Raw genomic sequence first — 57,671 nt, 5'->3', positions numbered from 1 at the left:
GAGAATCGATAGAGATGTTCAAAAGAGATAGAGAAAGATATGTAGAGTGGTATTCAACAGTTGTTGGTATCGATACTGCTCTACTGAAGAAAGCTGTAAATGAGTATGTCTATGAACCACAGCTGGATTCTAAGTATTTCGTGAAGATAGTTGATATACTGGGCTTCGAAATTCCGCACAAGATTCAGCTCTATAGAGCTATACATTTGTAGATCTCTTATACCTATTGCCGTCCCCCACTACCCAGTATTCACCATCAACTCTTTTCTCAAGTTTGTAAACAGGCACCTCGCTTTTCACTCTCTCTAAGATTGTTGAAAGAGCCTCTATAGCCTCTTTTCTACTTCTAGCTGAAACAGCTATTACAAGTGTCTTTTGACCAGGTTTAGCATTACCGAGTCTATGAAGAATCTGTACAGAATAAAGGTCATGTCTCTTCAATTCTTCTTGAGCTATCCTCTCCAGTATCTTCGTAGCGTAGGGTTCGTAAGCTTCATATATTAGCTCCACAACTTCTTTACCATTGATTTCACCTTTAACTACACCAATGAAAATAGCTATAGCGCCAACCTCTTTTCTAATACTATCCATTATAATGCTATCTAGTGAAACTTCTATATCACTAGAAAAGAAACCAACCTTAATATTGCTACTACCGCCAGAAGCTGGAGGAGCAATAGCTACTTCAGTACATATCTCTAGACCTTTATCTGTCTCTAGATCAGCTGGTTCACCGTTTATGAAAACTATTGGCGATACATTCCTAAAGGTTTCTCTAAGTTTTGGATAGATTCCTGTTAGTTTCAATAGAACTTCTTTAGCGCTACACTTCTCAACATCTATTTCTACTTCGGGAAGACCTACAATATCTCTATATAGTGAAAAGATTTTTACCTTAACTCTCAAACCGTAGTACACCAACTACTTCAGCATTAATCCTGTACTATGTATTTAAAAATTTTGTTTTAGAGTCCTGTATCTAGATATACAATGATTTAATCAGAGGTGTAGGTAGAAAAACATTGGCTAAACTAAATAGTAGAGAAATCATCAAGAAATTAGTCAGTGTATACATATCTATAGTAGTATTCGTGGTATTCAGTATCGTTCTATATATCTACAGGTCACAAATAGTGTATCTTTTGGGTAGTTTTCCAGGTCTTCTTGGATTCTTCGTTCTATCCTTTATATCGTGTCTCTCTATAGCACCAATACCCTATATACCTATAGTGTTCAAAGTGGCTAGATATGTAGACATATTACCGATATCTATTGTTGTTGGTATGGGATCAGCATTAGGCGAAGCAGTAGCTTGGGGTATTGGGAGAGCTAGTGCTCATTTTCTTTACGATACCATCTACTTCAGGAGAATCAACACATTACTTAAGTTTATTCAGAAAAGAGGATCTTGGACCATGCCATTTCTAGCCTTCTTATTCTCGTTCACATTTCTACCAGATAAGATTTTGTATCTTCCTCTAGGTATGATGAGATATAGTTTATGGAGAATACTGCCATTCACAATTCTTGGAAAAATCTTTATGGTTTACCTAGTTAGTGTTCTTGGTAGGATTTGGGCAACATATGTTGAAGGTTACACAAACGAAGAAATATCTTTTCTAATTACAACAGCAGCACTCATTATTGTAACTGTATTGATGATGTACATTGATTGGGAAAAACTACTGCAGAGGCTTCAAGATAAAGCGGTACTCCGTAGCTAGATTCTATGGTTAATCATTTAAAGGGCAACTATGTGTAGCGTGTTCTAACTTCATAGATGATAGTCGTAGAGATGTATATGCTTCTCGTACTCTGTAAAGCATTCGCGATAGACTTTCTCTAGAACAGAAGGCTTTAATACTTCTTCTGGTTTTCCATAGATATAGCTACCTTTCGACAGAATCATTACATAATCTGTGTATTCTATAAGCATAGATGGATCGTGACACGTTGTTATAACAATCTTCTCTCTATCTCTGAGAACCCTGATTAGATCTGCTACAACTGTTTTACCTTCTACATCTATAGCTGATAGAGGTTCATCCATAACAACTATAGGTACATCCTTTACTAAAGCTCTAGCTATTAAAAGCCTCTGTCTCTGACCACCGGAAAGCCTATGTACACCTTTATACCATAGTTCTCTAGGTATACCTATAAGCTCGAGAATCTCTTTAACCCTTTTCCTTATACTATCTCTAGCTATGTTTAGTGTTTTAGCGTAAGCAGTGGCTTCGAATTCTATGAACTCCCATACAGTTATAGGAAAAACTTCACCTAGTACGTAAGTGGCTATCTGAGGTACATAGCTAATGTATCTACCTGTTTTAGCTGTATTTCCTGTCACATCCTCTCCATCGATATAAATCCTACCTTTTATCGGCTTTAAAACACCTATTAAAGTCCTTAAGAATGTTGTTTTACCGGAGCCATTTGGACCCATGATCTGTATAAACGATGGCGAGACTATCTCTAAGTCTATATTCTCTACAAGAGGTCCTTCGTAACCTATAGCAAGTCCTTCTGTTCTCAATAAAACCATACTTACTACCATATGTGCACAGATAAATAAAGCTTAAAAACTTTTGTGTGCACACAACAAGACATTTGGTGCTTAGGTGCCTCATGATGCTACAGAAGATTGCAACCATATTGTTGGTCCACATAATTCTAGCAACATCTATAACGGTTACTGGAGCAGTAGGTACCAAAGACGGTGTACATGTTGTTGTCACTTTCCCCTTCATGCTTAAAGATGTAGAAAACATTCTATGCGATGGTGATACCGTTTATAGTCTCGTACCCCTAGGTGTTGATCCGCATGAATACCAAATTACGCCACAAGATTTCGAAATTCTCAGTAAAGCAGACCTGATTATATCTACAGCACATACACCTTTTGAAACAAACATCAAGAAGCTTATCGGTGATGGTGTACTGAAAGCCAAACTCATAGAGATACCTAATATACCCGGTATAAAGTTTTTAGAACATCCATTATCAGGTACAATCAATTACCATGGTCTGCTTATGGACATAAACAACTATCTAACGTTCATAGAGAATGTAACCAATACACTGACCTTTATCAGACACGATTGTAGTGATGTCTATAGATCTAAATTTGAAGAGATTGTGAGTAGAGCTAGAGTTGCCGGTGTTAAGAAGTTATTAAAGGATCGAGTTGCTGTAATAGATTCACCTATACTTCAATATCTTGTTAACTCTCTAGGAGCTGAGGTTAAGCATATTGTTCAAATAGAACATGAAGTACCGATAACACCAAAAGATATAGCTAAAGCTGAAGATGTGGTTAAGACATATGGTAACAAGACCATTATGGTTGTTCTAAAAGAGTCGATAGCTAGAGCATCATTAAATGATATTGCGTATAGATATAGAGTACCATTTGTTGAGCTACCTAATCCTCTTAGCTATAACTCCATACTAGGCTACCACGAATCTGTTTTAGAGATGATTTCACAAGATATGATGTCGCCAGTACCTCTAGATAAGTCAGATGTCTGGAGAGAGGGATACTACTTAGTTTACGTAGCCGTGGGTTTGGCTCTAATTGTGTTTATAGTGCTATTTGTGGCGAAAAAGCATTGAATGCTCGAGCAACATGTATACTCATCGGCTTTTTCATGGTTCTTACAGTTGTCTCTTTTTTATATATACCTAGAGTTGAATGGATCTTAGCTATAATTCTTTCAGCAACTATATATGGATCCGTAAGTCCATTGATAGCTGCTCGAAGACTATATTTCCTGGCATCTGAAGTAAGCCATATAGCTCTTTTTGCAGTAACTATCTCTGTAGCTCTTTCTAGAGAAACACCACTTAATTCCGAGATTCTATGGGCAATAATGGTAGGTCTCGCTATAGTATATGTTGTTGGCTATGCTATACACAAAGGTTTTGATCCAGATATGGCTACCTCTATTGTTGTTTCTGCTACTGCTTCAAGTAGTGTTGTATCCATGTTTGCTGTTTTAACTAGATACAGAGTTGAGTACAGTTTATGGAGCATAATTCTCGGAGATCCTCTACTCACGACATGGAGAGACATACAGATTCTTGCAGCAATAGGCCTAGTTTTGCTCATTACCGCGCTAGCTATATATAGAGTTACAATCTATATCGGTATAGATAGGGATACCGTTATGCTTAGCGTTAAAAACACTCACATCTATGAATTTCTCTTCTTTACTGTATTAGGTGTAGCTTGTATAGCCCTCATGAGGATCATAGGCTATATAGTTGAACATGTTCTTCTCCTTCTTCCAGCTCTTACAGCAATCAATAGTGTTGAAGGAAGTAATAGGGTCTTGGCCCTAAGCATATACATGTCTATTGTTTCAGGACTTCTGGGACTCGTTCTCTCTTATTGGCTAAATATAGCTCCAGCAAGTGGTATAGGATTTACTGCACTAACGATGTATATGCTTTCGATAGCTTTAAAGAGAGTGAAGAAATGATGACTAGAAAGAAGCGCTTCGGAATATCTATAGATAGTTCTCTAGCTTGTGAAATAGATAGACTTGCTAAAATACTTGGTATAGATAGATCCAAGCTTGTTGAAAAAGCATTAACAAACTTTGTTAATGAGTACAGCTATAGCCATGCTCATGAAAACCACTTCTGTAGAGGCGTGATTATTGTAGAAACAGATGAAGGAGAAAAAATAGATAGAGCAATCGAGAGCTTTAAAGATGTTGTTCTAAGTTATACACATAACCATCTAGAGAACACTTGTATATGCATGTTTATAGTTTCAGGAAACTCTGAAAGAATTAAGGATCTTCATAGAAACCTCTTATCGGTAGGCTGTGGAACTAGATACATACCCATAGGCTATACTATAGGCCATAAGTAGCGTATTTTATAAACTCTCGAAAACAGATCCCCAATAGATTAACAGGTACTTATCTATGAGCTTTAGCACCCAGCTCTGTGTCCACTGTAGAGGAGGTAGAAACCTCTGTGGAAAAGCGTATTGCCCCATTATAACCAGAATGCGTACACTAAGCATGATAGCTAATCTAAAAAGAAGTAACGAACTTTTTGGAACAAGTCCACCAGCTGTTTTTGTTGGTAGAATGGGTTACCCCGACATCTACGTGGGCCCTATGGCGCCTACCGAATGCGGTAATACTTCTCTATATGATTTTCCAGAGCAATGGAGTTCACTAAAAATAGACAAGATTATCGAGATGCGGCTGAGTCTTGTTCTTGGACGAACTAAGATAGGTATAACAGATGTAGACTCTAGGATTGCTCAAGCTATTCACGAGCTTGTTCTAAATACTAAACCTACAGATATAGAGATGGTTTTTGAGAAGCCTCCAAAAGGATTCATATTCTCAGAATACGAGCCTCCAATAGGTCCTAGAGCACCTTTAGTTAATCTCAGAATAGTTGGCTCAACCTCATCTAACCGTATAGTGGATAGATTATATAGCGATACAGATACCAAAGCATCTACAGCTGTTGTAGAACTCTATCGCTACGGTATACCTGTCTCATATATCCAGAAACTGCTAAGTGTAGGTGCATTAGGTAGGAAAAGATCTAGAAGGTTTGTTCCCACAAGATGGTCTATAACAGCTGTAGATGATGCTATATCAAAATATCTTGTAGAGAAGCGCATTAAGTACTACAGAGAGGTAGATCAAATCCAGCTATTTATGAGATCAATACACAAGAATCTCTTTATAGCTCTCCTAATTCCAGGTAAGTGGTGTTTCGAATGGATGGAGACATGGTTTCCTAGATCTACATGGAATATGTTTGGAAGTGAGGTAGCTATAGAAGGTGATCATGAGCTGTTTACAGCAAATAGGAATACCTATGCATCTATAGGTGGATGCTACTATGCAGCAAGATTAGCAACAGCAGAATATCTCGAGAAAATAGGTAGACAGGCCATAGCTGTTGTTTTAAGAGAGATATACTCTGGTTTCGATATACCCATAGGTGTTTGGTTTGTACGTGAACAGCTAAGGGCAATGTATAGAGAAGGTCCTATATGTGTTGTTGATTCTCTAGAGGAATCTTTCAAGATAATCGATAAGATTAGCAATATAGGAATAAACAGATGGTTAGAGAAATCGTATATCCTTAAAAAACTTACTAAAGAGAAAAAATTGGATAGGTATCTGCATAGTTAAAAATATTAGACCATCTTCTATAGCACATTGCTATTCACATCATTTATAAATTCTTTTAAATCCAGTAGTTCCTTAACAAGTTTTGTCTCTCAATTCTTAACCAGATTTGCCTCTAACTGTATCAGAAGCTTTCAGCAGTCTATAGATAGGCTCTAGTTGTGCTTTTGCAATAGTAACCATAGCATTTGTTTTTGCAACCATTTGTAGAGCTTCAACTTTATTACCGCTGTTGTATAGATCAATAGCTTTATCGATCATTTTTTCAGCTGTTATAATTGTTGTATTCACTTGTTTTAGGAGTATCGGCAGTGCTACGAGGAATCTACATGCTGGTGGAGGTGGATAGACAGCTATACAGATTATCTCTTTAGATTTATTCTCAACGAATCTATACATTTCTTTCAGTTTCTTGATATTCTCTATAGCTTTAGATAACGTAACATTGAATGCATTATCGATACTACGTACCGGAACTTCTTTTAATTGTCTTTCTATCTCAAACTCTACCCTCTTAATTTCGGTTTTTATTCTAGCTAAACTCATCATTATCTTATTGAGCTCTACTATAGATATATTTGTTTTCCGTAATTCTTTCTCTAAATCGTTTAGCTTCTGAACAATAGACTCTAATTTTTCGATAATTTCTGTAGCATTCACTTCTAGAGCTCTTTCTAGAAGTTCATCCACTTCTTTCTTAAGTTCATATAAACTTTTGTTTGTTCGATCATAGATTTTCTCTAGAGTCTTGTTCACTATTTCTCTAACTCTTTCTCTATTTACATATGGTAGCTGTATAGACATGTTTGCAGATACGTTAGCCAAAATTTCTTTAGCGATAGATATATGTTCGATAGCAATATCTATATGCTTAACAACTTCATCAGAGATGTTTAGTGATCCAAGTCTTTCCCTAATCCTCTTTAATACATCTATAGCCTTCCCCAATCCCACGTAGGCTTTTACAACTGTTCTTTCTTCCTGCCTTCCAATTGTAGCATTTACTGCTAGTATACCGTGCTCCATCGATACCGCTGCAAATATCTTAAGCCTCGCTTTTTCAACAACTCTATCTAGATCTTTTAGAGTCTTCATCAGCTCTACTCGATTTCTTGCCCTGGATATGTTAGCCACTACCTCGTCTAATGACACATTACATAGCTTCTCCATAACCCTAGCTCTAGACGTTATAGCTTTTCTAAGTCTCTCGGCATATATGTTGCCTAAATCCAGTCTCCAGGCCGCTCTAATCTCATGCTCAATTCTAGCTAATATCTCTCTACCTCTCTCTATGAATTGTTTAAGTTCTTCAACAGATAGAGAAGATACATTCACGTTTAATAGAGTCTCTACTTCAGCTACAAGTTCTGCAGATATATTTAATGCTAAAGCGTTTCTAAGCATAACCTGTATCGCTAAAGCTTTAGCAACTAATCTTGATGCATCATCTGCTACAGCTTCTGTATCTCCTTCTGCAAAACTTGCAGCTATTGGTGTAGCTAGTGATGCTATAACCATTGACATGACTATTATGGATAGGAGTCTTGTTTTTAGGTTCACCATTTCGAGCACCAGAAACAGGTATATGTACAGTAGGTTTTTTAGGTACCCTGTGGAAAGAGACTTCATATGTTTTGAATAGATTGTGACTAAACCTTAACCTTCTTAATCAACACGATCCTATTTTGAAGACCAATCTTCTCTACTTTAACTATTCCTAGCTTCTCTAGCTTTCTAATATGTCTCCACAGAGTTGTTCTAGGGATATTTACATCGTTCTGTAGTTCTGTTTGGAGAGCAGAATCACCTCTAGCTTCTAGAGCTCTTATTATAGCTATATCAATATCATTGAGCATATCACTGATAAAACTAGGTTTCTTCAATCTAGATCTATATAGATAGAAACCTGTAGCTACACCAACAGCTAGAACAGTAGCTATGGTAACTACCATCACTATATCTGCAGGTCTTTGCAATTGCGCTACAGCCGATGTCAATTCTGTAGTTATTGTTTCTGTAGCTACAGAAGATTGTACCGGAGTCTCTGTGGTAGTTGTTGGTATACGTGTTAAGGGTGAAGTTATCGTCACTAGTGATGGAAGTCTAATGGTGTATCTAATTGTTTCTGGACCCCTAATTACGAGCACTAGTTTATCTTGTTCTACTCTAGCATCAACTAGTTTTTCACCTGGCCATGATAAGAGTATGACGTCTCTATGTATCTTGATGCTAACAGTATCATCTGTTACTATATCTAGGTAGAATATATTGTTGATAATACTGGTATTAGCTATATAGGTTATAGTTACATTGGCTTCAGTATTAAGCACTATATAGAATGAGCCATTATCATAGATAAGCGGTAGAGCACTATCATCGGCTGTAGCTATAGCTGTTGAAGCTATAGGTTCTATAGGTGCCACAATTTCATGAACACCTCTATCAAGAGATAAGGTTATAGACACCTCTACCACACCATACTCATCAATACTAACGACATTGCTAGCTCTACACAGTATCGAAGGAGAAAGAACGATGATAGATGCAACTACAACAAGTACTAGTGATTCACAACTCTTCTTCATTCTATGCACCTATGATGTAACATACTACTCTGTGTATAACCAGCTACATTCAGTATAAAAAATTATTCGACTTATTATTGTGGATAATCTCAAAACAAAGCGTTCTTACTTATACTGAAATATCTTCTGTGTTCATTATCACCTAGATTAGATGTGTATATACTTCAGCTATACTTTATCAATTTTATAGGATTTAACATGCTTAGAGTATTATAAAGTAACGCAATATACATCAATTTACTATCGGTTTAACAATTGTATTGCTACACAACTAGAAATAATTGCTGTATCTAGAGATAACTAAGTTAAACACTAGTGTCTGTAATGGTGTTTCCATGTGTATCTATGGAGATTATTAAGGGCCCCAAATTCTCTACGCTTAGAACCCACATAGCTTCTGGTATACCCAGGTCTAGCCAATAAACATCAATAACTTTTCTAACAGCTTTAGCTCCTAAAGCTCCTAAACCCCCAGGATATATAGCTATAACACATCCATATCTTCTACAGGCTTCTACTGTTTTCCTACCCATAAACCCTTTACCTATGATCATCTTCACACCTGTTTTCTCTATGAATTCTGCTTCAATAGATTCCATTCTGCTACTTGATGTTGATCCTATGGAGATTACAATCCATTCATTATCTTTTCTCTTAACTGTAGGACCTGCATGCCATACAGCTAACCTGTTTATCTGTATCGGTGGATATAGACCCTCTAACACGATTCTCTTATGGACTTGATCTCTAGCTGTTACAACGATACCAGATAAGTAGACTATGTCACCTACTTTCAGAAAGTCTAGCTCTTCATGAAATGGTGATGAAATTCTATAGATGTTAACCATAGAGCTTCTTCCTTATAACGTTATGTGTAGGTATCTCGAAACTCATATCTGGATATATCTTTATACATCCTTTCCTATGAACCCAGCATCCAGCTGATACAGCTATAGCATATGTAGCTGGATGTCTATATGCATACTCTACAAATACATCTAGAACAAATGTTTTTCCTTTAAGTCCTTGGGGACCTAAACCAAGTGAGTTGAGCTTCTCCTTCAGTTTCTGCTCTAGTTCTGCAACATTGGGATCTTCATGTCTTTTGCCTATTTCTCTAAGAAGAGCCTTCTTGGATAATACAGACGCTATCTCTATAGTTGGCCCAATACCTATCCCTATGATTAGTGGAGGACAAGAATTTATACCTCGCTTCAAGACTACCTCTAGAACTATTTTCTCGATCTCTTTTTCAGCATCTATAGGTTGTAACACTTTTGCTTCACCTACAGAACTACTTCCTCCTCCAGCAACGTATAGACATACCTCAAGAGTATCTGATTTATCGATTTCGTACTGAATCCAAGGTATATACCTACCTAGATTGGTACCACTATTGATGTTTGTGAAAGGATTTACAGCATTTGGTCTAAGAGGTATATCTCTAGTTGCTCTTTCAACAGCATTGATTATAGCATCTCCTATGATATCTATATAGGGATTCTTTAAACCAAGTTTAATAAAGAATACAAATATGCCTGTATCTTGACATATGGGTATACGTTCTGATCTCGCTACATCTATGTTCATGACCATGGCCTTAGCTATCTCTCTAGAGAGCCCTTCTTCAACTTCTATAAGTCTGTCTATAGCATGATACACATCTATTGAAAGTGAAGTCTCTACAATCTTGATAAACTCAATCAGTACATCTATCAATTCCTCTTTAGCATCCATCCTCTATCACTTATAGATAGGTATAAGGTTCTCTCTTAAGGCTATATCCATATACTTTCTAGGTCTTTCCACAAGACACTTAATCTCATACTCAAGCTCTTTTCTAGCTATATTCCTTCTAGCTAGCCCAAGCTCTATAGCTTTTTCAGCAACAGCTACAGCTTCACGAACATACACCTCTACTTCGTTTACCGAAGGAACTATCCTATCTTCACTCAACCCTGTTTCTTCTGTATATCTAGCTATAGCTTGTGCAGCAGCAATAAACATCTCATCAACCATTTTTCTCGCTGCTACACTCAAAACACCTCTGAAAACAGCTGGAAAACCTAGACAGTTATTGACTTGGTTAGGGAAATCACTTCTACCTGTAGCAACAATTCTTGCACCAGCTTCTTTAGCTTCCCAAGGCCATATCTCTGGCACAGGATTAGCACATGCAAAAACTATTGCATTATTGTTCATCTCTCTGATCCACTCCTTCTTGATAACGTTGGGTCCTGGTCTACTCATGGCTATAAGAGCATCTGCACCTTTAAGAGCTTCAGCTATACCTCCATCAATCTCTGGATCTGTTTCCAATGCGATTCTGTATTTCCATGGATTATACATCTTCATATCATCTATATCTCTTCTACGTAGATTTAAAACACCTTTTGAATCAACCATAACTATATTCTTTGGCTTGAAGCCTACCAGCTTCAGATACCTATAGATAGCTATATTTGCTGCACCAGCTCCAACAAGAACGACTCTAGCATCTTCAGCCTTTTTACCAACAACCTTTAATGCATTAATCATAGCTGCAACAACAACTAATGCTGTTCCCTGTTGATCATCATGCCATACAGGTATATCTAGAAGTTGCTGAAGCTTCTCGAGTATGTAGAAGCATTTAGGGCTCTCTATATCCTCAAGATTTATACCGCCAAAACTTGCCTCTAAAGCCTTCACTATATAGATGAATTTATCTGGATCTTTTTCACGAATAACAAGAGGAATAGCATCTACACCACCAAGGTATTTGAACAACAGAGCTTTACCCTCCATAACAGGTAGAGCAGCTTCAGCACCTATATCTCCAAGCCCAAGAACACGTGTACCATCAGATATAACCGCTACACTATTCCATCTATATGTGTATTCAAATGATGTATCCAATCCATTCTCTATATCTCTAGCTATAGCTTTAGAAGGTTCAGCTACACCAGGTGTATACCATATAGAGAAATCATTTAAATCCTTTATAGGGACCTTGGCCACAATCTCTATTTTACCTCTATACCTCTTATGAAGATCTAGTGAAATCTTCCCCCAATCCTGTACGCTATCCATACGTATTCACCATTACAGTACATAAAGATACATCCAAGATGCTTTACAATACTTTTATGAGTGTAGCTACAAATAGCTTAATGATCTCGATATAACCCATATAAATGTATATGCTTAGTGAACCAAGTTATACAGAAGAGTGTAAGAATCTACGTCACTATATTATCTTGCTTATCTTGTTTAATCAACTGCCTAATTTCTTCCATACTATCTTAGTCCTTAAGCTTCTCTAATCCACAAATACCTACTCTAGCCCTGCATACCAGTTAGTTTTGTGCGCTTTTTGCAACTCTGCGAAACTTGCGAATATGTCTATATGTGTGGAGGTTATAGAAATTTGAGTATCTAAGCTGTAACCTCAATTATCATAGGAAAGTTATTGATATATATATAATGGAATCCACACCAAGAGCACCAACACCCTGAAAGTTGTAGTGGTAAATATAATTCTCTTGAGTAATTTAGATAAATTCTCCTAAACCTGTATCTACTATTCGTAGAAAATTTTTGATCTTTTTGCTGATCTCCATTAGCGTATCCCTGCTCTACGGATATGGAATTGGAGTTTTCCTGAGATCTTTATAGTTTAGAGTTATATCATCTATTTTAAGTATTCTTCTAGCTAGATAGTATCTGAATTGACCAAAGTAGGGATACCTAGGAGCATTGTATTGAGTTAGTTCTGGTATAAATACTCTAACTATGTTTAGATGCTCAAGTTCTTCTGGTGTTTGATTTAATTGCAACAGCGATAACCTTTTCTCCTTAGCTATAGTTCTGAGTATCGAGTATCTATGCGAAAACCTCGTAATCTCTTCATTTCTTTCAAAATTCTTCAAATCGTATCTCGGAGATCTTGAAAAGAATTCTCTATATAGTTTTTGGAGATTGCTCGGATACCCATAGTAGAAAACTATTCTGAATAGATTATCAGCCTCCTCTGGCGAACTATTTTCGTCTACGTAATAGTAGTCAGCATCTTCACCAAAATCTCTACGGTAACGATGTATTGCATATGAATGAAAATACGCTTGACAACTTTCAGCTAGAGCTTTCGATAAGGCTTCAACAAAAGTTGTACCAGCACCTTCGCCTGGAAAATAGGTGTAGAATTTTCTACGCTCATCTATAACATGTGTAGAGACGACATATAAGTCTGTGTCTGATCTCCATAAGAATACATCAAGTTTTATATCGTTGTATGGTATTTTAGTATCGAGACCTAGAATATCTAGAGCTTCTTTGAGGTCTAGCTCTACCTTGTATGGAGGAATATCACTGTGCCATCCTAAATTTACAGCATCTCTTTCTATAAACTCTATAGCTCCTTTGTAGATTGCCTTATCTATATCTGTATGAACAGTTAATCCGTCAGATGAAGAGTACCCTATAAGCTTCTCAGTAGCTACAGGTATGTATCCAAACGCCATTATTTGGCCGGGAGCTAAAATTTGTTCACTATTGATGATATCATGCATTCTAACCCAACCAATATAGGTTTGCTCAGTAAATTGATTAAATGGAATAGACTCATATTGCTCTAGAGCAAAGAGTGGAAGTTGCTGAGGACCTAATGCATTGCTCTTCAAATCTCTGTAAGCACCGTAAACTTCAGCTCTGGGTCTCTTAATTATAGGTATTGTTCTCTCAACAGCTTCCCCTAATCCAGAACCAAGCGCTTTATTGGGGGTTGTGCCTTTACCACTATGAGAGATAAATTTAAATTCTCCTACTATAGTATGTACTAATTCTTCTATGTTAAGCTCCTCAGTATTTGCTACATACATAGGTAGATCCGTAGATGAAGGAACAATAATTCTCGGGCTCTTGAATATATGATAGTCACCAAATAATTCCGAGACTTTGAGGAGATCCATATACTCATCGATTTCTTTGAACACTATACCTCGCCTCTAACGAGTTTATCGTCTATTCTCTAAGTTTTGAAAACCTAGACAAACTCAGGAATAACGTGAATAGAAGTAGCTCATTCAATAAGAAGCTATCCCTGTGGTTCTACAGAAGAATACAGTTCACCATAGTATATGAAGCTCTCGAGAAAAGACTAGAGGTTAGCTACATTAACCCAATGAAGACATCATCAACATGCCTCAGATGTGGAAGCAGGTTAAAGGATAAAGGTGATAGAGTACTGAGATGCACTAGATGTGGATTCACAGGAGATAGAGACGTAATCGCATGCATCAACTTACTTCTAAGATACTCAAGATGTGGGGGTTGTGGGGTGCCCTTGAACGCCCCTGAGCCCGATGAAAACCCGAGCGGAATGCAGGGGAAAAGAGATGAGGCAATGAAATCAACTAATATAAACCTACATCAGAGCTGAACCCCTATTTAGCATGTACTGTAGCATTGTTACACTCGGCCATGGTTGCAGAATTTGATAAACATATAAGGTGCAAAATTTTACTACTAGAGAATTGCGAGCTATCGGCCTCAATCTTGGTGGTGGGAGGATATGAGTAATGGTAACTATGTGTTAGAGGCTCTAGAGATAGTTAAAAAGTATGGAGATATGGTAGCCTTAGACAAAGTTACTGTTAGGGTTGCATACAACGAAATGTTTTGTCTTATTGGACCTAATGGTGCTGGTAAAACAACATTCATAGAGTCTGTCCTAGGCTTGAGAAAAATTAACAGCGGTAAAATAGTATGGTTTGGTAGAGAAGTTAAGAAGAGATTACCTCAAGATATAGCGAAAAGTATTGGTGTTGTTGTCGAGAACTCTAGGCTGATTGAGGGACTAACAGTTGAGGAAAACCTAAAGTATGTTGCCTCGTTATGGGGAATAAAGCTGAGAGATGAGGATTTAAAGAAGTTGCTGGATTTTGTTGGTATGCGGGAATACTATAGCAAACTGTATGGTAGTTTATCAGCAGGTCAAAGGAAGAGAGTCGAAATAGCGGCATCATTAGTTACAGAACCAAGGGTGATTATACTAGATGAACCTGAAGCTAATCTAGATCCTGTTGCAAGAGTAGAGCTTATGGATATAGTCAAGCTCCTCAATAAGAACGATATAACAGTTATATATTCGACGCATGTTATGGAGATAGCGGCTAGATATTCTACAAAAATAGCTATGATCGTTAAGGGCAAGATTGTTGCATATGGTGATCCATACGATATTGCTTCTATATATGGAGGGAAATGGACCGTAATGGTGAGGTTCAGGAAACCAGTAGAAATCGATATGGTGAATGTCAAGGGAGGTGAAGTTGTAGTAGAGTTAGATAACATATTGGATGCGATATCGCTACTTATGAAATTAAATACCTATGCAAATAATATAGTGAGTATAGTTGTTGAACCTCCAACGCTTGCTAAAGCTTTTGAAAACATTGTTAAAGAGGTTAATCATGTATGAATGTTATTAGAAGTATCTTTTACCAAGTATACTCTATTCTAAAGATATTTAACAGATCTAAAATCGCTTTATTCTGGGAGATAGTCTTTCCCATTATACTCTTAATATTGTTTGGATCCTTAGCAGACCAACAACCATCTGTAACTGTATATATATCAGGAGATACCACTATCGTTAACCATATCGAGTCAAAACTCAATAACACAGGCATTAAGACCCTGGTAGTCGAAAACATTGTAGATAATCCGCGAACCTACGTCGTAGAGAAGAGTTTGCGCTCTCTAGATCACGTAGCCTATATCTATATACCGAAAGATTTTGAAAGTAACAAGAATATCCATATATACTCTACATCGAGTCTCTATGCAAATTATTTATCTGGAGTTCTACGTGAAGCTCTTTTCGGTTTTCTGCTAAACAATACGTACATAGGATTACCACATATGTTACTCTTCCGTAACTTCAATATCAGTACCGAGATAGTGGCTTCAGATATAAGTAGTCGAGAAATCATGACGCTACAGATAGCTTTAGTGATCCCATTATCGAGCATAACTATAACTATTTCGCTACTAGCGATGTTCACTCTTACGGGTCTCGATAAAAGGATGTATATATCCCCCACCAGCAAGTTTACAGCAATATTCATAGTTTTTGTAGCTGTACTCTTATACATGTTGGAATCTACTCTGGTATTGTTCCTCGTATCCCGAATGTTCCTTAGAACTTCACTAAGTTTCGCCATGACTCATGTGTTCTGGTTTACGTATATAATTAATTATGTTATTGCATTTGCTTTAGCATTGATTTTGTACTCTATAGTTCTCTACAAAAGCACTACATCGAAAGAAATAGTTGCTGCAAGTAGTATGGGTGTACCAGTCTTTCTGTTTCTGGCATTTACTTCGGGATATTTTGCATCCTACGAGCTGTTTCCAGAAATGCTTAAGTGGTTTGCACGTATTCTACCATCATTCCATACATTATTTACAGCAAGAAACTATGTGCTCTACCTAGAGATAAACATAATGTCACTAGTATACCAAGTGGTGTTTGCAGTTATCCTACTTACAGTATCTGTCTTGATCTATCCGTTGGTGAAGAAAGTATGAAACTTTTAGCTCTACCCTTTAGAGTTTCTCCTATTGAGATAGTATTAGTTTTAGGCTGCACCAACACCAGCAATTGATATAGATATCGGCAGGGTATCTAGCTAATTGATTAGTGATTCTTTGCTTTTTAACCGATATCATTTCGAGCACCTATGTTATCTGGATACTATCTTTTCCTGTGGCTTGCAAAATATATGTGTTTCTCTTGCATTAATAATTAAACTAGGTTTTCTTTATATACATACTTATTAAAGATAGGTGCAGTTTTGTGAAATTTATTTTTATAAGAGTTAGAAATAAATTATATACATCTATCTCTATATCTAGTCTCTACAATTAGAGTAAAGACTGAAGAAGTAATGGATTTGGTCTAAAATTTGGTACAAAATCTCGAAAGCTAGATCGAATCACTCTGTTATTATGTCTATGAATAAAGTCTATGGCTAGTTTTAAACATTATGAATACTTATTAATGTATGAGATGTGATGTAGAGAACATAGACTATGCTTCATTTGAGACTACTTTTTGCTTAGAACTAAGTAACTATGTTAGTTGTCAGTATTTAAGGTCATAATCCTTTATGGACATGAATACTACTGCAATATCATCTCCGGAGAATCTAGGATAATCTATAGAGTAAAAGAATCTACGGCCAAAGTTGATAAAGAAATCACAAAATCTATTACTATGGCCAGAAACACAGTATAAACTATTACGCAATAGCGTACATAAAGGATTACCCAATCAGGTATACCTATATATGGCTTAACTTTTCTAAAGTTTCAATAATACTTTGTAGCTCATTAAGATATAAGCTCCTCTATAAAGTTATTTAGCGGTAAAGTTTATGGTGTTAAACGATAGTGGTATACCTAGGTATCGAGCATACATAATCTATGGAAGAGATGTCGAGAACATTTTGAAGAGGATAGCTGCTTTCGCTAATGGTTGTAGAAATATTGTTGCTGAAAGTTCTCTAAGAAGTATTTTCTCTAGATTATGTGAAGATGCTACATATGTAGAGCTAAAGGATTACAGCGATGTTGATAGAGTTATACTGTCGTATGAAGAAGGGAAGGCTCTTGTGTTTCCCGTGTCTTCACCTAGATTAGATGTACATGCTATAGCTTTGATACCTATAGACAAAACAAATAAGTTAAGGATCTCTAGAGGTGGATAACCATGCCGACAATAAGCTTCAGAATGGATAGTATAAGAGCTGAGAGATATAATTTTGACCCTATACAGCATCTGAATATAAATATGAACATAATGTTCAGTAAGCCTATCAAGAAAGATAATACCCATATAGTTGAATTTATTGTAAAGATAGACTGCATACCTCCTATAGCTTCAATAAATCTAAAGGGAGCAGTATACATCACACCCATAGATCAGAACGAAGCTAAAAGAATAGAAGAAGATTTATCCAACTCAACACCACCTCAACAGCTATTTATAACAGTATACAGCTACACATTACCAATGATAGCTCTACTCTCACGTGAATTAGGCCTACCACCACCAATACAGATACCATTAAGCAGTAGAGAAGAGAAAGAAGGAAAACACTACCATATGTGATAAGAATGTGATAAGGCATAGTTTCGTGATTCCCGCAGTTACACTAGTATATCACAATGTACTGGTTCCCTATAAAGAACTATATAAACAGTTGTGTAAAACTAGATACATAGAATATTCTACTGCGTTACTGCGTGCTCTACACAGATATATTTATAAACTTCGAAACAAAGTAGATAGTATGTAGCAGAGAATAAATTTGTCTAGATGTAGCAAGTTTAACTAGAAAGTGGTGACTATGGCGATACACGATAGACCTTGTGTATATATAGAACGTACTTCTACATATCTTCTTACCATAGTAAGCAAATACATGGGGAAACATAAAAGGAACTTTATGATCATTGATATAGGCAGGCACACAGTATTCATTCCAAAATATGGGGTATACGAATGTAGTGATATATATTCGCTCAAGGGGTTCGCATTAGATATGCTTAAAAAGATCGATGTTGATAGAATCTATATAGCAAAGAATGTAGACGAGAAATGGTTAACAGAAAACCTATACCTGTTTTCTATAGAGGCTCCCGACTCCAGGAACTATGTTCTAGAATCATTAGGAAAGATCCTAAATATTATAACGATTAAAAAGAAGAGAAGATTCTTAAGTACGAAACGGATAGAACCGGAAGCTGTTCTAAGCATAATAGATCTTTACACAAAATACTAGTACATCATTAGGTTTTTTTAGAGAATTTAGGAGTAAAGATTATATTTGCTACTTCTTTCTAGTATGTCATTCGAAGGGCCCGTCGTCTAGCCTGGTAGGACGCCGCCCTGACGAGGCGGAGGTCCGGGGTTCAAATCCCCGCGGGCCCACCAAATCCTAAATAGTATTAAAAAAGACAATATGTTGTATTCTAGTTAGTCGGTATATTTGTGAGTGTATTTTTAGAATAAATGTATTTGTAGGATTCATGGCTATAGATAGATGGTTTACGAGTAATAGGGTGTTTGGGAGGTATTCATTGCAGATGATCATATGTAGAGTATTGATCAGTAACTGATATGTGTAAATAGAATCATTTGAGTATTGAGTTAGGTTGCGGTATTGTTTGTTGGGATTATTTCAATTCTCTATAATTTTTAATTTTAGTTTCTCTGTGATCTCCCTACAGCACTCCATGAACTTACTGTATCTGAGGATTGAGGGAGATGAGCCTCGCCTCCATACATACACATCATAATGTATCTTGTCTCCCTCTTGTACAGGATTAAACCTTATCACCATATCTGCTAGAGCTGAATGAAATCTATATGTATCTTCATCTATTATGCTACCTAGCCTCACTACGAGTTTGTGTAGGTGTTTTAGATAGTTGAGCTGGTTGTAGAGAGTTTGTAGATATTTTTCTCTATATGTAACAGATGATACGAGTTCTATTCCATGGAAAACTACAGCATCGTGTTCTTCTTTAACCATTGATAGCTCTTTCAATGCTATATCTTCGGTACCATATGCATATGGATTCAGAGATCTAAGCTCTAGATGCCTCTCAATAAGTTTTTCGACAAAATCTCCCTCTACACCTATGGAAATAAAGCTTTTACGTATAAGAGATTTAACTGTTTCTGGAGGATAGTGATATGATACTACAAGAGTTTTCAAATTATTGAGAGCAACTATACCGAGAAGTAGCGGTACATATTCTATTGGTCTTGCATCTGGTGGATAACTAATATACATAACCATTCCTTTATGGATATGATTCACAACATCTTTGAGAGGTTTACATATAACATCTAGTTCTGGTCCTTCAGGACCTACTTCTTCGAGTAGCGGAGGTATGTATACCTCTACTCCACTATTTTCACGTATCGTGAACGGTACTTCAGCTACATTAATAGGGGCAAATCTTGCCTTCCTTATCTCTAACTTTCTTGTAAGTATGCTATTTACAACTTTATGCTTTAGGATAAGTATAGCATCTGATACAAATTCTATAGCGCCTAGCTTAAGCTTCTCTAATCCATATGGAAGTTCAGCAACTAGTATACATGCACCATTTACTAACTTTGGCAAACCATAGAAGTAGTTCTGTAGCCAAGCCCTTTTAGAGGCATCATCTTTCACCATCTCGAGAAGAGCATTAACAGAGTCTACAACAACTATTCTATACCCACCATCAAGAACCAAGCTATTTATCTCTTTAACGACATCATCAACAGCGAAGTAGAGAGGAAACTGTACATACTTTATAATGCCTTGAGACTCTAGTTTATAGAAATCCATATCAAAACTCTTCATATTGTTGAAAAGCTTTTCTCTATCTTCTTGAAAAGATATGTAGAGACATCTGTGTCCTCTTAATGCATTTGAGTAGCATATTGTTGATGCAAGTGTTGTTTTACCTGAACCAGGATGACCAGCAACAACAACCATAGAGCTTGGCTTAAGCACGTTGTTGAGGTATTTATCTAGACCGGCTACACCAAAAATGTACATAGGATCTACCTACAGAGTCACATACTTCTCTTATCTACTAACTATACCGAAAATATGTTTTAAACCTAATCCTTGTCATCTAGGATTGCTGATCTAGTTGTATGGTATTTGGAGTTGATTATAGAGTTATAGATGGTGTTTCTTCCATAGATTATCGTAGAGGAGTTTCTGGATCAGAAATTAGATATTGGTTCTCTTTCTAAGTTTTCTCCATGGATTATAGCAAATGGTTCTCCAAACAAGTTCTATAGCGTCTAGATTTTGGATAAGCTTCTTGAAAAATTCATCTATAGGTGTATCGAACGTTTTTATTTGTAGAATATCGTCTTCGTATCCACAGGTCAGCATCATTATAGCTTCTCGTGTATCTTCATCAATTCTATCTAGTTTTAGATCCATGTACCCTAAACCAATCAGCATTCTTCTAGAGGCTATATTGCTACTTTTAGTTGTAGCTAAAAATGTGTAGATTCCTTCTGAACTCAGTATCTCTTCTATAGAAGCCACAATGATTTTTCCCACACCTCTTCTTCTATGTGTGGGTAAAACAGCTACGTAGTAAATAACGCCAACAGATAGCTTATCAATAGAGTAGAATACACCTATAGCCACACCTTCATCTTCATAAGCTACAACAGATCTACAGACCCCTACCTCTGTACATGATGTAGCATAGTATGAATGAAACCATGAGAAAGAAGAGTTAAAGATTTTTTCAACTATATCTCTACACTCTCTACCACATTCATATACATGCATAACTCAATAGACACCTACTAATATTTTCGCTCAACTCTCTCCCTTATATCCTCTGAAAACCAGGTAATATCCAGGTACTCCTAGAAGTATTGAGTAACAAGGTATAGAGTTATGCTGACTCGAACACTTGATGCAACACTCCTTCGTTTTGGTTTTCTGAGAAATAAAATAGATGAAGCGGTATCACAGGATGTAGTAAGGTCTTTAAAAAATATCTGGGTAAGATATAGAGGATCTGTAAACCCCTACATAAAGAAGCTTTCTATAGGTGGTATAGATAGTAGCTACAACCACATAGAGTACAGAGGATTTGCACTTTATGTAGTTAATACAGTTTCTGTTGTACTTGATGTTAAAAGAGAAGAAATAGTTAATGGTAGTGTCGATGTAGATGTAGTTACATCACCTAATCTTGAGCACGAACTTTCATTACTATCTATGTGTATGGAGATAGAGACAATGAACAAAATGATCAATGATGTTGATATCGTTTTAATTGATGGAAGTCTTACGGCTATGTTCTTCAAGTTATATAAAGCTTCTATAGATGATGGATATGAGATTCTAGAGAGTAGAGGTATAAATATCAGTAAAACGCTTAAAGAATTAGTTTACACTATAGCGCTGAATCCAAGGAAAGTCGTCTTCATATCTAAGAACTCTAATTCTAAAGATCTTCTGGGGCTTGTTAAAGGAGATATATACTATTTTGAGCGGTACACAGAATTTGTATCAGGTTTTACGAAACCTATAGATTTAGCTAATTCACAGCATCTAGGAATGGCATCCATAGCTAGATTATTTAAGCAATACACAAAGAAGTTAACTGGACTAGATGTATCTATAATGCTTACATATGTAAGGTTTGAGGACTTCTCGAGAGTTTATCGAATAGAGTTTGCTTCAGATTCTGTTGATGAAGCTATAGATAGGGTTAAGTATGTAGTTGATTCTCTATCTGATGTTATTGTATCTGGTTATCCATATCCATTGATAAGAGCACATAACTTAGCCAAGATAAGTAATAGCGATGTAGAGAGAGTAGCTATTTTACTCGGTATATCTAAAGATCCAAGGACTAGAGAATCGTTCTTGAGATGACTAATCTATGGCTCTAACTAACTCTTATAGAGATGGTGTACCTATAGATAAAGTTACAGATGTAGAGAGCATTGGGTTTGTTGTAGGAGAGAGTAAACCCTATAGAGCTGAAATAATTGCATCAAGACCTCTTACGATTGGCGAATACTTGTGCATGGAGTACTATGGCTACCATGTGCTATCAATGGTTAGCTCATCAACAATAGGTAGCCATGTTATAACTAGCGATATCTATGATCCAAAAGACATTGAGAGGATAGTGAAGACTATAAAGGGTGGAGAAAGGATGTACTACTACAAAGGTTTAGTAAACATTTTAGGGTATCTTGATCCTGAATCACAGAAGCTGAAGATACCTCCTATACCTCCACCACCTGGAACTGAAGTATTTAAGGCAGCTAGATCCTTTCTATCAAAAATATTCAGTCCCGATAAAGATAGCTATATACGTATAGGAGTGCTCTTGAGAGAGCCTACAGTAGAGGCTAGAGTCAATATCAATAAAGTTGTATCTAGACATCTAGGCATATTGGCTATGACCGGTATGGGCAAGAGTAACCTAGTTGCATTGTTAGCCAAAAGAGTTATTGAAAAGAATGGTACTATTGTGATCTTTGATTACCATGGCGAATATGTGTCAATGAATATGAAGAGTTTGAATATAATAAGACCTAAGCTGAATCCAAGAACCATGAATCTAGATGAGGTTGCTAGACTACTTAATGTACCGGTGAACGCATCTAGACAGAGAATGGCTTTATATGAATGTCTAGAGAATCTTCAGCATAATGGTGTAGAGTTCTTTCAGTATATCAAGAAATGTCTACAGAATAGAGTAGCTAGATACGGATCATCTGCTCAAAAGCTTCTAGATTCTATAACTGTTTATGAGAGATACCTCAAGAAGATTCTAGATGAGAATGTTGATGATGTTCTCGATAGAATTGTTCTAGGTGCTATAAATGTTGTAGACTTAAGTGAACTGCACATAAATCAAGCTGATGCAGTTATAGCTCATTGGCTCAACAGATTACTGACATCAAGAAAAGAAGCAACTATTAGCGAAAATAGAAGAGGTTTTCCTATACCTATCTTAGTTGTTATTGAAGAAGCCCATGTGTTTTTACCAAATGATTATGAAACTGCTACAAAAAGAGAAGCCATATCTATAGTTAGAGAAGGTAGGAAATTTGGTGTAGGACTAGTTGTGATTTCTCAAAGACCTAGAGGCCTTGATTCAACGATTCTAAGTCAGCTTGGTAATCTAGCCATATTGAGGATTGTTCATCCAGAAGATCAAGCTTATGTAGCTAGATACTGTGAATCTGTCGTGCATGACGTTATCAATGAGCTTCCGGGTCTAAATACTGGAGAAGCTATACTGCTTGGCGAATGGGTCAAAACACCTACTGTAGCAAAAATAGATTATGTTGGAGAAAAATTCTCCGGATTTGATATAGATGCTGTATCTATATGGCATAGCTATTAGCTTCAGTATTCTCTAGAATAGAAAGTCTTTGTATGTAAGCTTCCTTCTCCCTCTACCACCTTCCAGACCCTCTAGCTCTTCACTAAGTATCTCTTCCTCAGACGTTGTTTCCTTCAAACATCCAAGTTCTTTAAGCTTGAGAAATATATTTCTAACTGCTAGAAATACTTCTTCCTCACTTTTAGCACCAGTAACAACCATTTTACCACTACTAAATATCAGCAGAACTACATGAGGATCCTCCATTCTATATATAAGTCCCGGAAATTGCTCAGGTTCATACATAGTATTTTCAAGTAGAAATGCTACTTTCTCTAGAAGTACTTCACCACCAAGACTTACAGAAGCCACAATATTTTGTACCTGTATCCTCGGTTTCGCGGTTATCGGAACTCCATGCTTTAATAAAACCCTCACTATCTTCTTAACAGCTTTTATCAAGTTAGCCGTACTTTTTGATCCTGTTACAACCATTCTACCTGATCGAAATATTAGTGCTGTTACCTTCGGGCTCTCTAACCTAAACACAAGTCCCGGAAACTGATCTGGATCATAATCAACATTTGGTAGTATTCTGTCTAGATATTCAAGATCTATATGCTGGTCTATAGCTACAGTAGCAACTATGTTTTCTATCTTGACATTTATATTCGGATTCCTAAGATCTGATAGATATTTTTGATACAGCTCTTTTTGAGAATAACTATCGGAAGATATAGTCTCACACTCTTAATAGATACGGAACTTTTAATGAGGTTTAAAAGCTTTTATGAAACTGATCTAGTTCAAAGTTTAAAACAGTTTTTAAATCTAGAGAGAAAGCATTAGATCTTCAACTGTTTTCAGCTTTGGAAGCTCAATAACACCTTCTCTCTCGACTATAACGAAAGGTTTTGCTTCCTCAACTACAGCTTCTTTGCGGATTATTGGCGAAAGATAGCTTTCTACATTCATAGATACAGCTGTACCACTCTGGTATAGTCCTACTGCAGGAAGAACCAGCGCGTATCCTCCTCTCTTTAGTGGCATCAAGAGAAAACATGGAAATTTGCTACCGTATCCAGTTATGGGATCTCTTATAGCTATACTGGGATGTTCGTGACCCATAATCACTAGATCCGGGTTATCGTTATCCGCAAGTTCTCTGTGTCCATGTACGATAAGTACCTTGTCTAGCCAAAGTCTATCGTAAAGCTCTATTCCCAACCTTCTTGAAATAGAGATAAGGTATGTATCATGATTCCCTCTAACAACTATAACCCTTTTGAACCTCTTCGTAGTAAACTCTAGAAATTCTTTAAGATCTTTCGCTTCCTTTTTGCCTAGCTTCTCGAAATGATGTTTAATATCACCAGCAACTATGAGTACTGATGCATCTACATAGCTAATAGCTTTTTCCACTACCTCTATAGCCTTTTTAAGCTGAATCCTTGGCAAAAAGACGCCTTTAGAAGCCATATCCTCTTCGAAACCTAGATGTACATCAGCCATAACTACAGCTTTAAATCTAGGAATATATGCTAAAGGTAGATCTACTAAAGCATAGATATCTTCAAATATTCTATAGAGCATTATGATGGCACTCTCTAGTAACTAGTAAAGTGTACCTATACCTACAAATTTATCTATCATGAACAGAACCATTTTCTTAATGCTGTAGCTGTGAACAGTTTTGATTTGGCACACCGATTAAAGCTTATTTTGGGATACTACAAAGTCAGCGAGAAGGTGAAGGAATTTTATGAGGTTCCAGGATATTGTGAGAACAGTAATTTATACAGCTATAACATTTATAGCGACAGCTATTCTTGTTGTCGAAACACCTGCTACCGGAGGCTACTTTAACTTAGGTGAAGCATCTATATACGTTATAGCATCTATATCTAACCCTATTGTGGCAGCTATAGCATCAGGTTTAGGACCAGCTATTGCTGATATAGTTCTAGGCTATGGTTATTTCGCTCCTGCAACATTTGCTATAAAGTTTTGTGAAGGATTTATAGTATCGAAACTGATATCCAAGGTTAGAGCCACGAGTAAGGGTAGGATAATTAATGTTGCTGTTGTTATTCTTGGCGTTATCCTTGCTCTAGCTATTGCTCTGCCCATAGCTTTTTACAGAGGTGAAGAACATCTGTCAATAGAATTGGGGTGGATACATGTCTCTGGAACACCTATGTCTGTACCCTATCTCTATCTAGCGCTACCCTCCTATATATGGATAGTTATTGCCATTGCAGTAATTGTGATGTCTATTGCCGTGACCTGTATAGCTAGATTGAAGCCTTATGTATTACCAATGATTTTAGGAGGCATGGTTATGGTCCTAGGATACTTCCTCTATGAGTATTTTGTATCAAATCCATTAATACTGGGGAAAGAGCCTATAGCTGCACTAGCTGAAGTACCGATCAATATAGGTCAGTTTTCAGCTGGCGTAGTTATCGCCTATCCTGTGGTGCAATTTATTGAGAGAGCCAAAGGTGTTAGAGGTAAAGGATCTGAAGGTAGAGGCTAGAGGAAGAACTATACTGAATCACATATCTTTCTCTATTGATAGAGGAGAAACGCTACTTGTTTTAGGTAGATCTGGCTCCGGTAAAACTACACTCTTAAGAGCTCTAACTTTTATAGCTAAAGAGCTTTTCGATATGGTGATAAAGGGTAGTATTGAGATCTATGGAGAGAAAATCCGTAACAGTTACTCAGCTTCAAAACACATATGCTATATAGTTCAAGAGCCATGGTTCTCCATATCAACACCATATCCGTACATAGAGATCATGTTCTACAGCAGAAACAGTTTCCCGGAAATTATTGGCATGGCGAAAGAATTCGGTATCCATAACTGTTTATGGAGCTCAACATCTTCATTAAGCGCTGGAGAAATTGAGAGAATAGCGCTACTAGAGGCTTACATATCTAGAAAAGATGTTATTTTAATAGATGAAGCTTCATCATATCTAGATACACAATCTAGATACAAGATAGTGGAATTGGTTAAGAAGTTAAAGAATTCTGGTATTTCTACAGTTGTGGTAGATCATGATGTAGAGCTTTGGAGAAGTGTGGTAGATTCTGTACTCTACATAGATAATGGTTCTGCTAAAATATATGAAGATCCAAAAGAGACACCTATTTACGATGATCTTACTAAGCTAAATGAATACGCAGAAAAGCTCTCTCCATGTTCAAGTAATGAAGATGAAATTGTTATAGAAGCTAGAGATGTATGGTTCAAGTACCCCGATGGAGAGAGATACGTGATTAACGGAGTGGATATAGATATTGAGAAAGGAGGTATAACATGGATTAAAGGTGCATCAGGCTCAGGTAAATCAACATTGCTAAAGATATTGGCTGGCATACTTAAACCAGTGAAGGGTTCTATGAGGAGACCTAAAGGGATACAGTTTATTCCCGAAAACCCTCTACACTACATATCATCACCAACACCGAGAGAAGAACTCATGAATAGAATAGATATAGCTAAAAAATTCAACCTCGAGAAAGCTCTAGATACGCCAATAGCTATGCTAAGTAGTGGTGAAAAAAGAAGACTTGCTATAGCTTCTGCATTCATTAGACAACCAAAAGCTCTCTTAATAGATGAGCCTACTGTTGGTCTTGATCCCTGGAACGCTATACATGTTTTAGAATCTCTATGTCTCTTAGCTAAACATGGTTGTGGAATAGCTGTTGCAAGCCATGGTGAAGAATTAAGGTACATATCTAATAACGTTATCGAGCTTGGATAGATATGAGCATTATAGCTAGATTCATTAAGTTTCTATCAAATGCTCTATTCCTCTACGGTTTTTCTGAAGCTAGACTTGGTTCAACAGCTCTACTTACAGCCATAGTTCTAGCTACAGCAATAGCGGTTTCATCTAAACCTTTCCAATCGTTGGTAATAACTGTACTAATCTTTCTCTACTACCTATTTTTCTCAATGCAGAAACTGTTCATTTACTCAGCTCTTTTAACCTCTATACCATCTCTATGGATGGCTATATCCAATACCTTAGTTCTATATCTTATGGGGAAAACCAATATAGAATCCTTTCTCGAGGTCTTCATAAGAGCTGAAGTATTTTCTTTATCTATGTTCTACTTATTTCACTGTATAAATATAGCTGAAACATCCTACTTAGTCCACAAAATTTCAAGAACAGCTTCACCAGTAATTCCACTTCTATGGAGATCTATATCACAGATTCTTAAAGAAGCTCAAGAGATTATCTATGTACATAGACTGAAGAATGAAAAACCATGGAAAACGTTATCCATACTATTCGTAAGAGGTGACGAAATGGTGGAGATGTTTAGCGAAGGTATCTATCTAAAAAGATACTCCTTTTGTCCAAGACCAATTTATAGCACAAAAGCACTACTATTTCAACTACTTATCCTATTAACATCAATCTCCCTAATATACCTCTAGACTACTTATCTTAGCCCTGTTAGCAGTACTCTTCATCACTATATAGAAAACTAGTGATAGAAGAGATAGAACCATAGACAGAGTAAGTATATATCGATGACTTCCATAGATATCTCTAATCAATCCTCCAGCTACAGGTGCTAGTACTGAAGCTACCATAGGAGCAGTATTAAGTATACCAGATATCTTGCCTAGGCTCTTCAGCCCAAAAAGCGCTGGAATAAGAGCCCAATGAACAATTGGTTCAGCACTAAAGAATATGTATCTTAAAGCTATAAACAATGAAGCTACCCAGGGATTCACAGTATAGACTATAAAGCTAAGTACCGTATTCACAGTCTCCATCGAATATATTATTGGAATGGTCTTTAGTGGTCCAAGTCTATCTATAGAGTATCCCCATAATATTGCCGCTAATGCTTGTAGAAAACCTGTTACCATCATTACCTGAGGTACAATATCTTCGCGTATAGATGTCGAGGTAGTGGCAAAAGTAAATGATTCTTCTATAAGACCAGCAAAGAAGCTCATTATCACAACAGATGAAAGAGCTATGAAGAATATCATAGCGAAAGATAGTGCTAGCAATCTTTTTGATAAATAGTCTTGTTTCTCTATTCTATTCTGGCTATGTCTATCATCCTCACCATCTTTGGCGGAGTCTGAGGCTCTTATTCTACTGAATGTAATTGTGGTTAAAGCTATCGATGTAGTGCCTATAAGACCCATAACCGCTAAGGCATTAAAGAAGTTCAATAACTTTATCAAATAGATAGATGTATACGACCAAAAAGACATTGCTAATGCTTGAGCTGATTGAGTTACAGATACCGCTAAACCTCTCCTATTAGGAAACATAGTCATAAGCGTTGGATTAAGCCCTATCATGATAGACGCCATTACGAATCCCTGGAGTACTGCAGCTACATACCATACAGTAGACGCTTGATACCAAGACGAAAACCTACCCATATAACCTATACAAAAACTCCATCCAGCCATAGATCCTGTAGCTGTAATCATTGGCACAAACAAGCCGTATCTATCGTATAGATAGCCCATGACAATCATAGCTGCAATAGATACTCCACTAGATATAGTAGCTCCAATTGCTATAGGTGTAATGTTGTCAAGTCCATAGATATCTTTAATGTAGAGTATGAATAGAGATCCTGCTGTTCCAAAGCTTGCAAAAAGCATAGACATGAACGCTACAACTATATACCATATCTTGCTCATGAGATTATCACTATATAAAGATCCTCAACACCTACAACTAGAATAAAAATTTTTCACTCTAAATCAGAAATAAGCTGTAAATAAAGTTAGCATAGATAAACCCGCTATTCAATCTATTTAGATCAAATGACTATAGATACCCACATCATCAATCACCACTACTAAAACTACACAAATACTGATTCCCCATAGTATCCACAAATCTACAGCATAGATCTTCTTGTATTTAGAATCTCTTATTCTATATACATCCTAATCCATAATTTAACAAACATCTAAATCCTGTATAACTTAACCATATAGAAAGATATAAAGATACAGTATTCCCAGATATAAGGCAACTACTATTATCTGTACTGCAGATTACTATCTACAAAAGGCAGAACGCTGATGCATAGTTAGAGCTCTAGAGATAGTTAGACATAAAATTTTGGTTATTAAATTAATTACATAGGTTGTATCTATGTATAGCATTAAGTTATTTGTCCTAGGATTCTTTAATACTAATACCTATGTAGTGTACAATGAACATACATTAGATGGCATTATAGTTGATCCAGGTGGTTATGGTAAGGATTTAGTAGAATGGATAAAATCTATGGGTTTGAATATAGTAGCAATTATGGCAACTCATGGACATTTTGATCATTTAGAAGGTGTTAATAAACTTAGAGACAAATTTGATGCAGAATTCCTAATCCATAGAGACGATCTCGAGATTCTAGATTATAACTATGATTTGGCTAGACAGTTCAATATAGATTACAGAAAGGTAGAGCCAGATAAGGTTATTGATAGAGAGGGGTATCATAGATTTAAATCTATAGAGGTATACATACTGCACACACCTGGACATACACCAGGCTCAATAACTATCTATATACCATCTATATCTTCGCTATTGACAGGTGATACACTATTCTCTGGATCTGTAGGAACTACTGAACTACCTGGAGGTTGTGAAGAAGATCTTCTGAAGAGTTTGTGCAAAATCTATAGCTTATATCCTCTAGAAACAATAGTGTTACCAGGACATGGTCCTAAATCAACTTTAGATAAAGAGTATAGAGCTAACTTATTTGTTATTAATGCTCTCAATAGTTGTCGATATAGGTAAAACAGATGGATCAACATCTATCTATATCGAGACCTGCTAAAGAACATGTTTAGAGGTATTCTAAATGACTGTACTAAATTCTGACGAGTTTCTACATATTCGCGAAGAACACTTATATTTTCTCTTTACGTATTTCTGATGATAGTACTCGAGATATATCTGGAGATATATTATGAGACCTATGGATAGAGGGATAGCTAAAGCTTTTGTCCTTAAGCTTCTTGTAGAGAGACCTCTAAATGGTTATGAGATTATGAAGAGAATTAATGAGATCACAGGTTTTGTTCCAAGTCCCGGCCACATATATATGCTGCTTAAGAAACTTGAGAAAGAGGATCTAGTTGATGTTACTGTAACTTATTTTGGTGGAAGAAGAGTTAGACTGTATAAGCTTTCAGAGAAAGGTAGAAAGTTTCTTGAAGATAATAAGGATTTAGTTAATCGTGTTGATATATATATCGAGCGTTTCAGAAGAGCAAAAGAGATAGAGTTGCATAAGCTTCTGAAAGTTGCTTATAATATCTTTGGGTCTCTCGACAGAATGTCTAACGAGAAGATCGAGTATCTCAGGAATGTTATAGAGAACTTTGTTAAAGATATCAATAAGGTTATAGGTTGGTAGAAATGGATATAGTTGCTGTTGAAAATCTCGTTAAGAAATTCAAAGATGTAGTTGCTGTTAATGGTATAAGCTTTAAGATCAGGAGAGGCGAGATATATGCTCTTTTAGGTCCTAATGGAGCTGGAAAAACAACAACTATCCATATAATAGCTACAATACTTAAACCAACAAGCGGAAATGTTTTTGTAGCTGGATACGATGTTGTTGAGAATCCAGATAAGGTTAGGAAACACATAGGCATAGTGTTTCAGGATCCTAGTCTAGATCTAGATCTAACTGCATATGATAATATGTATATTCATGGAAAACTCTATGGACTGAGGGGTCCAGAACTTGAGAAGAAGATAATGAATTTACTGGAATTTGTTGAACTAAAGGAATATGCATCTAAATATGTAAGATACTTTAGTGGAGGTATGAGGAGAAGACTTGAGATAGCTAGAGGTCTTCTTCATGAACCAGAGTTGCTGATTCTAGATGAACCAACTATTGGTTTAGATCCCCAATCTAGGGCAAGGATATGGGACTACATAAAAAGATTGAAGAAAGAGAAAGATATGACCATACTGATGACCACACACTATATGGATGAAGCTGAAGAACTTGCGCATAGGATAGCTATAATGGATCACGGAAAAATTATAGCTGAGGGTAGTGTTGAAGAGCTTAAGTCTATGATTGGAAGCGATGTTATATATGTAACTTTGGATAATAGAAATATAGATATATGTGAAACTATAAAGTTCGTTAATAGCTGTAGATGGATTTCATTAGATAGAGTAGAAATTGTTGTAGATAATGCTTCAAAAGCTCTCCCAGAGATATTCTCAATAGTAGATAGACTAGGGGTTAAAGTTAAAGAAGTGAGTTACCGTAGACCTACACTAAATGAGGTATTTCTACATCTAACTGGTAAAGAACTTAGAGATTCACTTGAATCAACATCTATTCCACCTAGATTCAGAATATGGAGGTGACATGAGAATGAGCTTAGACTTATCTCCCTTTATAGCAATGGTATATAGACATGTAAAGAGATGGTGGAGTGCAAGATCTAGAGTGATTTCTGTCTTTCTGAATCCTCTTCTATGGATGATATTCATGGGTCTTGGAATGAGTACAGTATTCACGTTTACACCAAAAGATGTAGCTCCTCCAGGTATTGACGCTTTACCCAATGTAGGTAACATTATGGATACTATAGCTAAATACGTTCAGCAGATGGTCAATAGTAGGTTTGGAGGACTTGATTATGCAACATTCATGGTTAGCGGTATGGCCACTATGTCTGTGTTTATGGGTAGCTTTATAGCTGGGATAAGCGTTATATGGGATAAACAATTTGGGTTTCTTAAAGAATCGCTTGTAGCTCCAGCACCTAGAGGTGTAGTAATTCTGGGAAGAATAGTTGGAGATTCTATCATAAACACCTTTAACGGTTTTGTAGTAATGTGTATAGGATTCACAATATCACGTTCGTTAAATCCCCTAGGAGTACTTGTATCTCTTCCCTATCTATTCATAACCTCAATAGCATTTACGTCTCTCGGAATAGTAATAGCATTGAAATTGGCAAGTATAGAAGGATTTCAGATGATCATCAACATATTCAATATGCCTGTAATGTTCTTAAGTGGCGTATTCTATCCTATAACAACTATGCCGGAATGGATGAAACATGTAGCAATATTTAATCCCCTCAGCTATACTGTACACGGTGTAAGATACTGGCTTACAGGTGCAGATGTGGGTATTCCTCCAATGAATCCTTTACTAGATCTAGCAGTACTTACCTTCACCTCTATAGTATTTGCTTATAGTGCTTCAAAGATATTTGAAAAAACAACTCTAGAGGATTAAGAATCTAGAGCCAATATGATGACTATTTCAATCTACATAAAACACTTAAACAAAATTGGAACAAAAGCTAAACTTTAATTCCATCTCTAGATCTAGAATTTTTGGATGTAGATCTATGGAGATATTTATAGGTACTTCTGGATGGCTATATGATTGGAATATCGATGGAACTCTCAATTGGTATTTACAGAACTCTAGACTTAATGCTATTGAACTTAATGCCTCTTTTTATCGATTCCCTTTCCGTAATCAAGTATCGAGTTGGGCTAAGAAAACATCGATCTACGGTATCAGATGGGCTGTTAAGGTGTTTAGAGGTATAACTCATTACAGAAAACTTAGCTATAAAGCTATAGACATATGGAGGAAATTCTATGAGTTATTCACCCCTCTTGATATGTATATAGACTTCTATTTATTTCAAATGCCCCCTAATTTTGTTGCATCTGATGAAAATATTGAGAAACTAAAGCAGTTTGCAAAAATTGTTGCACTTGGTGAAAGACTCGCTATTGAGTTTAGGCATAACAGTTGGTTCAACGTTATTGACCAGCTCAAGAAATTTAATGCAACAATAGTTTCAATAGATTCGCCTATTGGTAGATGGATTGTATCTTCCAACAATATAGTCTATATGAGACTGCATGGAAGTTACACATGGTATGCTTATGAATACAGCTATGAAGAACTCGAAGATATAGCTAGAAGAATTGTAGAATTGAACCCTAAGAAAATATACGTGTTTTTCAATAATGATCACTGGATGCTGGAAAATGCTAGAACCATGATGTCTATATTGACTCGTATTAATAAGATTTGAGAAATCAATGCATTAATCCATATGTTTACTACACGATCTCGATATCTCTGATGTAGAGTTTGCTAGAACTTTAGATATGCTGTTGGAAGATACACATCACCTACCTTAAGAGTATGGATGATATTCTTCAACCTTGTGGCTTCCTTCTGGAGCATATCTACATCAGCAATTTCAACTCTAGCTGTATACATAAACCTTATAGCTAGTGGTGTTGTGAGAAGTACTTTAACTTTATGTTTTTGTTGATTAAGCGTTCTATATATATTCGCAATACTGTCTATATCCATACTATCTAGAGGATCTACCACTAAAAACACTATACAGGGTTCTCTACAGACATCTCTTGCAACTGTTTGTGTAAACCATCTAAGTAACCTATTACTACTACTATACCTATCAATATCTATAAGCCACTCTATTTCCGACAGAATTCTGTAGACTTCATAAAGTCTAGATCTATCAATAACTGTAGACATCTTGATGTTTCTCTCCGTTATGACACCCAATACTATGTTCATTCCCTTGGACAAAAGACTTTCAACAACATCTATCACAAGCTTTACCAGATATAGAAGTGGAGCTGGTTCACCGACAAAGAAGTCTTTATGTATAGACACTATTACTAGTGCGTTTCTATATACCTTATGTTCATATTCTTTAACCATGAGTTTACCTACTCTAGCTGTAGCCTTCCAATGAATTCTTCTATGATCATCACCAGACGTAAACTCTCTTATACTCATCACCTCAGCTCCTACCCCTTTTCTTTTCGAAGATCTGCCTTCAAATATCTGTAGATACGGTAAAACTAGCTCGATATTGAATCTAGGTACATGTTTTGTAGGAGCAAAACGTATTTCTTTAGCTATATCGAAGTCTATATTGAGTTCCGCTCTATGTATAGATAATGGTGTTGAAACCTCTATTCTATAGCCATAAACTTTGTGCATACCTGGATAACCAGTTACATATAGATCTATGTATCCTTCATCATTGATTCTCCATCTACTAATCCATAAACCTCTATCGCTCTTTATTTCAATGTTGTTGATAACAATAAATCTGAATATTCTACTATGACTAAAAATAATCTTCATACCTAATTCCATACCCTCAACAGATGTCAATACATCTTTTTGCTCTACCTCTATATCAATTCTATTTAGATTTTGCAGTAACGCTATAGATGTTATTACAAAGAATGTGTCTGTAATTAGTAGGTAAAGCAAAAGAGTGTTCCCAATAGGATATCCTAAACCTACTCCATCAACAACCATATATGTAAGTAGAGTAGATACTACCAGTATATAAAAGCCTTTGCCAATGACTATTCTATCTATCCTATGCTTCAGCATCCATATACCCTTAAGGTCGGGGAACTTCAACATTTGCTAGAATCTCTTGAACAATCCTTTCACCAGTATATCCTTCTGCTAAAAATTCTGGTTTTATTAGAAATCTATGCGCAAGTGCAGGTACAGCAGCATTCTTTACATCGTCTGGTATTACATAATCTCGTTCATCAGCTAAAGCAAACTCTTTAGCTAGCTGAAGAAGCATTAGAGCTCCTCTAGGTGTTATTCCTAATTGAACTGCTTCATGTCTATGACTATACTCGAATATATTCGCGATATACTCGAATATAGAGCTATCTACATAGACTTTCTCTATCTCTTTAGATGCATTAATTATATCGTTAACATCTGCTACAGGTTTTAGATACCAATACTCTTTCTCAATGATTTTCAAATCTCTTTTAAGTAGGTTCATCAAGGCAACTCTATCAAGCAGACCCATAGTCAGTTTTATATAGAATCGATCTAGTTGAGCTTCTGGCAATGGAAATGTACCTTCATGTTCTATAGGGTTCTGTGTAGCTAATACAACAAAGGGTCTAGGTAGAGCTATAGTTTCACCATCTATTGTAACCTGTCTTTCCTGCATAGCTTCAAGTAAAGCACTCTGAGTCCTTGGAGAAGCTCTATTTATCTCATCAACAAGAAGAATGTTAGTAAATATAGGCCCGATTTTTGTCTCGAAATCACCTATCTTCTGATTATATACTTTGCTACCGATTATATCAGATGGAAGGGTATCTATAGTGCATTGAACTCTTGAGAACTTCAGATTAAGTAGTTTTGCTACAACCTTAGCTGTTAGTGTTTTAGCTATCCCGGGTACACCCTCTATAAGTACATGACCTTCAGCTATAACCGAGAAAACAATCATTGTCACATGTTTTTCTCTTGCAACAAGTACTTTAGCAGATTCTTCAACAACATTTTTGATAATCTTACTAAATATCGTCATTTTTTACAACAAATTATTAACTTTGTTAAACGTATATAAGCTGATGTGAATAAACGTGCATATTCGTGCTAAGGCAATCATCCTCATAATAATTGTCTTAACATCTATTTGTTCAACATACTCTATAGCATATGCCCTAGATACCACTAGACATTCAGAAACTATTTCTGAAGTAGCTACAAAAGATCTATATTCATTCGAAGTACTATTTAGATGGCTTAATTCTGTAAATATTTCGCGATACCGTGATATCAAGGTGCATAGTTATAGAGATTTAAAGAACAATGCCATACACATATTTAACCATATATATACAGAACCCTCATTATCGATTTTCATTGGAGCTCTTCAGCTTAGGACTCTAAAGAGATTTGCTTATGGATCAAGCAATATAGACGATAGAGATATCTTAAACCTTATACTGACTATCACAGCTAACTTCAACATATCGATAAGTAGTGGTAGAACATGTGGAAATCCCTTTGCTAATCTCTTGCTGAATATACTCTATGGAGATAGCCATTGTAGGTATCGCTATAGCGATCTAGATACATTGATTGAGTATCTAGTTCTTTTAGGGGAGAATGTATCACAAGAATACTTATTCTCGATCATAAGCAAGATTTACACAATAAAGATGGCCCTCCAAGGCAGAGGAATATATAGAGACACTCTAGAGAACATCATGGACAAACTATTATACGAAGAATCTATTGTTGTATACCTATTCCTAGAAGATTTCTTGTCTAAATCGAACATCAATATAATTGAACGAAATCCATACTCATCAGTAGAACAAATACTAATTGAGACTAACAAAAATGAGGTTCGTAAACCTCTAACTATTCAAGATGTTGAATATATACTTAGTAAAGCTATAGCTTTGGCTTCAAGTCTCAAAGAGAAGGGAATAACCATATCTACTGAAGATATTCCTAAGATAATTAGCTATGTTATGAGTATAGATTCAGACAAGATAATAGCTTTACTAGATAGCATAGAGTTTAGTGAAAGATTAAGAGATATGCCTATCGAAATCGTGTATACACCTACATATGTTAACTATTCAGATAGTGAAAACTTTGTAAATAACTTAACATACATTGGCATACCATTTAATCTTATTGATATGTATAGCAAAGAGAATGCCACATTATTTAGCGATCTCTCAAACAGTACCGACATCAACTTAAAGTTCTTTACTGATATCGATACAAAAATACCAGACTATATAGAGAATGTTGAGAAAAAGCTCAGCAAATATATTGAAAAGGTTAATAGTATCAATATCGATATAGTTGTGTCAATAGATACTGATGCCACATCAATACAGAGCTCTATAGAGCAAGATAATATTGTGGAAATAGGTAGAGATGTATCTAACCCTCTACTCTATACTATACCATTGACTATCTATATAACATTTTCTACAGGTATAGCAGTAACTATCTTAGTGATAGTCGGAAGAAAACATCTTCTAAGGTATATATTAAGATTACTATCTATAAGTAATACTTCTATTGACAATATTGAAAGAAACGTACATAGTCAATCACATTTCGATCTATTTTGGAACCTTATATATAGTATTGCTCATGTTTTCGATGTAAAGATAAGTAACAATGAGACACATAGAGAAATATATAGCAAGATACTACATAAATTAGGTAACTCAGATAAGGAATACAAAGATCTATTAAAAGACATAGTTAAAGGTTATGAGACTCTTCGTTTTAGTAGAGATATAATTGATAGAGAGACATGGCTAAAATCTATTATTAAAATGATTAAACTCATAGAACATAGGGATAGACTCAATGTCTAGAAGAGGTAGAGATATTATACTTATTTTACTGACTTTAGCATTTTTGTTGACACTTACATTAATGTCTAAGAATTACACATATCTAGAGTTAGTGTTTACATTAGCTTTAGTTATTCCCTCAACCTACTTACTGATCTATACAGCTCTATCTCTTTACCTAGGCATATCTTTTGAGCCTCCTATCAAGATCTGTATATCGCTTAGAGGATTGTTTAAGAGCATCAGTTACAGTACTACTGTAACTTTGTTCGGTATAGCTATCGATAGTATCATTACTGCAGTACTCGGTAGATCGTTGATATCGGTTTTGAGTGTAGCTCTAGTTATATCTCTTATATTGTATGTATCAAGAAAAGTCAATCCTTGTAAAAGAATTATGACAATACTGTCTATGTCTATCGCCATACTTATACCACTCTATTTGTTCAGATGGATAGATGAAGATATAGGTGCTCTGGATATCATTCTAGCAATGTTTGAAGGTGGTTAACGTGGGTAGAGATATTAGGGGAACCAATTATCTTCTGTATTTAGCTGTATTAGTGATATTAATCGCTATAGTTCTAGCCATTTTTCAAAGATATGTTGCCTCCCTTATATCTCTTGGATGTGCAATAGTGTTGATGTCGCTTCTTAATAGTGGGTGTAGAGAATGAGGTTGAAATGGTTTATCATTCTACTAGTTATATCTGTAATTCTTTTAATAGCCTTTGAGAACAGAGCTAAAGGTATCACATTTAGAGGTGCTTCTCCTTATAACCATAGATGGGACGGCACCTCTAACTTTGTTAGATATCTAGCTAAAAATTATGGAGATGTTATCTTAGTCGATAGCTGGATTGATGCTGAATCAACTCTGCAGAACCATCTTGTCCAAGACTATAGTTGTAGGCTAATGATCTTTATATCGCCAGAAAAAGCCTATAGCGATAATGATATAAATATTATTGCAAGACTTTTTCTGAAGCATGGTTTCAGTATAGTTATTCTTGATGAAGGCCCTTACGCAAATAGGATACTAGATTCCTTAGATGTACCTGTCAAGATAAATGCATTTAATTATGTAAAGATGTATAAATCTGTTTACAGATATGCAGAAGATATTGTTTCTGGCTACATAGATATTGACTATAGATATGATGTAGTATTTTCTTATGTGTCAACGGTATCTATATACAATCAATCTCTATGTAGACCTATAGCATACGCTACAGATAGTGTTGTTGGTGCATTATGTGATCTTAATGTAGGTATGGTTTTTGTCCTAGGAGATGGATCAATAGTAACTAATGCTGCAATACCTTCTATAAACAAAATAAATGTTTACACAATAGTTGTAGATAGCCTTATTAACAAGCTTTGTAAAGGTAATGTATCTAGAGTCTTGTTTTTAGTTGATTCATCTAGGTATAGCCTTAGACCATTGCTTCCAGAAGAAATGATTGAATATGGATATAGCGGTCTAAAGACTCTCGGAATGATGCTTAATCCGTTTCGGTATATCTATGTATATGCTGTTAATGGTGATCCTACACTATTTCCTCTACTTCTAATAGTGTTATCTATTTTGATCGCTATGGTTATTCTCTACAATCATCGATTCTTGAAGCGCAAAGAAGAACCTATATCTATAGTCCCCCTATATAGATCAGGATACGATAGAAGAATTCTTATGCTTATTGTTGATAGATGTAGAGAAAGTCAAGATTGCATTAGAATGCTACCTTGTATAGTTAAGAAGAAGCTTAATAGAAAATGCATCAAAGAGTTGAATATGTATTTATCGAAGAATAAATCATTTAGGAAAAAGATACTAGATACAATTCTATTTACTTCAACATCCAAGCACTAACTAAGATTTTGAACCCTCTACACACCACATAGTTTAGGTGTGTTTAGTGTCTACAGAGACACTTGATGATGTCGATAAAGAGATACTAAAGATACTTATAGAAGATTGTAGCTTAAGTGTTCGCAAGATATCTCGTAGAGTAGGTAAATCACCAACCATTGTATCTAAGAAGATCCAAAAGTTGAAGAAACTGGGGCTCATTAAGAAATGTACTGCTGTTGTAGACTATAAGAAGCTAGGCTATAGCTTAATGGCTCTAATACTGCTTAATGTTGATGGAGCTCATATAGAGGATATTGAAAGGAATATATCTATTGAGGGTAATGTTAGAGGTGTTTACGATATAACTGGAGAATATGATATAGCTATTATGGCTTTGTTTAAAGATGTTGAAGATCTGGATAGATTTATTAAGAGGATTCTTAAGAATCCGCACATAAAGGGTAGTGTAACTAGTGTGATATTTAAGGCCGTTAAAGATGATATACATGTAGCCACAATATAGACTTCATGATGATTGTGGTGGGCTCTGAAAGATGATGTCACGAATCCTCTCTGAAGATAATACACTCGGTGTTCTTGGTGAAGATAACAGATAGCGAATACTTTTTGAAGAATCTTGGTTACGATTATGTAAAGAATGTTGAATCACCTCTACAACCCACTAGAACAAACGTTAAATTTATAGATATAGTTCCCGAGCTAGAGACTATCGGCATAGAGCTAGCTCAAGAATATCTCTACGAACATCAACTAATGACACTAAATCTTCTTCGAGAAGGATACAATGTTATCCTTAAGGCTGGTACTGGTTCAGGTAAGACTGAAAGCTGGTACCTCTATTTCCACGAAAAAGCAAAGAACGGAACGTTTAAGGCTATAGCTGTATATCCAACACTAGCACTAGCGAACGATCAGATCAAAAGAATATCACTATACTCTTCTTCAGCAGGTATATCTGTTACGAAAATAGATGCTCTACAAAGAGACGAAATTATACAGAAAATAGGTAAGTATGGGCTTAGGAAAACACTTGCATCTGCAAACCTTGTAATAACGAATCCTGCATTTCTTTTCCACGAAATTAAGAAACTCCTCATAACCCCTACAGAATGTGTACTCGATTTAAGGAAACTAAATCTATTTGTTATCGATGAATTTGATTTCTATAGCCCAAGAAGTATAGCATTAATACTAGCTATGATAAAGATCTTAACGAAGTATAGCGATGAAAAACCACAAATAGTAATCCTGACAGCAACTCTAGCAAATCCTGAAGATATATGTAGATATCTAGAAGATGTAACAAACAGAAAATGTGTTATAGTTGATGGCAAGCCATTTAGAGTCGAGAATAGACTCTACATAATCTTGGGAAAAAATCTTGAAAATATTTGGAATAGTATCAAAAGATATAGCAGCGATGTTGTAAAGAGAAGTGATGTAGATAAAGATATCATTGAGGCTCTCAATGATTTCGAGATATTTAGAAAGAATGTATATAGAGTTCTTCAGTATCTTGAAGCATTAGGTTATGAAACACCTTCAATATCTATAGATCTAAAAGAAGTGCTATCAAATTATGTAAATGATGATGGTGTTACGCTTGTCTTTACTAAAAGTATTGCACGTGCTGATGAAATTACCAGAAATTTGAGAGAATCTATAGGAGATGTTGTAGCAGCTCATCATCACTTAATTCCTAAAAAGGATCGAGAAATCATTGAAGAGAAAGCTAGAAGAGATGAAATAAAGATTATTGTGAGTCCTAGAACATTAAGCCAAGGAATAGATATAGGTACTGTTGTTAGAATAGTACATATCGGGTTACCTGAAAGTGTTAGAGAATTTCTGCAAAGAGAGGGCAGGAAAGGTAGAAGAAAAGGTATACCCTTCTCGGAATCGTTAATCATACCATCGACGCGTTGGGATTGGGAGCTACTTTCAAAAGGTATGAATGCATTTGAACGATGGCTCCAATTACAACTAGAAAAAACTATAATAAATCCCAATAATAAGTATATACATTTGTTTACAGGTTTAGCAAAGGTTCTCTCTCCATGGTATAGAGAAAAAATTACTGAAGAAGAACACAGAGTCCTAAAAGCTGTAAAAGTGGTTAAAGGTAACGGATCTATAGATGTGGATAAAGCTAAATGGATATGGGAAAGACTCAACTTCTATGAATTTGGTCCTCCGTATGGTATCAAGAGATATATGGAGGAAGATGGAAGACTTATACCTCTCGAGCCTATAGGTCATTGCGATCTTGTTGAACGTTTTCAGAAAGGCTGTATAGATATTTCGCAAGACGCTATAGTTAAGCATGTCGAGAGTGGTAAAAGCCATAGAATTGCTAGAGCCGTTGTAGAGACTAAACTCAGTAGATTCAGTTTCTATAGCGATGATGCTATTGCTGAAGCACTAGAGGAGTATAGATACATAAAATCTTTGTGGAGAGAAGAAACAAACATACTTAAAGATATAGCGAGAGGTAAGTTGTATAGCTATGTTCTTGCTGTTGTCTATACACCTAAACAAGGTTTCGGCGAATACAGAAAGGTTCCAAACAGAGTGATATGGTACCTCATTTCAAGTAAACCGAGGATATCGAGAATCGGTGATAAACATGTCGTTTCATACGATAGAAAAACTGTATATGTTCCTGTTGAAACAGTTGGTCTATACCAAGACTATACCTATGGATTTCTCATTGAGGTTGATGAAAGAGAAGATTCAACGCTACTTAGACTAGGTCTCGCCTATCTAATGGTTCTGCTTAGGAAATTATACGGAATACCTCTCGAAACCATTATGTATAGCGTTGGCAAAATAGGAGAAAAGAAGTTCTTTGAAATACATGAACCTGAAGCTGCAGGACTTATAGATAGCCTAGATTGGAGCAGAATTCGAAAAGATATAGAGACATATAGTCCAGAGGATATAGATCTGATCCTGTTGTTACAGTTAGATGATATAGCTTATGCTGATCTTCTATCCATAGGTATAGATCTTAATACCGTTAGGGATATAGCTATCAGGATTATAGACTATATACTGCTAAGGGAAAGAGTTGCAGCTATATTCAGGAACAAAAAGATAATCATACCTAAGCCTAGTAGAGCTCTCAAGATCGTTACTCTCGACGGTATTGGTCAGATAATCGATGAAGATGAAGCTATACGTAGAGCTATAGTAGGTCTTAGTGTATATGATGGAGAATCCACTAAAACTGTTGTAGATCTCTACGTAATGTATCCTTTCACACCACCTCCCAAATCTCTTAGAGATTTTGAGGTAGAAGTTGAGGATCTAGTTATGTATAACGATATGAAGCTAATAGTCTATGATAAAGATGTAGCAGTTAAAGAACTTGAAGCTATAGGTCTAAAGAGATTGGCTAGAACTATTAATGATTATGGATATAGCTTAAGAGAAGAATTACTGAAGATAGGGATCAATCCCGTATCACTTACTACAGTAGCTTCAGAGCTGGTGATCGAGGGTATGGAGATAGACCTAGAGAGTATAGATGTAGCTAAGCTTCAGAAGATCTATATGGATTTCATTAAAGAAAGAGGTGAAAATATAAAGAATATTCCTCAAAATATTGCATCATATATCAAAAGATATCTTGAAGCTAAATCAAAACTTTTATACACAATACATCTAGTAGCACAAACCATGCCACAATACATCAACTAGCTTTAGCTAATGTATCAGCTTTGTATTGAATAAAATATCTCTATAGTTTCTTAGACAACACTCCTTTTTTGAGCAATGAGCTTACGAGTCTTTCAACTCTAGATTCAGTAAGAGCAGAAGTATCAAATCCTTGACTCTTTAGATAGTCTATAACGTTTATATAGAGATCATTTATGTTGTATCTAGTTAGGATGCTACCTGTAACATTGATTATAGCATCAACTATATCTTCATTACTTGGAAATCTAGCTCTACCTTTACCTCTAGACTTCTTACTAAATCTCTCTTCATACTCTTTAACCTCCTTAACCAAATCTTCTGGAAGAAAATCATCATATCTACCGATATTATCTGACATAAATCTCGAGCCTTACGAGCAGAAGATATAGTGATAGCTGAGGTATATGTATTTTTCTCTCATTATACTGAATGTTAAAGATCACATATGGGTGAGGATTTTCACCTACTCTCGTTATCTCTTGATGTAGCTACATATAGTAAACATTTAATTAATTATTCAAAAATAAACTCATAATCGCTAAAGATGTTTTCTCATTCTTCCTAGGATCATCTCTTAATAATTCTATCCATATTGTTAGACAAATTCCCTAGTCTTCAACAATATACATACCTTTGCATCTCCATCATTATAACTTTTATCCTATCATGTTATTCCTGAATTCGTACTAGACATGAATCTATTCTCTTGATTAAGGAAAACATTTATTGTGAAGTAATGAATGTAGCGGTGAATACGTCCCTGCTTTACTCATCCAGAGCCGTCTTTCGGCTCAGTTGTAAAGCCATACATATCGTAACTTTTCTGGCAGATAAATTTTACGTCTATAGCTATATTGCCCTAGTCTCTTTTAGTACCTTGAACTCTTCAATTATCTGTACAGCTGATGAAGTACCAATTCTATTAGCACCTATAGCTAGAGCCATAAGTACATCAACAGCGTTTCTGAACCCTCCAGAAGCTTTTACCTTGATCCTACCCCTAGCCAATTTAACTATTGTGTATACGTCATGTAGATTAGTCTTTGATAATATTCCTGTTGATGTTTTCACGAAATGAGCTCCAGATTCAATAACTAGTTCAACAGCCTTCATCTTCTCTGTGTAACTTAGTATAGGAGATTCTATAATGACTTTGGCTATAGCTCCATACCTTTTAGCTACATCGACAACAGCTACCATATCTTTCAACACTTCATCATATCTGCTACTTTTGAATGCCTGGATATTCATAACCATATCTATTTCTTTAACACCACGAGAGAGTAGCTCTTCTGCCTCCATAACCTTAGTTTTTGTTGATGTAAAGCCCATTGGAAACCCAACAACACTACATATATCGACATCTCTTGACAACCCATTAGACAGAACTTGAAGAGCGTGATAGGGTGAAAGAACGATGCAATTGAATCCATAGTTTCTCGTTTCTTCAATACTCTTTACAATTTCTTCTAACGTTGCTTCAGGTTTAAGCAAAGTATTGTCGATAAACTTTGCCATGTCTTCAACACTTAACCTATTTACAAACGATTCTATATACATTACCTCTACCCCATATCAATTCAAATGAGGTTTCACACAATATGTAGTACATCTAGATCTAGTTATTTCTTTAACTAAGGATCCTTTTGCTTGTCTAAAAGCTTTTTCTGTTAATTTACAGAAGGTACATACATCTTTCTGAGAAATTAATCCACAGATAGAGCATCTACCTAAATCTATAGGCTTTTCCTGACGATCTAGTGAAAATGTTTTTGCATACTTCCTAAGCATAGATATCTTTGTACCTGGTGCCCTATTCTCGATCTCATCTATAAACTTCTTTATAGATTCCTCAAACCCTTTTAAGTTCTTAAATGGACATTCAAGATCTACAAACTCTAAACCTTTCAATATAGTATATAATGCTATATCTCTCTCGTATATCTCGTACATAGGTCTTATCTTTGTAGCAACAGTTTCTTCAACACCAACACTTACAGGAACAAGTTTCTTAAGGAGATTGTAGTCCTGTAAAATAAAGTTCTTAAACAGGTACACCAAAATATCATCAGCATGATGTGCTGTTGCTATAGAATCTGCCTTAGTTTCTAGAGCTACAGCGTTCATAATGTATCTCTTGACTATACCACACAACGAGCACACTCTCTTTGTTCTAAGCTTCGATACAAATTGAGGCAACGTGAATCCAAGATCTATACCTAGATCTATGACTATGCAATCTATATCGAGCTCTCTACAATGCTTTTCTACAACTTCTCTCGATCTTCTAGAATATTCATATATACCTAGATCTATATGCAGTACCGTATAGCTAAACCCTATTCTCTTTGACAATGAATTCATGATATACATCAAACCAACACTATCTTTTCCACCTGAAACAGCTAGAACAACCCTATCTCCTTTCTTAATCATTCTGTGCCTCTTAACAGTCTCTTCGACTCTCGATTCAATGAATTCACTAAAATGCTCAGTACATAGGTTGAGTTTCGCATATCTAACTATTGTGACAGCTGGTCTATCACAATATCGACATCTAACAGATACCAACTACGGAAACACCTATCTTAGGATACTACTCACTGATTACTCACCTTACTATAAAGGCTTAAATATGTGACAGACTCAATATTCTGGAAATAGAAACAGTAATACATGATATGGGTTTAAAATGGATAGATTGATTATAGTGTTTATACTCTTATCCTTAGTTTCTCTAACAGCAGATGTAGCTTATGAGGGTGGTAGGTCTATCTCTGGACAATTTCTCGAGCATCTCAGAGCACCCGCTATAGCTGCAGGTCTTCTTGCCCTAGGCGAATTCCTAGGCTACGCTCTCAGACTTCCCGCAAGTCTTGTCGTATCTATGAGAAGAAGTAGTAAGCTTTTGTGGTCTATAATAATTCTTGGTTATGCACTAGTTGTAGCCATACCTTTCTTAGCTTTCGTTAGTAACTGGTACATAGCATTACTACTCTACCTTATAGAGAGGATTGGTAAAGGTCTTAGATCTCCCGCAAGAGATGTACTAATAGCTGATATAACAGATAAAGCAATAGGTAGAGGAAAGGGATTTGGTATCCATGAACTTCTAGATCAAGTGGGAGCTCTTCTTGGACCCCTTATGGTTAGTTATGCATTAACCTATGGAAAAGGATACTCCTATGCATATGTATCTCTTCTACCTATTGCTCTAATAGCTGTAATTCTGATTACTATTTCTTCCTTTCTATACCCAAATATAGGTTTTGCGAAAAACGGTTCAATCAGATCTCTCGATATAGCTAACAATAGATCCCTCAAAACATATATGATTTTTACAGCACTATTAAGCTTCGGATTAATTCACTGGGGCATAGCTTCATACCATCTGAAGTACACACATGTTGTACCCGAAGGCTATATACCTGCTCTCTACGCAATAGCGATGATCGTTGACGCTCTTGTTGCACTACCTCTAGGTATAGCATACGATAGATACGGTGTATCTATACTCGTATTGATACCCTTGGCCTCAATGTTCATAGCACCACTAATTCTCATATCTAGAAACATAATATTGTTAGTTATAGCCTCAGCTCTATATGGTATAGTTCTCTGTAGTTATGAATCTGTCTTGAGAGCAGCTGTAGCTGATATAGCGTCATCAGTAAATGAGAGAGCATTAGGGTTTGGTTGGCTTGGATTTGTGTGGGGCACGGCTTGGGCTATAGGGAATATTATTGGTGGCGCTCTATACGATTTCTTAGGGCCACAAGTATTGTGCATACTTTATCCTGTCTCATCATTTCTATCACTAATATACTTTATCAAACACTATCTTCAATAACTACTCAGATTACTCTTCTAAACCTCTAGCTCTAATGCTATCTATAGAGTAATTGATCTTCGTTATGAGAGAATTGCCTACAGCTCTAAGTGCATATATATGCTTTAAAGGATTACCTCTAACACTCCATCCTCTAGCTCTTAGAGCATCAACAATATCTACCACATCTCTTAAGGCTAACCTCAAGAAGAGATAGGAAAGCGATAACACATTGAATCCTACAACCTTCCTTATATGCTGAGGAGGTGTTGTAATAAAAAATAAAGCTAGAGATGTAAAACTCGTAAAACCATATAAAAGATTTAAAAAAACTATGAGAGATAGTGATGCAAACAAGTAGTCTATAGCTATAATTATGCTCGAGAGCATTAACCACAACAATAATACACGTAGATACAGACGTAAAGCTCCTACATAAACAAGCATGATTGTATTGAAGATCAGTACAATGATCATTACGTAAAGCCCTAGAGCTCTAGAGACCAATGTCATTAAAACCAAGACTGTCTTTAGATATATAGCTCTATAGCTATGAAGAAATGTTCTACCATACTGAATCTCTAGAACTTCTTCAACAAGTTCAGCCACACAACATCCCCTTAGACGGTATCCCGAACCTCTTTAACATATCTTCTGATAAATTCTTCAATACACCTCTATAGACAATAATACCACTATCTATTATAATCACACTATCAGGCTTGATTAACTCTATGAATCCTGTATTAGTTGAAGCAATAACAATAGTTTTTCCCCTCTCTAAACCATATTTAACAACATTAACAACAGCTTCTACACCTTCACTATCAAGATAATCGAAAGGTTCATCGAGAAGCCATACCAGTTGATCAATAGCTAATACACTTGCTATAGATACTCTTTTTGCTTCACCACCACTAAGTGTAAAAGGATCTCTATCAATGATATGTCTAGGTACAAGCATCTCAACTATATCCATATTTAGATCAACCCCAAGCACTCTAGAACTGAATCTAATTTCATCTTCTACAGAAGCTTCTACAAATCCTGCATAAGGATTTTGCCAAACATAACCAACAAGTTTTGCTATCTCCTTTCTAGAAAGCTTATGTATATCTTTTCCATAAACTTTCACAAAACCTTGTGTAGGCTTAACAAGAGCGCTAATGGTCTTTAGTAACGTTGTTTTTCCTGAACCATTTCTCCCTAGCAATAAGTGAAGTCCTTTACTGATATCTAGCGATATATTCTTTAGTATAGTTTTTCCACTAAATTCAACTACAATATTCCGTACCTCTATCAATCTAAGCCACTCTTCTCATTAGAAACATAACTAGCATTGTACCCAAGATAGATATACTGATTATGCTACCGCTAAAAACCCCTAAAATAGCTATACTTAGCTCTACATTAAACAGTAGATGTAGCAACAAGTATCCAACCATAAATGTCACTATAGCTGTTTGAGCAAGTGACGCAAGGATTACACCATATAGGCTTCTCCTATAGATTTTACCTATAAACCATGCAACTGTACCAGCAAATAGATTTGCTATCGAACCTATAGCTATATCGTATATAGCGTAAGGAGAAAGCATATTAGCAAGAGCACAACCTAATGAAAGTCCTATAGCAGAAGATAATCCAAAGAATTCTAGATATGGTAGAGGCAGTAGAGCATCAGCAATCCTAACTTGTATAGGTCCATAACTTATAGGCGCTAAACCCATTGTTAGAGCGGCATATATTGCTGCAACCATAGCCATTTTAACTATACGTGAATAGCGAAGCTTCATCCTTAGTCCCCACATTATGGCTATTCATGAGCCGGATCTAGTAATAGAGTTGGATTTATCTGTTCTTAGAATTTTATCCATATATCAAGGTTAAAAACTTTAAATAACTGAATATATTATAACCAGATAGCTTGAGAATTAATAGAACTATGATTACTATTGATAAGAACTGTACGAAGTTGTTGAGCAACCTATTGTCGTATCTAGCCTTTAGAAGCGAGATCTTAGTGTTGCCAAATGGCCATATAAGGTACACGCCATCTGCTGTAAGCATATCTAGAAATAGATGGGATGCACCAACAATATATGCTAAGAGCAAGAGGTCTAGAAACTCATGTAACGACATATTTGCTCCAATAGTACGTAAGACTATAGCCATAGACGCTACCAAGAGTAGAGAAAGCATTAAGACACCAATTGGTGAATGTGTATATGGTGTCCTCCTCATACCCTTGTGTCCTGCTAGACTATCTATAAGCCAATTCAAAGCTATAGCAAAAAATAGTGATATAGATATAGCGTAGATTAGACTGTCTATTATATGTAGGTATGTGGATATCCATAGAGCTATAGCGAAGCTAAAGATATTGTGTGTTCTTCTCTTCAATTTGATCAGCCAAGACTGATTACATCACAGTTCAGTGCCGCCTGAGCACATCACCTATATCCTGTTTACTTAATTTCTATCCCTATTAATTTACCTAATATCGAGCCTAATATATAGAGTAGTAGCGATACGCCTAAGATCATAGTTGCGGTCTCTATGAATTCTCTTAAATAGTTTCTATTATGTAGTACAGTTGTATAGAACGTCATATAGGCTACAACAACTATAGCTATAATCACCATAGCCATGAATGCAAAAATCATTGACTTTATAACAAAGTACGGTAAAGCTAGAAGGATAACAACAATCAAGTATGCAATAGATGTATATAAAGCAGATAGCTTGGGATTCTTATAAGCTTCATGTTTAGCTTGAGAATAAGAAGCGATACCCATAGATATAGATGCTGCTACACCAGCTAGAAATCCCGTTAGACCTGCACTAATAGTGTTTTCAAAAGCTCCTAAAGAACCCGTGTATATACCTGTTAATTCTATAAGTGCATCAGAAATACCCAAAGTTATAGAGCCTAGATACCTAACCCTACCTTCATCTATACTTGAAGCAAATTCTGCTTCATGTCTTTCCTCATCATCTATAATCTTGCTTAAACTATCCTTTAAATCAGGTCTGGATTCAGATAATTCTCTATAGATCCTTGATGCATCTGTCTCTCTAGATTCTATAGCCTTTAGTGTAACCGTTAAACCGAAAAGATATAGCATAATTGTGTATAGAAGCACTTTGATCTTGGTGAAATTTGTTGTACATTTTCCTACAACGCTTGTCCAAAACCTATAGTGGTGAAGCTCATCTTCAGCTGCCTTCTCTAAGATGTTTCTATACTTCTTACCCCACCTAGATTTCATTAACGCTCTATATAGAGTGTATGCTTCATATTCATCTCTACAAACTTTATAGAGAATATCACTAGAAGCCATATATAATCACAGTTGTACATCCTTACTACTTATTATTTAATTATTAAACAGGTTTAAAGGTTTGTTTTAATGAATAGTGCTAGAAGCCTTTTACTAGCTTAAGTTCTTTAAGATACTGAACAACAGTATTTGCAAGTTCAGCTATCTCTTCTAAAATCTCTATAGCTTCATCTACATCATCTAGCTTCACTCTGAAAACTTCAGTATGGTTTTCTTCGTATCTACTTATAGTCAATAGACCTAGATCTTCTGAGAGCTCTAGACATACATGTTTCATACATACATGAAAATCCACGGCAATAACCTTTATACCTTTTGTGTACTATCTAGTTAGTTCACCTAGAGATACCTGTTTATAAGATTTGATTCAGCATTAATATTGTGAATTATTTACCTATGATCATTGTGTTCTCGTAAACCTGGTTGATATATCTATGTTTGAAGCTTATTACTTGGTTAAATATAGGGCAAGTTAAAGTGGTAGATGTATGAGAATAAAGGTGCTAGAGATTACTGTAGAGAGAGCTTTATCGAATTCAGGGCTACCTGATATAGATTATGCATTGAATCCCTATATAGGTTGTAGCCATGGCTGTCTCTACTGTTATGCAAAAATGTATACAAATCTTCGTGAAGTTATTGATAACTGGGGTAGTACTGTAGCTGTAAAGAAGAACATAATTGAGGTTTTAATGAAGGAGATTAAGAAAGTCAAGAAAGGAACTATAGGTATTGGAACTATAACAGACCCTTATCAACCTGTTGAAGCTCTATATAGACTCACTAGAAAGGCTATAGAGATTCTAGTTAGTCATGGATTTAAGGTAAGTATTCAGACCAAGAGTTCGCAAATCTTGAGGGATCTAGATCTATTTCTAAGATACAGAAACTTGATAGACATAGGTATAACTATTACTTCTGTAGAAGATACATCACCTATGAATCTGTTTGAACCATATTCATCACCTCCTTCAGCACGTATAAATGCTTTAAAGAAACTCTCTAGTTCTGGTCTCAAGACATGGATATTCTATGGACCTGTAATACCTGGATATAACGACAATTTCGATAAAATTCAGCACGTTTTGAAGATAGCTAGAGAGACCAGAAGCATAGTTTATGTGGATAAGCTTAGGATCAAGAGATTTATGTGGATTGATCATCAGTGGCGTGATATCGCCATTACAAGCTCCAGATATCAGTGGCGTGAATTCTACGTCAAAGTGTCTAAACTGTGTAGAGACATAGGAGTGGAATGTAGACATGGTTTTGAAGAAGATAACGAATATAGGGATTCATATAAGAAGCTTGAGGACTATATTATAAAGAAGTAAACAATCTATAGAAGTCTATTCATTAATCTAGCCATATATTATATCCATTGAGTATCATTTTAGCAATGTTCAAATATAGTGATTTCTCTAAAAATTTACCGTACTACATCAATAGATCTATAGGTAGATCTTTTTCTGACACTTAATGTTCATGATATTTAGGTAGAGAACTCAACTTGATAATGGATAAGCATATCAATCAATAAATCAACCCATAAATACTTACGAAACTATAAAACTTAATATTATGGATAATCTTTACTCTAAAGGCGATAAAATGGCTAAAGTAATGTCTAACAACATAGGAGAAATAGTAGACACTATCTCGAGATTTATTGAGGAAGGTAAACTTGAAGAAGCTGCCAAACTATTTGATTCTCTTGATCCTCCTAAAGCTATGGATATTGTTTTAAGACTTGATAGCGATGAGAGAATGAAGCTGTTTACAGCTACAGAACTTGATAATCTGGTTGAAGTTTTAGCCCGTCTACCCGATGAGATTATGTATGAAATTGCTTCTGTTAAAGGTATTGACGATATAGCTAAGATTTTAGCTAAACTACCTGTAGATGAAATTGCTGATGTTCTCTTTAAACTTCCATCTAAAATGAGGACTGAGCTACTAAAGGTTCTACCAAGCGGACTTTCATCAGAAGTTGCAAAGGTTATGAAGTTTCCACCTGAAAGTGTTGGAGGTATAATGACTACTCAGGTACCTGTTTTTGAAGAATATATGACTGTTGGCGAAGCCATAGATCTATATATAAGTAAGATGAAGCTTGGTCTCTACGATAAACATAACCATATATATGTTGTTGATAGAGATAAAAAACTTGTTGGATACATTGATGTAAAGATGCTTTTAACAAGACCTAGAGATATAAAGCTAAGTAAATGTGTAGAGAAAGTACAAATACATATAGATCCCTTCAGCGATAGAGAAGAAGCCGCCAGAATAGCCATTGCCTACGATCTTGTAGAAGTCCCAGTTGTAGATCTCGATGGACGATTCCTAGGCATAGTATCTCTAGATGATCTTCTCGATGTAATGGTTAGCGAATATTCAGAAGATCTTCTGAAGTACGGAGGTTTTATAGAGACTATACGTGGTAGCTATATAGCTTTACATCCATTCAGATTAGCTATCCGAAGAATACCTATGTTGATATATCTATACCTTATAAATATGGTGACAGGAGGAATAGTTGCCACATTCGAGAACGTTATCCAGAAAGTAGCTGTACTTGCAGCCTTCATGCCTATGTTGGCAGATAATTCAGGTAACATAGGTTCACAAGCAACAGCATTAATTTTGAGGAGTCTTGTTACAGGAGAGATTAGATTATCTAGAAGCGATATAGCTAAAGTTATATTCAAAGAATTTGTAACAACAACATTTATGCTCATATTTTTAGCACCTTTAGCATTTGTGATAGGTTTCGCAATACCATGCATTAGTACAATGAACTTGATGTATTCACTAAGAATAGCGTCTGTTGTGTCAATAGCTTTAGCAGTATCTTGTTATGTAGCTGATATTGTTGGATCGTTACTGCCGATAATACTAGCTAAAATGAAGATAGATCCTGCAACAGCTTCAGCACCGGTAGTAACGAGCATAGGAGATATTGCTACTGTATCAACATACTTCTTAATAGCTACAACATTAATCTAATATCGATTCCCAATTTACTGCTTCAGGTTTAAGACTAATAATTCTTGAGTTTAACCATATTCTCGACAAGCTTTTGAATAACTGTCTACTGTATATCACTACCATCTATGCTCTTAATCATAGTCTGAGAAGCTCTACTGATTATCTACTACAGGGTATAGTCATTGTATAAACTCTATATAGACTTCTTCTAGAGATTCGTTGTGGATTATCCATGCTTTATACTCTCCACTATAACTATTGATTATAATCCATGGAATCCTCCACAACCACATACCTTTTCTATCTTCGGAACTTGGTTTAGGTGGAGCTGGATGACTATGTATTAATGTTGTTATCTCTTTACCTCTTTCTTCAGCTAGACGATATGTGTCGAGAATACATTGCGGATCAGCTACAAATCTTGATAATGGTTCTAGAGCTATATTTCTGCACTCATTTACATACTCAACACTATATACACCTTCCTCTACTTTCCCTATACCTATAAACACTTTCTCAAATGGATAAGCTATACACTGCTTTACTATATTTTCTAGCAACTTTCTATCTATAACAAGCTTCATCACATCATTACCCCAACTTATATGTTTAATAACCTATCTTAAACAAATACTTTATATTACAATGATAAATATTAAGTTAGTCTAGATAAGAACATTAAATACTCTTCTCATAGAGAAATTCTCTCTATAGCTCCTATAATCAATACACCTACAATTTTGTCTAGATTCTAACAGCTAGAGACCTCATCTATATATAAAGAAATCTGTATACTATTTGAAGAAAGATTCACAGAGTATATCGCTCTATTCAGAATTTCTCTATATTGAGATAATGAATCACTATGGACTACCATAATGTTGTAACCCTTACGCCTTCACGCATGATCTTTTTCAATTGGTATCTAAAGTAGATTATGGATACAGCTAGAAATGTTAAAGAGTATAGCGTTCCTCTAATGCATAGTTCATGTATACTCATTATTGTTGGTGACTTAAGAAGAATATACCTTATAATTTCGGCTGGATAACTAAATGGTGTCATTAATGCAAATGTCTGTATAGGTTTCGGTAAATTGATTAGCGGTGTGAGTCCACCAGTAGCTATCGGTGTTATAAAGCCTATGATCTCCATTACGAATCCTGTTACTCCACTTGATAACATTGTTCCTCCAAGTACTAATGCATAAGATACCAGGTTTGTTGTAAGTAGTATGAATCCATAGATAAACAGTCTTAAATCGGATATCTGTAGTTCTGGAGGTCCCCATACAACTGTTAGTAGTAGATAGTTTATGGACATAGCCATAGCTATCCATATAAACGATATAGGCATTATCCCTAAGTAGTGACACAGAAATCCGCTTCCGCTAGCTATATAGTATTCGAGTCTTCCATCATTTATCATCCACCTTATTTCTGCTGCCCAATCCCATGTGGCTACACTATAGAATAAGAATATCAGTATAGCTGTAAAACTGTAGGCTGAGGCTACCCTAGGATTGAAGCTGGAATCAATGAATAGAATTATTGGTGAAATGAACAGCATAAACCATATGGACATACTGACGAGACCAAACACAAATCCTTTGCTTCTCAGTAGATCTGAAACAGCATAGGCTTTGAAAACCATGTAGACTCTCTTAATGAGCTTTAACACCTTCTCTCACCTTCTTTTTCTCCCAATAGTTTATGCTCTTCCTACCTAGAGGTACATATATCGCTGCAAGAGCTATAGAGAGTCCAAGGAGAACAACAATATCTATGCTAGCTATACCGATGAGTAGTCTCTGTACTAATTCAACTGTATATGAAGACGGTATAGAATAGCTTATTAATCGAAGTACTAAAGGCATAAACATTCTTGGATAGTATGCACCTAGAAACACAAATAGCAAGGGTCTAACTATGCTGAGGATTCTCCAGCTCTCACTAGCTACATGCATTAATCCAGAGATAGCTATACCTAAGGGCGTCATAACTAGAGCACCAATAGCTGAAAGAGCAACAACAACTATTGTTAGAGATACTCCGTATAGACCATAGAAAGCTACATATATAGGAAGTATGCTTGTGAAACCCATCATAAGGAGAAGAGTTAGCCTGGGTATAGGCATAGCCATAAATAACTTCAACTTATTCACAGGAGATGCAATGATATACACTAGCGTACCTATCCACGAATCACTCAAAGGTCTCCAAAGTATATCATCTACACCAGTTGTTATAGCCATTATCATGTAGCTTGCAGTAACCATAAATACTATGGGATCTATACCAACTCTTTCTACAAAAGATTGTGGAGATCCTGCAGAAAATCCTACAAATAGTGTTAGTCCTGCAAAAAGGTATGGATAGATTATAATAGCCATTAACGCTGATTTCCTTCTCATAACCTCGCTGTAGACAAGCATATATTCAGCTTTAAGCAGCACTATGAAACTCAACTAGATCCCTCGCTAAAGTATATAAACACATCTTCAAGTGTCGGTTCTTCTATTCTAGCAGATAGAATCTCGAAACCATTATTTATGAACTTTCTAACAGTTTCGTTAAATACTTCTTCAGGTCTATGAACATGAATTCTAACTTCATAGATACCATTCTCTTCCTTAAACTCGTACTTTTCCTCTAAATCCTTTAGAACTTTATCTATGGATCCTTTTCCCCTGATATCCAATGTAATTACCTTAAGCTTTGGTATACGAGACTTAAGCTCTTGTGGTGTACCATCAGCTACTATTCTTCCCTTGTTTATTAAGAGAATCTTATCACATACGAGTTCAGCTTCAAACATATTGTGAGTAGTATACAGAATAGCTTTGTTTTCTCTATGAGCCAAATCTTTAACGAGCTCTCTTATCTTTCGTGCACTAGGTGGATCTAGCCCTAGTGTAGGTTCATCAAGAAGAAGTATAGGTGCATCACTTAGAAGAGCTCTAGCTAAACTTAATCTAGCCTTCATTCCTAAACTAAACTCTTCAAAGAGCTTATAATCGCCTCCAAGTTTGTCGAGCTCTAGAAGCTTCAGCAAATAATCTATTCTTTCTCTAGATCTCTTACCATCTAGCCCATAAAGTGCCGCAAAGTATTCTAGATTCTCTCGTCCAGTCAATTTACCATAGAATCCTTTCTCAACCGACAACATTATGCCTATTCTCTTTCTAACCTCGTTCTGCTCTTCAACAACATTATAGCCAGCCACATAAGCTTCACCATCATCTGGAAGAAGAAGTGTCGATAATATTTTTATTGTTGTTGTTTTACCAGCTCCGTTAGGTCCTAGAAGACCCACAACCTCGCCATAGTCTACACTAAAGCTCACCCCCTTTAAAGCATCAATGAATTCTGTGATAGACTTGAGAATCCCTAGCCTCTTTTTAACTCTATACCTCTTGATAATGTCTCTAACCTCTATAGCTTTAGTCAATACTATACACCAGTAGCATACCTATTGATGTATTGATGGTTATGTAGCACACTAAACCAGATTGTTACTACAGCTATATATAGGCTACTGCAAACATTTTTCATAAACTGACTAACTCTAATTAACCCTCTTAGTTTATATAGTTTAGCACATTAATCACTATCTTGGTGGTGCATAAACATGAGTAGAGATGTAGAAAAGAAGGAGGAAACAAAAAAGAGTAGAAGAGGATGTAGTAGAAAACAAAAAGGTAGCTAAACAGTCTAATAAAGTAGATCTGTTTTAATATGAATACTTTTTATCCAGATATATTAGGTGACTATAAATCAATTGCGTATTGTAGCTGCTTTCACTTTAGCTATTAGAGAGTCTCTTCAGTTCCACCGATACAGATCATCTATCTTGTCTATACAGAAACAGACTATCAATAAGTTTTACGCACTAGATTAAAAACAATATGTGTTACAGATTTATGTTGAGTATTGATGATTATTGCTTTTCTAGTATTGTACCTATTTACCATGATATAGATTTAAATGGTCTAATATCA

Annotated in this window: 59 protein-coding genes and 1 tRNA gene (1 of these 60 running past the window's edge); 32 read left to right on the top strand and 28 right to left on the bottom strand. The window is 35.8% G+C overall.

Annotated elements, in window-relative coordinates:
• Positions 1-212, top strand: partial view of a MarR family transcriptional regulator gene (locus tag QXK50_02860; GenBank protein ID MEM2008102.1) — the 3' portion only. 799 nt of this gene lie to the left of the window's left edge; 212 of the gene's 1,011 nt are visible here — the last part of the coding sequence; its start codon lies off the left edge, out of view; it ends in the stop codon at positions 210-212.
• Here the strand turns inward: QXK50_02860 and QXK50_02855 are convergent.
• Positions 199-918, bottom strand: a complete 720-nt coding sequence (locus QXK50_02855) for a molybdenum cofactor biosynthesis protein MoaE (GenBank protein MEM2008101.1) — start codon at positions 916-918, stop codon at positions 199-201. The genes QXK50_02860 and QXK50_02855 overlap by 14 nt on opposite strands.
• Before the next feature lie 104 nt (positions 919-1,022).
• Between QXK50_02855 and QXK50_02850 the strand changes: the two genes are divergently transcribed.
• Positions 1,023-1,724 (top strand): hypothetical protein, encoded by a 702-nt coding sequence (locus QXK50_02850; GenBank protein MEM2008100.1) that lies wholly within the window; start codon positions 1,023-1,025, stop codon positions 1,722-1,724.
• 50 nt (positions 1,725-1,774) lie between these two features.
• Here QXK50_02850 and QXK50_02845 read toward each other — a convergent pair whose 3' ends face one another.
• Positions 1,775-2,545, bottom strand: coding sequence for a metal ABC transporter ATP-binding protein (locus QXK50_02845; protein MEM2008099.1), 771 nt, complete (start codon positions 2,543-2,545; stop codon positions 1,775-1,777).
• 86 nt (positions 2,546-2,631) lie between these two features.
• On the opposite strand from QXK50_02845, the gene QXK50_02840 reads away from it, so the two are divergent.
• From QXK50_02840 to QXK50_02825, 4 genes are read left to right on the top strand one after another with little or no spacing between them, the layout of a single operon-like run.
• Positions 2,632-3,615 (top strand): zinc ABC transporter substrate-binding protein, encoded by a 984-nt coding sequence (locus tag QXK50_02840; GenBank protein ID MEM2008098.1) that lies wholly within the window; start codon positions 2,632-2,634, stop codon positions 3,613-3,615.
• Positions 3,612-4,484 (top strand): metal ABC transporter permease, encoded by an 873-nt coding sequence (locus QXK50_02835; protein ID MEM2008097.1) that lies wholly within the window; start codon positions 3,612-3,614, stop codon positions 4,482-4,484. Before QXK50_02840 ends, QXK50_02835 begins: the two co-directional genes overlap by 4 nt.
• Positions 4,484-4,882, top strand: a complete 399-nt coding sequence (locus QXK50_02830) for a ribbon-helix-helix domain-containing protein (protein MEM2008096.1) — start codon at positions 4,484-4,486, stop codon at positions 4,880-4,882. The genes QXK50_02835 and QXK50_02830 overlap by 1 nt, the downstream gene beginning before the upstream one ends.
• 55 nt (positions 4,883-4,937) lie before the next feature.
• Positions 4,938-6,176: an Nre family DNA repair protein gene (locus QXK50_02825; GenBank protein ID MEM2008095.1), complete on the top strand. Its 1,239-nt coding sequence runs from the start codon at positions 4,938-4,940 to the stop codon at positions 6,174-6,176.
• Positions 6,177-6,272: 96 nt separating this feature from the next.
• On the opposite strand, the gene QXK50_02820 is transcribed toward QXK50_02825, so the two are convergent.
• The 6 genes from QXK50_02820 to QXK50_02795 all read right to left on the bottom strand — a co-directional run bounded on the left by QXK50_02820 (position 6,273) and on the right by QXK50_02795 (position 13,731).
• Positions 6,273-7,736 (bottom strand): hypothetical protein, encoded by a 1,464-nt coding sequence (locus tag QXK50_02820; GenBank protein MEM2008094.1) that lies wholly within the window; start codon positions 7,734-7,736, stop codon positions 6,273-6,275.
• A gap of 86 nt (positions 7,737-7,822) precedes the next feature.
• Entirely contained in the window at positions 7,823-8,758 is a 936-nt protein-coding gene (locus QXK50_02815) for a winged helix-turn-helix transcriptional regulator (protein ID MEM2008093.1), read from the bottom strand.
• A gap of 305 nt (positions 8,759-9,063) precedes the next feature.
• Entirely contained in the window at positions 9,064-9,606 is a 543-nt protein-coding gene (locus tag QXK50_02810) for a FumA C-terminus/TtdB family hydratase beta subunit (protein MEM2008092.1), read from the bottom strand.
• Positions 9,599-10,495: a fumarate hydratase gene (locus QXK50_02805; protein ID MEM2008091.1), complete on the bottom strand. Its 897-nt coding sequence runs from the start codon at positions 10,493-10,495 to the stop codon at positions 9,599-9,601. Before QXK50_02805 ends, QXK50_02810 begins: the two co-directional genes overlap by 8 nt.
• A 6-nt stretch (positions 10,496-10,501) precedes the next feature.
• Entirely contained in the window at positions 10,502-11,830 is a 1,329-nt protein-coding gene (locus tag QXK50_02800) for an NADP-dependent malic enzyme (GenBank protein ID MEM2008090.1), read from the bottom strand.
• A gap of 545 nt (positions 11,831-12,375) precedes the next feature.
• Positions 12,376-13,731: a YcaO-like family protein gene (locus QXK50_02795; GenBank protein ID MEM2008089.1), complete on the bottom strand. Its 1,356-nt coding sequence runs from the start codon at positions 13,729-13,731 to the stop codon at positions 12,376-12,378.
• A 23-nt stretch (positions 13,732-13,754) separates the two neighbouring features.
• On the opposite strand from QXK50_02795, the gene QXK50_02790 reads away from it, so the two are divergent.
• From QXK50_02790 to QXK50_02760, 7 genes are all read left to right on the top strand, one after another.
• Entirely contained in the window at positions 13,755-14,177 is a 423-nt protein-coding gene (locus tag QXK50_02790) for a zinc ribbon domain-containing protein (GenBank protein MEM2008088.1), read from the top strand.
• A 132-nt stretch (positions 14,178-14,309) separates the two neighbouring features.
• Positions 14,310-15,218 carry an ABC transporter ATP-binding protein gene (locus tag QXK50_02785; GenBank protein MEM2008087.1) on the top strand — a complete coding sequence of 303 codons (909 nt, stop codon included), beginning with the start codon at positions 14,310-14,312 and terminating at the stop codon, positions 15,216-15,218.
• The gene (locus QXK50_02780) at positions 15,215-16,330 is read left to right on the top strand and encodes an ABC transporter permease (GenBank protein ID MEM2008086.1); all 1,116 of its coding nucleotides are present in this window, start codon (positions 15,215-15,217) and stop codon (positions 16,328-16,330) included. Before QXK50_02785 ends, QXK50_02780 begins: the two co-directional genes overlap by 4 nt.
• Before the next feature lie 848 nt (positions 16,331-17,178).
• Positions 17,179-17,511 carry a hypothetical protein gene (locus QXK50_02775; protein ID MEM2008085.1) on the top strand — a complete coding sequence of 111 codons (333 nt, stop codon included), beginning with the start codon at positions 17,179-17,181 and terminating at the stop codon, positions 17,509-17,511.
• Between the two features lie 2 nt (positions 17,512-17,513).
• The gene (locus QXK50_02770; protein MEM2008084.1) at positions 17,514-17,915 is read left to right on the top strand and encodes a hypothetical protein; all 402 of its coding nucleotides are present in this window, start codon (positions 17,514-17,516) and stop codon (positions 17,913-17,915) included.
• 238 nt (positions 17,916-18,153) lie between these two features.
• Entirely contained in the window at positions 18,154-18,588 is a 435-nt protein-coding gene (locus tag QXK50_02765; protein MEM2008083.1) for a hypothetical protein, read from the top strand.
• A 75-nt stretch (positions 18,589-18,663) separates the two neighbouring features.
• Positions 18,664-18,740: transfer RNA gene (locus QXK50_02760), tRNA-Val, on the top strand.
• Between the two features lie 247 nt (positions 18,741-18,987).
• On the opposite strand, the gene QXK50_02755 is transcribed toward QXK50_02760, so the two are convergent.
• Positions 18,988-20,364: an ATPase domain-containing protein gene (locus QXK50_02755; protein MEM2008082.1), complete on the bottom strand. Its 1,377-nt coding sequence runs from the start codon at positions 20,362-20,364 to the stop codon at positions 18,988-18,990.
• Between the two features lie 180 nt (positions 20,365-20,544).
• Entirely contained in the window at positions 20,545-21,123 is a 579-nt protein-coding gene (locus QXK50_02750; GenBank protein MEM2008081.1) for a GNAT family N-acetyltransferase, read from the bottom strand.
• 111 nt (positions 21,124-21,234) lie between these two features.
• On the opposite strand from QXK50_02750, the gene QXK50_02745 reads away from it, so the two are divergent.
• Both QXK50_02745 and QXK50_02740 read left to right on the top strand, forming a co-directional pair.
• Complete coding sequence (locus tag QXK50_02745) at positions 21,235-22,224, top strand: DNA double-strand break repair nuclease NurA (protein ID MEM2008080.1); 990 nt, start codon at positions 21,235-21,237, stop codon at positions 22,222-22,224.
• A gap of 7 nt (positions 22,225-22,231) precedes the next feature.
• Positions 22,232-23,713, top strand: coding sequence for an ATP-binding protein (locus QXK50_02740; GenBank protein MEM2008079.1), 1,482 nt, complete (start codon positions 22,232-22,234; stop codon positions 23,711-23,713).
• A gap of 12 nt (positions 23,714-23,725) precedes the next feature.
• Here QXK50_02740 and QXK50_02735 read toward each other — a convergent pair whose 3' ends face one another.
• Together QXK50_02735 and QXK50_02730 are read right to left on the bottom strand one after the other, a co-directional pair.
• The gene (locus QXK50_02735) at positions 23,726-24,400 is read right to left on the bottom strand and encodes a TATA-box-binding protein (protein MEM2008078.1); all 675 of its coding nucleotides are present in this window, start codon (positions 24,398-24,400) and stop codon (positions 23,726-23,728) included.
• Positions 24,401-24,523: 123 nt separating this feature from the next.
• Positions 24,524-25,285: a metallophosphoesterase gene (locus QXK50_02730; protein ID MEM2008077.1), complete on the bottom strand. Its 762-nt coding sequence runs from the start codon at positions 25,283-25,285 to the stop codon at positions 24,524-24,526.
• A gap of 169 nt (positions 25,286-25,454) precedes the next feature.
• Between QXK50_02730 and QXK50_02725 the strand changes: the two genes are divergently transcribed.
• Genes QXK50_02725 through QXK50_02715 form a run of 3 tightly spaced genes read left to right on the top strand, consistent with a single transcriptional unit; the run spans position 25,455 to position 28,157 of the window.
• Positions 25,455-26,231 (top strand): ECF transporter S component, encoded by a 777-nt coding sequence (locus QXK50_02725; protein MEM2008076.1) that lies wholly within the window; start codon positions 25,455-25,457, stop codon positions 26,229-26,231.
• Positions 26,182-27,471 (top strand): ATP-binding cassette domain-containing protein, encoded by a 1,290-nt coding sequence (locus tag QXK50_02720; GenBank protein MEM2008075.1) that lies wholly within the window; start codon positions 26,182-26,184, stop codon positions 27,469-27,471. The genes QXK50_02725 and QXK50_02720 overlap by 50 nt, the downstream gene beginning before the upstream one ends.
• A gap of 2 nt (positions 27,472-27,473) precedes the next feature.
• Entirely contained in the window at positions 27,474-28,157 is a 684-nt protein-coding gene (locus QXK50_02715; GenBank protein ID MEM2008074.1) for a hypothetical protein, read from the top strand.
• Here the strand turns inward: QXK50_02715 and QXK50_02710 are convergent.
• Positions 28,143-29,396, bottom strand: a complete 1,254-nt coding sequence (locus tag QXK50_02710; GenBank protein MEM2008073.1) for an MFS transporter — start codon at positions 29,394-29,396, stop codon at positions 28,143-28,145. The two genes, QXK50_02715 and QXK50_02710, sit on opposite strands and share 15 nt — an antisense overlap.
• A 463-nt stretch (positions 29,397-29,859) precedes the next feature.
• Here QXK50_02710 and QXK50_02705 point away from each other — a divergent pair, with 463 nt between their 5' ends.
• The 5 genes from QXK50_02705 to QXK50_02685 all read left to right on the top strand — a co-directional run bounded on the left by QXK50_02705 (position 29,860) and on the right by QXK50_02685 (position 33,815).
• The gene (locus QXK50_02705; GenBank protein ID MEM2008072.1) at positions 29,860-30,513 is read left to right on the top strand and encodes an MBL fold metallo-hydrolase; all 654 of its coding nucleotides are present in this window, start codon (positions 29,860-29,862) and stop codon (positions 30,511-30,513) included.
• A 172-nt stretch (positions 30,514-30,685) separates the two neighbouring features.
• Positions 30,686-31,135, top strand: a complete 450-nt coding sequence (locus QXK50_02700) for a PadR family transcriptional regulator (GenBank protein ID MEM2008071.1) — start codon at positions 30,686-30,688, stop codon at positions 31,133-31,135.
• A 2-nt stretch (positions 31,136-31,137) separates the two neighbouring features.
• Complete coding sequence (locus QXK50_02695; GenBank protein MEM2008070.1) at positions 31,138-32,112, top strand: ATP-binding cassette domain-containing protein; 975 nt, start codon at positions 31,138-31,140, stop codon at positions 32,110-32,112.
• 7 nt (positions 32,113-32,119) lie between these two features.
• On the top strand, positions 32,120-32,995 hold the full coding sequence (locus QXK50_02690; GenBank protein ID MEM2008069.1) for an ABC transporter permease: 876 nt from the start codon (positions 32,120-32,122) through the stop codon (positions 32,993-32,995).
• A gap of 115 nt (positions 32,996-33,110) precedes the next feature.
• Entirely contained in the window at positions 33,111-33,815 is a 705-nt protein-coding gene (locus QXK50_02685) for a DUF72 domain-containing protein (GenBank protein ID MEM2008068.1), read from the top strand.
• A 62-nt stretch (positions 33,816-33,877) separates the two neighbouring features.
• Here QXK50_02685 and QXK50_02680 read toward each other — a convergent pair whose 3' ends face one another.
• Positions 33,878-35,170: a DUF58 domain-containing protein gene (locus QXK50_02680; protein MEM2008067.1), complete on the bottom strand. Its 1,293-nt coding sequence runs from the start codon at positions 35,168-35,170 to the stop codon at positions 33,878-33,880.
• A gap of 10 nt (positions 35,171-35,180) precedes the next feature.
• Positions 35,181-36,125: a MoxR family ATPase gene (locus tag QXK50_02675; protein MEM2008066.1), complete on the bottom strand. Its 945-nt coding sequence runs from the start codon at positions 36,123-36,125 to the stop codon at positions 35,181-35,183.
• Positions 36,126-36,180: 55 nt separating this feature from the next.
• On the opposite strand from QXK50_02675, the gene QXK50_02670 reads away from it, so the two are divergent.
• From QXK50_02670 to QXK50_02645, 6 genes are all read left to right on the top strand, one after another.
• Positions 36,181-37,950, top strand: a complete 1,770-nt coding sequence (locus QXK50_02670; GenBank protein ID MEM2008065.1) for a hypothetical protein — start codon at positions 36,181-36,183, stop codon at positions 37,948-37,950.
• Positions 37,943-38,440 carry a hypothetical protein gene (locus tag QXK50_02665; GenBank protein ID MEM2008064.1) on the top strand — a complete coding sequence of 166 codons (498 nt, stop codon included), beginning with the start codon at positions 37,943-37,945 and terminating at the stop codon, positions 38,438-38,440. The genes QXK50_02670 and QXK50_02665 overlap by 8 nt, the downstream gene beginning before the upstream one ends.
• Before the next feature lies 1 nt (position 38,441).
• Complete coding sequence (locus tag QXK50_02660; protein MEM2008063.1) at positions 38,442-38,606, top strand: hypothetical protein; 165 nt, start codon at positions 38,442-38,444, stop codon at positions 38,604-38,606.
• Entirely contained in the window at positions 38,603-39,802 is a 1,200-nt protein-coding gene (locus QXK50_02655) for a hypothetical protein (GenBank protein MEM2008062.1), read from the top strand. Before QXK50_02660 ends, QXK50_02655 begins: the two co-directional genes overlap by 4 nt.
• Positions 39,803-39,848: 46 nt before the next feature.
• Complete coding sequence (locus QXK50_02650) at positions 39,849-40,307, top strand: Lrp/AsnC family transcriptional regulator (GenBank protein MEM2008061.1); 459 nt, start codon at positions 39,849-39,851, stop codon at positions 40,305-40,307.
• A 77-nt stretch (positions 40,308-40,384) separates the two neighbouring features.
• The gene (locus QXK50_02645; GenBank protein MEM2008060.1) at positions 40,385-43,507 is read left to right on the top strand and encodes a DEAD/DEAH box helicase; all 3,123 of its coding nucleotides are present in this window, start codon (positions 40,385-40,387) and stop codon (positions 43,505-43,507) included.
• Positions 43,508-43,547: 40 nt separating this feature from the next.
• On the opposite strand, the gene QXK50_02640 is transcribed toward QXK50_02645, so the two are convergent.
• From QXK50_02640 to QXK50_02630, 3 genes are all read right to left on the bottom strand, one after another.
• Complete coding sequence (locus tag QXK50_02640) at positions 43,548-43,865, bottom strand: hypothetical protein (protein ID MEM2008059.1); 318 nt, start codon at positions 43,863-43,865, stop codon at positions 43,548-43,550.
• Positions 43,866-44,356: 491 nt separating this feature from the next.
• On the bottom strand, positions 44,357-45,067 hold the full coding sequence (gene deoC, locus QXK50_02635) for a deoxyribose-phosphate aldolase (GenBank protein MEM2008058.1): 711 nt from the start codon (positions 45,065-45,067) through the stop codon (positions 44,357-44,359).
• Between the two features lie 15 nt (positions 45,068-45,082).
• The gene (locus tag QXK50_02630; protein ID MEM2008057.1) at positions 45,083-46,078 is read right to left on the bottom strand and encodes a TIGR00269 family protein; all 996 of its coding nucleotides are present in this window, start codon (positions 46,076-46,078) and stop codon (positions 45,083-45,085) included.
• 121 nt (positions 46,079-46,199) lie between these two features.
• Between QXK50_02630 and QXK50_02625 the strand changes: the two genes are divergently transcribed.
• Positions 46,200-47,357 (top strand): MFS transporter, encoded by a 1,158-nt coding sequence (locus tag QXK50_02625; GenBank protein MEM2008056.1) that lies wholly within the window; start codon positions 46,200-46,202, stop codon positions 47,355-47,357.
• A 9-nt stretch (positions 47,358-47,366) separates the two neighbouring features.
• Here QXK50_02625 and QXK50_02620 read toward each other — a convergent pair whose 3' ends face one another.
• From QXK50_02620 to QXK50_02595, 6 genes are all read right to left on the bottom strand, one after another.
• Positions 47,367-47,945 carry a hypothetical protein gene (locus QXK50_02620; GenBank protein ID MEM2008055.1) on the bottom strand — a complete coding sequence of 193 codons (579 nt, stop codon included), beginning with the start codon at positions 47,943-47,945 and terminating at the stop codon, positions 47,367-47,369.
• Positions 47,938-48,639: an energy-coupling factor ABC transporter ATP-binding protein gene (locus tag QXK50_02615; GenBank protein ID MEM2008054.1), complete on the bottom strand. Its 702-nt coding sequence runs from the start codon at positions 48,637-48,639 to the stop codon at positions 47,938-47,940. The genes QXK50_02620 and QXK50_02615 overlap by 8 nt, the downstream gene beginning before the upstream one ends.
• A gap of 1 nt (position 48,640) precedes the next feature.
• Positions 48,641-49,132 carry a QueT transporter family protein gene (locus QXK50_02610; protein ID MEM2008053.1) on the bottom strand — a complete coding sequence of 164 codons (492 nt, stop codon included), beginning with the start codon at positions 49,130-49,132 and terminating at the stop codon, positions 48,641-48,643.
• Between the two features lie 73 nt (positions 49,133-49,205).
• Complete coding sequence (locus QXK50_02605) at positions 49,206-49,739, bottom strand: metal-dependent hydrolase (GenBank protein MEM2008052.1); 534 nt, start codon at positions 49,737-49,739, stop codon at positions 49,206-49,208.
• A gap of 65 nt (positions 49,740-49,804) precedes the next feature.
• Positions 49,805-50,680: a ferritin family protein gene (locus QXK50_02600; GenBank protein MEM2008051.1), complete on the bottom strand. Its 876-nt coding sequence runs from the start codon at positions 50,678-50,680 to the stop codon at positions 49,805-49,807.
• Between the two features lie 79 nt (positions 50,681-50,759).
• Positions 50,760-50,975 carry a hypothetical protein gene (locus QXK50_02595; protein MEM2008050.1) on the bottom strand — a complete coding sequence of 72 codons (216 nt, stop codon included), beginning with the start codon at positions 50,973-50,975 and terminating at the stop codon, positions 50,760-50,762.
• A 193-nt stretch (positions 50,976-51,168) separates the two neighbouring features.
• On the opposite strand from QXK50_02595, the gene QXK50_02590 reads away from it, so the two are divergent.
• Both QXK50_02590 and mgtE read left to right on the top strand, forming a co-directional pair.
• The gene (locus tag QXK50_02590) at positions 51,169-52,014 is read left to right on the top strand and encodes a radical SAM protein (GenBank protein ID MEM2008049.1); all 846 of its coding nucleotides are present in this window, start codon (positions 51,169-51,171) and stop codon (positions 52,012-52,014) included.
• A 277-nt stretch (positions 52,015-52,291) separates the two neighbouring features.
• Entirely contained in the window at positions 52,292-53,689 is a 1,398-nt protein-coding gene (gene mgtE / locus QXK50_02585; GenBank protein ID MEM2008048.1) for a magnesium transporter, read from the top strand.
• Between the two features lie 161 nt (positions 53,690-53,850).
• On the opposite strand, the gene QXK50_02580 is transcribed toward mgtE, so the two are convergent.
• The 4 genes from QXK50_02580 to QXK50_02565 form a co-directional block, all read right to left on the bottom strand.
• Entirely contained in the window at positions 53,851-54,255 is a 405-nt protein-coding gene (locus QXK50_02580) for a M67 family metallopeptidase (GenBank protein MEM2008047.1), read from the bottom strand.
• Between the two features lie 286 nt (positions 54,256-54,541).
• Complete coding sequence (locus QXK50_02575) at positions 54,542-55,351, bottom strand: ABC transporter permease (GenBank protein ID MEM2008046.1); 810 nt, start codon at positions 55,349-55,351, stop codon at positions 54,542-54,544.
• Positions 55,335-56,138 (bottom strand): ABC transporter permease, encoded by an 804-nt coding sequence (locus tag QXK50_02570; GenBank protein ID MEM2008045.1) that lies wholly within the window; start codon positions 56,136-56,138, stop codon positions 55,335-55,337. The genes QXK50_02575 and QXK50_02570 overlap by 17 nt, the downstream gene beginning before the upstream one ends.
• The gene (locus QXK50_02565; protein MEM2008044.1) at positions 56,135-57,121 is read right to left on the bottom strand and encodes an ABC transporter ATP-binding protein; all 987 of its coding nucleotides are present in this window, start codon (positions 57,119-57,121) and stop codon (positions 56,135-56,137) included. Before QXK50_02565 ends, QXK50_02570 begins: the two co-directional genes overlap by 4 nt.
• Between the last annotated feature and the right edge of the window lie 550 nt (positions 57,122-57,671).

This window comes from Ignisphaera sp. (assembly GCA_038831005.1).
Lineage (GTDB): Archaea > Thermoproteota > Thermoprotei_A > Sulfolobales > Ignisphaeraceae > Ignisphaera.
The sequence above is the reverse complement of the archived record's forward strand: the minus strand, read 5'-3'. Positions and strand labels throughout refer to the sequence as shown.

Bases quoted from the DNA above. Each gene is read 5' to 3' on its own strand.
- QXK50_02845 (MEM2008099.1), bottom strand. From the start codon at position 2,545: ATGGTTTTATTGAGAACAGAAGGACTTGCTATAGGTTACGAAGGACCT.
- QXK50_02840 (MEM2008098.1), top strand. From the start codon at position 2,632: ATGCTACAGAAGATTGCAACCATATTGTTGGTCCACATAATTCTAGCA.
- QXK50_02830 (MEM2008096.1), top strand. From the start codon at position 4,484: ATGACTAGAAAGAAGCGCTTCGGAATATCTATAGATAGTTCTCTAGCT.
- QXK50_02825 (MEM2008095.1), top strand. From the start codon at position 4,938: ATGAGCTTTAGCACCCAGCTCTGTGTCCACTGTAGAGGAGGTAGAAAC.
- QXK50_02820 (MEM2008094.1), bottom strand. From the start codon at position 7,736: ATGGTGAACCTAAAAACAAGACTCCTATCCATAATAGTCATGTCAATG.
- QXK50_02815 (MEM2008093.1), bottom strand. From the start codon at position 8,758: ATGAAGAAGAGTTGTGAATCACTAGTACTTGTTGTAGTTGCATCTATC.
- QXK50_02810 (MEM2008092.1), bottom strand. From the start codon at position 9,606: ATGGTTAACATCTATAGAATTTCATCACCATTTCATGAAGAGCTAGAC.
- QXK50_02805 (MEM2008091.1), bottom strand. From the start codon at position 10,495: ATGGATGCTAAAGAGGAATTGATAGATGTACTGATTGAGTTTATCAAG.
- QXK50_02800 (MEM2008090.1), bottom strand. From the start codon at position 11,830: ATGGATAGCGTACAGGATTGGGGGAAGATTTCACTAGATCTTCATAAG.
- QXK50_02785 (MEM2008087.1), top strand. From the start codon at position 14,310: ATGAGTAATGGTAACTATGTGTTAGAGGCTCTAGAGATAGTTAAAAAG.
- QXK50_02780 (MEM2008086.1), top strand. From the start codon at position 15,215: ATGAATGTTATTAGAAGTATCTTTTACCAAGTATACTCTATTCTAAAG.
- QXK50_02775 (MEM2008085.1), top strand. From the start codon at position 17,179: ATGGTGTTAAACGATAGTGGTATACCTAGGTATCGAGCATACATAATC.
- QXK50_02770 (MEM2008084.1), top strand. From the start codon at position 17,514: ATGCCGACAATAAGCTTCAGAATGGATAGTATAAGAGCTGAGAGATAT.
- QXK50_02765 (MEM2008083.1), top strand. From the start codon at position 18,154: ATGGCGATACACGATAGACCTTGTGTATATATAGAACGTACTTCTACA.
- QXK50_02755 (MEM2008082.1), bottom strand. From the start codon at position 20,364: ATGTACATTTTTGGTGTAGCCGGTCTAGATAAATACCTCAACAACGTG.
- QXK50_02750 (MEM2008081.1), bottom strand. From the start codon at position 21,123: ATGCATGTATATGAATGTGGTAGAGAGTGTAGAGATATAGTTGAAAAA.
- QXK50_02745 (MEM2008080.1), top strand. From the start codon at position 21,235: ATGCTGACTCGAACACTTGATGCAACACTCCTTCGTTTTGGTTTTCTG.
- QXK50_02740 (MEM2008079.1), top strand. From the start codon at position 22,232: ATGGCTCTAACTAACTCTTATAGAGATGGTGTACCTATAGATAAAGTT.
- QXK50_02730 (MEM2008077.1), bottom strand. From the start codon at position 25,285: ATGCTCTATAGAATATTTGAAGATATCTATGCTTTAGTAGATCTACCT.
- QXK50_02725 (MEM2008076.1), top strand. From the start codon at position 25,455: ATGAGGTTCCAGGATATTGTGAGAACAGTAATTTATACAGCTATAACA.
- QXK50_02715 (MEM2008074.1), top strand. From the start codon at position 27,474: ATGAGCATTATAGCTAGATTCATTAAGTTTCTATCAAATGCTCTATTC.
- QXK50_02710 (MEM2008073.1), bottom strand. From the start codon at position 29,396: ATGAGCAAGATATGGTATATAGTTGTAGCGTTCATGTCTATGCTTTTT.
- QXK50_02705 (MEM2008072.1), top strand. From the start codon at position 29,860: ATGTATAGCATTAAGTTATTTGTCCTAGGATTCTTTAATACTAATACC.
- QXK50_02700 (MEM2008071.1), top strand. From the start codon at position 30,686: ATGAGACCTATGGATAGAGGGATAGCTAAAGCTTTTGTCCTTAAGCTT.
- QXK50_02695 (MEM2008070.1), top strand. From the start codon at position 31,138: ATGGATATAGTTGCTGTTGAAAATCTCGTTAAGAAATTCAAAGATGTA.
- QXK50_02690 (MEM2008069.1), top strand. From the start codon at position 32,120: ATGAGCTTAGACTTATCTCCCTTTATAGCAATGGTATATAGACATGTA.
- QXK50_02685 (MEM2008068.1), top strand. From the start codon at position 33,111: ATGGAGATATTTATAGGTACTTCTGGATGGCTATATGATTGGAATATC.
- QXK50_02680 (MEM2008067.1), bottom strand. From the start codon at position 35,170: ATGCTGAAGCATAGGATAGATAGAATAGTCATTGGCAAAGGCTTTTAT.
- QXK50_02675 (MEM2008066.1), bottom strand. From the start codon at position 36,125: ATGACGATATTTAGTAAGATTATCAAAAATGTTGTTGAAGAATCTGCT.
- QXK50_02665 (MEM2008064.1), top strand. From the start codon at position 37,943: ATGTCTAGAAGAGGTAGAGATATTATACTTATTTTACTGACTTTAGCA.
- QXK50_02655 (MEM2008062.1), top strand. From the start codon at position 38,603: ATGAGGTTGAAATGGTTTATCATTCTACTAGTTATATCTGTAATTCTT.
- QXK50_02640 (MEM2008059.1), bottom strand. From the start codon at position 43,865: ATGTCAGATAATATCGGTAGATATGATGATTTTCTTCCAGAAGATTTG.
- deoC (MEM2008058.1), bottom strand. From the start codon at position 45,067: ATGTATATAGAATCGTTTGTAAATAGGTTAAGTGTTGAAGACATGGCA.
- QXK50_02625 (MEM2008056.1), top strand. From the start codon at position 46,200: ATGGATAGATTGATTATAGTGTTTATACTCTTATCCTTAGTTTCTCTA.
- QXK50_02610 (MEM2008053.1), bottom strand. From the start codon at position 49,132: ATGAAGCTTCGCTATTCACGTATAGTTAAAATGGCTATGGTTGCAGCA.
- QXK50_02600 (MEM2008051.1), bottom strand. From the start codon at position 50,680: ATGGCTTCTAGTGATATTCTCTATAAAGTTTGTAGAGATGAATATGAA.
- QXK50_02590 (MEM2008049.1), top strand. From the start codon at position 51,169: ATGAGAATAAAGGTGCTAGAGATTACTGTAGAGAGAGCTTTATCGAAT.
- mgtE (MEM2008048.1), top strand. From the start codon at position 52,292: ATGGCTAAAGTAATGTCTAACAACATAGGAGAAATAGTAGACACTATC.
- QXK50_02580 (MEM2008047.1), bottom strand. From the start codon at position 54,255: ATGAAGCTTGTTATAGATAGAAAGTTGCTAGAAAATATAGTAAAGCAG.